At 42.4% G+C, this 57,671-nt stretch carries 45 protein-coding genes (1 of these 45 running past the window's edge); 22 read left to right on the top strand and 23 right to left on the bottom strand.

The window, feature by feature from the left end; translation table 11 throughout:
- The 4 genes from Q0Q74_RS00785 to Q0Q74_RS00770 form a co-directional block, all read left to right on the top strand.
- Window positions 1–1,166, top strand: the 3' portion of a protein-coding gene (locus Q0Q74_RS00785) for an ABC transporter substrate-binding protein (protein WP_294427570.1). It extends 325 nt beyond the left edge of the window; 1,166 of the gene's 1,491 nt are visible here — the last part of the coding sequence; the start codon falls outside the window, past its left edge; it ends in the stop codon at window positions 1,164–1,166.
- Window positions 1,167–1,210: 44 nt separating this feature from the next.
- Window positions 1,211–2,158, top strand: a complete 948-nt coding sequence (locus Q0Q74_RS00780) for an ABC transporter permease (protein ID WP_294427567.1) — start codon at window positions 1,211–1,213, stop codon at window positions 2,156–2,158.
- On the top strand, window positions 2,155–2,967 hold the full coding sequence (locus tag Q0Q74_RS00775; RefSeq protein ID WP_294427565.1) for an ABC transporter permease: 813 nt from the start codon (window positions 2,155–2,157) through the stop codon (window positions 2,965–2,967). Before Q0Q74_RS00780 ends, Q0Q74_RS00775 begins: the two co-directional genes overlap by 4 nt.
- Before the next feature lie 71 nt (window positions 2,968–3,038).
- Window positions 3,039–4,862: a proline--tRNA ligase gene (locus Q0Q74_RS00770; protein WP_294427563.1), complete on the top strand. Its 1,824-nt coding sequence runs from the start codon at window positions 3,039–3,041 to the stop codon at window positions 4,860–4,862.
- 127 nt (window positions 4,863–4,989) lie between these two features.
- On the opposite strand, the gene Q0Q74_RS00765 is transcribed toward Q0Q74_RS00770, so the two are convergent.
- From Q0Q74_RS00765 to Q0Q74_RS00740, 6 genes are all read right to left on the bottom strand, one after another.
- Complete coding sequence (locus tag Q0Q74_RS00765; protein WP_294427562.1) at window positions 4,990–6,465, bottom strand: glycoside hydrolase family 32 protein; 1,476 nt, start codon at window positions 6,463–6,465, stop codon at window positions 4,990–4,992.
- Between the two features lie 12 nt (window positions 6,466–6,477).
- Entirely contained in the window at window positions 6,478–8,151 is a 1,674-nt protein-coding gene (locus Q0Q74_RS00760; RefSeq protein WP_294427560.1) for an extracellular solute-binding protein, read from the bottom strand.
- Window positions 8,152–8,335: 184 nt separating this feature from the next.
- The gene (locus Q0Q74_RS00755) at window positions 8,336–9,232 is read right to left on the bottom strand and encodes a carbohydrate ABC transporter permease (RefSeq protein ID WP_294427558.1); all 897 of its coding nucleotides are present in this window, start codon (window positions 9,230–9,232) and stop codon (window positions 8,336–8,338) included.
- An 11-nt stretch (window positions 9,233–9,243) separates the two neighbouring features.
- Entirely contained in the window at window positions 9,244–10,140 is an 897-nt protein-coding gene (locus Q0Q74_RS00750; protein WP_294427556.1) for a sugar ABC transporter permease, read from the bottom strand.
- 133 nt (window positions 10,141–10,273) lie between these two features.
- Window positions 10,274–11,245: an SUMF1/EgtB/PvdO family nonheme iron enzyme gene (locus Q0Q74_RS00745; RefSeq protein ID WP_294427554.1), complete on the bottom strand. Its 972-nt coding sequence runs from the start codon at window positions 11,243–11,245 to the stop codon at window positions 10,274–10,276.
- Between the two features lie 14 nt (window positions 11,246–11,259).
- The gene (locus tag Q0Q74_RS00740) at window positions 11,260–12,711 is read right to left on the bottom strand and encodes a hypothetical protein (RefSeq protein WP_294427553.1); all 1,452 of its coding nucleotides are present in this window, start codon (window positions 12,709–12,711) and stop codon (window positions 11,260–11,262) included.
- 246 nt (window positions 12,712–12,957) lie between these two features.
- Between Q0Q74_RS00740 and Q0Q74_RS00735 the strand changes: the two genes are divergently transcribed.
- The 4 genes from Q0Q74_RS00735 (at window position 12,958) to Q0Q74_RS00720 (ending at window position 17,763) form a co-directional block, all read left to right on the top strand.
- Window positions 12,958–14,484, top strand: a complete 1,527-nt coding sequence (locus tag Q0Q74_RS00735) for a family 43 glycosylhydrolase (protein ID WP_294427551.1) — start codon at window positions 12,958–12,960, stop codon at window positions 14,482–14,484.
- Between the two features lie 47 nt (window positions 14,485–14,531).
- The gene (locus Q0Q74_RS00730; protein WP_294427550.1) at window positions 14,532–15,587 is read left to right on the top strand and encodes a LacI family DNA-binding transcriptional regulator; all 1,056 of its coding nucleotides are present in this window, start codon (window positions 14,532–14,534) and stop codon (window positions 15,585–15,587) included.
- 9 nt (window positions 15,588–15,596) lie between these two features.
- Complete coding sequence (locus tag Q0Q74_RS00725; RefSeq protein ID WP_294427548.1) at window positions 15,597–16,580, top strand: carbohydrate kinase; 984 nt, start codon at window positions 15,597–15,599, stop codon at window positions 16,578–16,580.
- A gap of 124 nt (window positions 16,581–16,704) precedes the next feature.
- Complete coding sequence (locus Q0Q74_RS00720) at window positions 16,705–17,763, top strand: hypothetical protein (RefSeq protein WP_294427546.1); 1,059 nt, start codon at window positions 16,705–16,707, stop codon at window positions 17,761–17,763.
- A 31-nt stretch (window positions 17,764–17,794) separates the two neighbouring features.
- Here the strand turns inward: Q0Q74_RS00720 and Q0Q74_RS00715 are convergent, their stop codons facing one another.
- Window positions 17,795–18,811 (bottom strand): GerMN domain-containing protein, encoded by a 1,017-nt coding sequence (locus Q0Q74_RS00715; RefSeq protein WP_294427544.1) that lies wholly within the window; start codon window positions 18,809–18,811, stop codon window positions 17,795–17,797.
- Window positions 18,812–18,913: 102 nt separating this feature from the next.
- On the opposite strand from Q0Q74_RS00715, the gene Q0Q74_RS00710 reads away from it, so the two are divergent.
- Window positions 18,914–19,942: a sugar kinase gene (locus tag Q0Q74_RS00710; RefSeq protein WP_294427543.1), complete on the top strand. Its 1,029-nt coding sequence runs from the start codon at window positions 18,914–18,916 to the stop codon at window positions 19,940–19,942.
- Between the two features lie 82 nt (window positions 19,943–20,024).
- Here Q0Q74_RS00710 and Q0Q74_RS00705 read toward each other — a convergent pair whose 3' ends face one another.
- From Q0Q74_RS00705 to Q0Q74_RS00695, 3 genes are read right to left on the bottom strand one after another with little or no spacing between them, the layout of a single operon-like run.
- Complete coding sequence (locus Q0Q74_RS00705; protein ID WP_294427541.1) at window positions 20,025–20,816, bottom strand: RNA methyltransferase; 792 nt, start codon at window positions 20,814–20,816, stop codon at window positions 20,025–20,027.
- A gap of 32 nt (window positions 20,817–20,848) precedes the next feature.
- Window positions 20,849–21,772 carry a GTPase Era gene (era, locus tag Q0Q74_RS00700; RefSeq protein WP_294427539.1) on the bottom strand — a complete coding sequence of 308 codons (924 nt, stop codon included), beginning with the start codon at window positions 21,770–21,772 and terminating at the stop codon, window positions 20,849–20,851.
- A 23-nt stretch (window positions 21,773–21,795) separates the two neighbouring features.
- A complete protein-coding gene (locus Q0Q74_RS00695; RefSeq protein ID WP_294427537.1) occupies window positions 21,796–23,880 on the bottom strand; it encodes a glutamine synthetase III in 2,085 nt (694 codons plus the stop codon).
- Between the two features lie 275 nt (window positions 23,881–24,155).
- On the opposite strand from Q0Q74_RS00695, the gene Q0Q74_RS00690 reads away from it, so the two are divergent.
- A complete protein-coding gene (locus Q0Q74_RS00690; protein ID WP_294427535.1) occupies window positions 24,156–24,377 on the top strand; it encodes a hypothetical protein in 222 nt (73 codons plus the stop codon).
- A 274-nt stretch (window positions 24,378–24,651) separates the two neighbouring features.
- On the opposite strand, the gene Q0Q74_RS00685 is transcribed toward Q0Q74_RS00690, so the two are convergent.
- The 7 genes from Q0Q74_RS00685 to Q0Q74_RS00655 form a co-directional block, all read right to left on the bottom strand.
- A complete protein-coding gene (locus Q0Q74_RS00685; protein ID WP_294427534.1) occupies window positions 24,652–24,780 on the bottom strand; it encodes a hypothetical protein in 129 nt (42 codons plus the stop codon).
- 156 nt (window positions 24,781–24,936) lie between these two features.
- Window positions 24,937–29,349, bottom strand: a complete 4,413-nt coding sequence (locus tag Q0Q74_RS00680; protein WP_294427532.1) for a carboxypeptidase-like regulatory domain-containing protein — start codon at window positions 29,347–29,349, stop codon at window positions 24,937–24,939.
- A gap of 459 nt (window positions 29,350–29,808) precedes the next feature.
- The gene (locus tag Q0Q74_RS00675; RefSeq protein WP_294427530.1) at window positions 29,809–30,096 is read right to left on the bottom strand and encodes a PG0541 family transporter-associated protein; all 288 of its coding nucleotides are present in this window, start codon (window positions 30,094–30,096) and stop codon (window positions 29,809–29,811) included.
- A gap of 6 nt (window positions 30,097–30,102) precedes the next feature.
- Window positions 30,103–33,222 carry an efflux RND transporter permease subunit gene (locus tag Q0Q74_RS00670; protein WP_294427528.1) on the bottom strand — a complete coding sequence of 1,040 codons (3,120 nt, stop codon included), beginning with the start codon at window positions 33,220–33,222 and terminating at the stop codon, window positions 30,103–30,105.
- A 3-nt stretch (window positions 33,223–33,225) separates the two neighbouring features.
- A complete protein-coding gene (locus Q0Q74_RS00665) occupies window positions 33,226–34,221 on the bottom strand; it encodes an efflux RND transporter periplasmic adaptor subunit (RefSeq protein ID WP_294427526.1) in 996 nt (331 codons plus the stop codon).
- A gap of 30 nt (window positions 34,222–34,251) precedes the next feature.
- On the bottom strand, window positions 34,252–35,550 hold the full coding sequence (locus Q0Q74_RS00660; RefSeq protein WP_294427524.1) for a TolC family protein: 1,299 nt from the start codon (window positions 35,548–35,550) through the stop codon (window positions 34,252–34,254).
- Between the two features lie 507 nt (window positions 35,551–36,057).
- Window positions 36,058–38,946 (bottom strand): CHASE2 domain-containing protein, encoded by a 2,889-nt coding sequence (locus Q0Q74_RS00655; protein WP_294427522.1) that lies wholly within the window; start codon window positions 38,944–38,946, stop codon window positions 36,058–36,060.
- Between the two features lie 104 nt (window positions 38,947–39,050).
- On the opposite strand from Q0Q74_RS00655, the gene Q0Q74_RS00650 reads away from it, so the two are divergent.
- The 5 genes from Q0Q74_RS00650 (at window position 39,051) to Q0Q74_RS00630 (ending at window position 43,314) form a co-directional block, all read left to right on the top strand.
- A complete protein-coding gene (locus Q0Q74_RS00650; protein WP_294427520.1) occupies window positions 39,051–39,536 on the top strand; it encodes a hypothetical protein in 486 nt (161 codons plus the stop codon).
- Window positions 39,536–40,750 (top strand): hypothetical protein, encoded by a 1,215-nt coding sequence (locus Q0Q74_RS00645; protein WP_294427518.1) that lies wholly within the window; start codon window positions 39,536–39,538, stop codon window positions 40,748–40,750. Before Q0Q74_RS00650 ends, Q0Q74_RS00645 begins: the two co-directional genes overlap by 1 nt.
- A gap of 18 nt (window positions 40,751–40,768) precedes the next feature.
- On the top strand, window positions 40,769–41,659 hold the full coding sequence (locus Q0Q74_RS00640; protein WP_294427515.1) for a FecR domain-containing protein: 891 nt from the start codon (window positions 40,769–40,771) through the stop codon (window positions 41,657–41,659).
- A 115-nt stretch (window positions 41,660–41,774) separates the two neighbouring features.
- Window positions 41,775–42,578 (top strand): hypothetical protein, encoded by an 804-nt coding sequence (locus Q0Q74_RS00635; RefSeq protein ID WP_294427514.1) that lies wholly within the window; start codon window positions 41,775–41,777, stop codon window positions 42,576–42,578.
- 19 nt (window positions 42,579–42,597) lie between these two features.
- Window positions 42,598–43,314 (top strand): metallophosphoesterase family protein, encoded by a 717-nt coding sequence (locus Q0Q74_RS00630; RefSeq protein ID WP_294427513.1) that lies wholly within the window; start codon window positions 42,598–42,600, stop codon window positions 43,312–43,314.
- Here the strand turns inward: Q0Q74_RS00630 and Q0Q74_RS00625 are convergent.
- Genes Q0Q74_RS00625 through Q0Q74_RS00610 form a run of 4 tightly spaced genes read right to left on the bottom strand, consistent with a single transcriptional unit; the run spans window position 43,311 to window position 46,422 of the window.
- Window positions 43,311–44,003: an MBL fold metallo-hydrolase gene (locus Q0Q74_RS00625; RefSeq protein ID WP_294427512.1), complete on the bottom strand. Its 693-nt coding sequence runs from the start codon at window positions 44,001–44,003 to the stop codon at window positions 43,311–43,313. The two genes, Q0Q74_RS00630 and Q0Q74_RS00625, sit on opposite strands and share 4 nt — an antisense overlap.
- A gap of 10 nt (window positions 44,004–44,013) precedes the next feature.
- Window positions 44,014–44,865, bottom strand: coding sequence for a DbpA RNA binding domain-containing protein (locus Q0Q74_RS00620; protein ID WP_294427510.1), 852 nt, complete (start codon window positions 44,863–44,865; stop codon window positions 44,014–44,016).
- Between the two features lie 43 nt (window positions 44,866–44,908).
- The gene (locus Q0Q74_RS00615) at window positions 44,909–45,826 is read right to left on the bottom strand and encodes a GNAT family N-acetyltransferase (RefSeq protein ID WP_294427508.1); all 918 of its coding nucleotides are present in this window, start codon (window positions 45,824–45,826) and stop codon (window positions 44,909–44,911) included.
- Window positions 45,826–46,422: an ATP-dependent Clp protease proteolytic subunit gene (locus Q0Q74_RS00610; RefSeq protein ID WP_294427504.1), complete on the bottom strand. Its 597-nt coding sequence runs from the start codon at window positions 46,420–46,422 to the stop codon at window positions 45,826–45,828. Before Q0Q74_RS00610 ends, Q0Q74_RS00615 begins: the two co-directional genes overlap by 1 nt.
- A 113-nt stretch (window positions 46,423–46,535) precedes the next feature.
- Here Q0Q74_RS00610 and Q0Q74_RS00605 point away from each other — a divergent pair, with 113 nt between their 5' ends.
- From Q0Q74_RS00605 to Q0Q74_RS00580, 6 genes are all read left to right on the top strand, one after another.
- Window positions 46,536–48,125, top strand: coding sequence for a DUF5312 family protein (locus Q0Q74_RS00605; protein WP_294427503.1), 1,590 nt, complete (start codon window positions 46,536–46,538; stop codon window positions 48,123–48,125).
- Complete coding sequence (gene dgcA / locus Q0Q74_RS00600) at window positions 48,118–49,230, top strand: diguanylate cyclase DgcA (protein ID WP_294427502.1); 1,113 nt, start codon at window positions 48,118–48,120, stop codon at window positions 49,228–49,230. Before Q0Q74_RS00605 ends, dgcA begins: the two co-directional genes overlap by 8 nt.
- Window positions 49,230–49,895 (top strand): rhomboid family intramembrane serine protease, encoded by a 666-nt coding sequence (locus Q0Q74_RS00595; protein ID WP_294427500.1) that lies wholly within the window; start codon window positions 49,230–49,232, stop codon window positions 49,893–49,895. Before dgcA ends, Q0Q74_RS00595 begins: the two co-directional genes overlap by 1 nt.
- A 14-nt stretch (window positions 49,896–49,909) precedes the next feature.
- Window positions 49,910–50,554, top strand: a complete 645-nt coding sequence (locus tag Q0Q74_RS00590) for a hypothetical protein (protein WP_294427498.1) — start codon at window positions 49,910–49,912, stop codon at window positions 50,552–50,554.
- Window positions 50,555–50,652: 98 nt separating this feature from the next.
- Window positions 50,653–51,048, top strand: a complete 396-nt coding sequence (locus Q0Q74_RS00585; RefSeq protein WP_294427496.1) for a hypothetical protein — start codon at window positions 50,653–50,655, stop codon at window positions 51,046–51,048.
- Between the two features lie 153 nt (window positions 51,049–51,201).
- Window positions 51,202–52,758, top strand: a complete 1,557-nt coding sequence (locus Q0Q74_RS00580; RefSeq protein ID WP_294427494.1) for a phenylalanine--tRNA ligase subunit alpha — start codon at window positions 51,202–51,204, stop codon at window positions 52,756–52,758.
- Between the two features lie 52 nt (window positions 52,759–52,810).
- Here Q0Q74_RS00580 and nrdG read toward each other — a convergent pair whose 3' ends face one another.
- Window positions 52,811–53,317, bottom strand: coding sequence for an anaerobic ribonucleoside-triphosphate reductase activating protein (gene nrdG / locus Q0Q74_RS00575; protein ID WP_294427492.1), 507 nt, complete (start codon window positions 53,315–53,317; stop codon window positions 52,811–52,813).
- Window position 53,318: 1 nt separating this feature from the next.
- Entirely contained in the window at window positions 53,319–55,496 is a 2,178-nt protein-coding gene (gene nrdD, locus Q0Q74_RS00570) for an anaerobic ribonucleoside-triphosphate reductase (protein ID WP_294427490.1), read from the bottom strand.
- 297 nt (window positions 55,497–55,793) lie between these two features.
- Here nrdD and Q0Q74_RS00565 point away from each other — a divergent pair, with 297 nt between their 5' ends.
- A complete protein-coding gene (locus tag Q0Q74_RS00565; RefSeq protein WP_294427488.1) occupies window positions 55,794–57,662 on the top strand; it encodes a diguanylate cyclase in 1,869 nt (622 codons plus the stop codon).
- Window positions 57,663–57,671: the final 9 nt, after the last annotated feature.

Genomic DNA, 57,671 nt, shown 5'->3' with positions numbered 1-57,671 from the left:
TTTACACTTATGAAAACCTTGCTGGACTGAACGGAAATGCCGTTCGCTCTGACATGATTGCCCGCGCAGTCGAAAGCATTCAGACAACAGATGACTACACCTTCATCATCAAGACAAAAAACAGGATTGGCGGCTTTCTTGCACTGAACATTTGTCCAATTTTGCCAGTTGGATATTCAAACCATGCAGCAAAACCGATTGGAACCGGAGCATACAAATTCGTTGAATACAAACTCCATCAGAAAGTCGTTCTTGAAAAGAACGAAAACTACTGGAATACCGCGAATTTGCCGTCGATTCCGCGCATTGAAATCTACATCATGTCGGATGAAAACGCGATTCTTTCTGCCCTGCAGTCAAAACAGCTCGATATCGGTCAAATGCTTTCCGCAGAAAATGCAAAGACTCTGGTCAACAAATTCCAGCTTTTTTCCGCACCTCAGAACATGGTTCAGGTTTTAGGCTTAAACAATTCTATCGCCCCATTGGACAATCCAATCGTTCGACAGGCAATCACAATGGCTGTCGATAAAAACGAAATTATCGAAGGTGCGATGGGCGGATTCGGTACAAAGTTGTACAGCAATTTCTCCCCGATTTTGGGCACTTATTATAATGACCGCCTTTCTGACATCTACAAAAACGATTTGTCACAGGCAAAGGCACTCCTTAATGTTGCAGGATACGCAAACGGCTTCGATTTAACGATTACCGTTCCTGCAAACTACAGGATTCACATGGATACAGCACAGATTATCGCAAAGCAGCTTTCACAAATCGGAATCAACTGTAAAATTCAGCCTGTTGAATGGACGACTTGGCTCGATCAGGTTTATACAAAATTCGACTATCAGGCGACAGTCATTGCTTTTGGTGGAAAACTGGAACCATCTGAGGTTTTGCGACGATATTATTCAACTTACAAACGAAATTTCACACGATACAACAACCCGATTTTCGATGAAACTTTCGACAAAGCTGAAGTTGAGACAGACCAGACAAAACGAATCAAATATTACAAATACTGTCAGGAACTTCTCACAAAGTCAGCTCCAGCTGTCTTCATTGCCGACCCAAACAACACTGTTCTTCTTCGTAAAGATATTCGCGGCTACGAGACCTATCCGGTGCTTTTCTACAATTTCGCAAAAATGAGCTTTGAGTAAGCCGGATTTTTAAGGATTAACACGAATTATCAGAAGGATGAGAGATGTTTTATTTACGAAAAATTCTCAGTTTTATAAGCACTCTCATCCTTATATCTTTGCTCACCTTCTTTGTTTTTCAACTTTTACCAGGGAATCCCGCACTAGCCATTTTGGGAGCTGATGCAGAACCAAGTCAAATCGCTGCTCTTGAAGAAAAAATGGGCTTGGACAAGAGCGTTGCAGAACGATATTTCTTATGGCTTGGAAATGCACTCCGTGGTGACCTTGGGATTTCCTATCAGTACAATCTGAGTGTTTCGTATCTTATCAGAGGTAGTTTTTCGGTCACGCTGAGCCTTGCCTTTATCACCCTCATTTTTACGGTCTGCATCGGATTTTTCTTCGGATTTCTGTATGCTTACATCCGCAAAACAAAGTTCTTCAAGCCGCTCATGTCGCTGCATCAAATCTGGTTTTCCGTTCCTTCTTTTTGTACGGCACTGCTTCTGATTCTTGTTTTCTCTGTCAAACTGCAAATTTTCCCGGCAATGGGCTATGTACCGATTTCCGAGGGATTTTTTTCGTGGCTTCACTCACTCATGCTTCCAGCTTTATCGCTTGCCTTGGGTTCTGGTGCGATTCTTGCCCGTTACACGACTACGAGCATTTTGAATCAATTTAAGCAAGATTATGTCCGCACGGCACGCAGCAAGGGCTTGAATGAATGGCAGGTGATTTCCATCCACATCCTCAAAAACGCCCTTCTGCCTTCAGTTACAACGCTCGGACTCATTATGACTGAGATTTTAGGCGGGAGCATCATCATTGAAAATGTGTTTTCACTTCCTGGAATCGGAAGACTCGTCGCATCATCGATTTTGACACGTGACTTTCCGCTGATTCAAGGACTTGTGCTTTATCTCGCCATAATAACTTTACTTTGCAACACGACAGTTGACCTTCTGCATGCAATAATTGACCCTCGTTTGCGAAAAGAGGCAGAAAAATGAAAAAGTATTTCGCGAACAAGTCTTTTTTAATCGGATTTTGCATAATTGCTTTCTTTCTTTTGCTGACTTTTCTGGGATTTTTCTATCTTCCATACGAAGCTGATTTTACGGACACCTCGAACAAATTCGCTTCTTTTTCAACAAAACACCTTCTCGGCACAGACCATTTGGGTCGCGATGTTTTTTCACGAATTCTTGTCGGAATCAGGATTTCCTTCGGAATCGGCCTGACCGTGATGATTTTCGGCTGCATTTCAGGTTTTTTACTCGGTTCAATTTCCGGTTATTTTGGCGGAATCACGGACACGATAATTCAAAAGCTCGTTACCGTTCAAATGTCGTTCCCAGGCATTCTTCTTGCACTGATGCTGATTGCAGTTTTCGGTTCTAACACTAAGATTACACTGCTTGCCTTGTGCATAATGAGCGTTCCCCGCTTCACAAGAATCACGCGTTCAAGCTTCATGAAGCACAAAAATGCCCTTTTCGTAAAAGCTGCCCGTTCCCGTGGAGCAAGTCACCTTCGAATCATGCTGATTCACATTTTACCGAACATTCTTCCAGAGATTCTTGTGACCTGTGCGCTTTCATTCGCCCTGGCAATTTTGAGCGAATCAGGTCTGAGCTACCTCGGATTGGGAATCCGACCGCCTGCCCCAAGTTTTGGCAGAATGTTGAACGATGCACAAAGATTCATCTTCCGAAATCCAGTCGGCGTTTTAGTTCCAGCCATTTGCCTGAGCAGCATGGTCACAGCATTCAACCTTCTTGCGGACGGCATAATGGAGTGCGAGACTTCGAAAAGATAGACAGAGAGTAGAACAAGCCTTATTTTCTTCTTCTGTTGTAACTCGCTGCAAATTTCAATAAAATATCTTCTATGAAAACATCTAAATTCTATCTTTCGACACTCCGCGAAGCTCCTAGTGAGGCTGTAATCGCCAGCCACAAACTCATGCTTCGGGCTGGAATCACACGCAAACTTGGAAACGGACTTTACACTTATCTTCCTTTGGGCGTCCGCTCTCTTTATAAACTTGAACAAATTATCCGCGAAGAACTTGACGAGTCTGGCGCGCTTGAATTCAAATCAACTGTAATCGTTCCGGGCGAAATCTGGAAGGAATCTGGCCGATGGGAAACAATGGGCCCTCAGATGCTCAAGGCAAAAAACCGCGGCGAGCAGGACATGGTTGTTTCTCCTACAGCCGAAGAAGCTTACACTGCAATCGTTCGTGACGGTCTCGACTCATACAAGCAGCTTCCTGTAAACCTCTATCAGATTAACACAAAATACCGCGATGAAATCCGCCCCCGATACGGCGTAATGCGCGGCCGAGAGTTCATCATGATGGACGCTTACTCAATGCACGCAACTCAGGAGTCTTTGGACGAAACTTACGAAGAGTACGCTAAGGCTTACCACAAGATTTTCAAGCGACTCGGACTCAAAATCATTCCTGTAAAGGCTGACTCAGGCGCAATGGGCGGAAGCGGCTCAGAAGAGTTCATGGTTGAGTCTCCAATCGGTGACGACACACTCATCATTTGTCCAAAATGTGGATACGCCGCAAATGCAGAGAAGGCTGCCTGCGCACAGGACAATCCACCTTCTGTTAAAACAGATGCCGCTCCGGAAGAAGTTGCCACACCAAACGTTTTCTCAATCGAAGACATGGAAAAGTTCTTCAACGCTTCTCCAAAAACTTTCATCAAGGCGCTCATTTACAAAGCAACAAACTGTGCGCTTGACCTTTCAAAAGTTCCGGGATGTGAAAAATGGGAGCGCGTAAAGGATCCGGCAGGCGATTACTACCCGACGGCATTCTTCTGCGTTCTTATCCGTGGTGATCTGGATGCAAACGAAGCAAAACTTGCAGGTCTTGTAAAGGCAAGCGAAGTAGAGCTGGCAGAACCAGAGGAAGTTGTTGCAATGAGCGGCGCTTCTCACGGTTTCGTTGGTCCGCGCAAAGTAAACTGCCCGATTATCACAGACCTTTCAATCATGACTGCAAAAGAAGACGGCACTTTCGAGGCTCAGATTCATGACGCAATCGCAGGAGCCGGAAAAGACGGATTCCATGTAAAGCACATCGAGCCAGGCCGTGATTTCACACCATACATGGCAGCTGACGTGCGCCTTGCAAAAGAAGGCGACAAATGTGCCTGCTGCGGCGAGACTTTCTACCAGAAAAAGGGAAATGAGCTTGGACACATCTTCAAGCTCGGTCAGAAATACACAAAATCAATGAAGGTAACTTTCCTTGCCGAGAACGGAAAGCCTGCAATCCCGACAATGGGCTGCTACGGAATCGGTGTTGACCGCACTCTCGCTTCAATCATCGAGGCAAACAACGACGACCACGGAATTATCTGGCCGATGACAGTGGCTCCTTTCCAGGTTTGTATCGTTCCAATCCGCTACGAAGGCGCAATGAAAGAAGAAGCCGACAAGATTTACGAAGCTCTCAAAGCCGCCGGAATCGAAGTCCTTCTTGACGACCGAAATGAGCGACCAGGCGTTAAATTCGCCGACATGGAGCTTATCGGAATTCCGCTTAGAATCACAGTCGGTGACAAAAATCTTCCGAACGTTGAGTTCAAGCCAAGAAGTGCCGAAAAGGCCGAGCTTGTTCCAGCCAGCGAAGCCGCCAAAAAGGCAGAAGAGTTCGTTAAGGCAGAACTTGCACGCTTGAACGGATAAAAAACTATAAATTGGACGCAGATAGACACAGATAAACGCAGATTACTTATAGTTTATAAATCTGCGTGAATCTGCGTTCATCCGCATCGAAAATTGAATTCTATTTTTATTCCCAGGGAATTTATTTTCACACTTTCAACGAATATTTTTTTAAATCCAGACAGGCCTTTCCATCAGCGATGAATGAGATTCCTTCTGCTTCTTGCGGAGTATAAATTGCGCAAGTCATTGCCTGCTCGCCTCCGTTCAAAAAGACTTCAATGCTGTTCTTGTCAAGGACGATTCTTAAATTCAAATCTTTTGAATCATTAAGGATTTTGCATACCTGAGTGTGCATAAGAGCACGCCGAGTCCCGGAATATCTTCGGTCAATCGTAAGCGTGTGCTCGTGAATGCGATAAATCAAATCTGTGTGGAAGTTTTTATCTTCGGCAAACCTTACCGTGCAGGAATAGCAATCAGCATCCGGCGAGATTTTGACTTCCATATCAAGCACGCGGCCTTTCACCTCATCAAAACTCATTCGGTTTGAATTCAGACTGACATTATTGAAAGAAACCTCATTCTTACGAAGGTTATCAAATTCCACGGCTGGTTTTTGCCACATTCTTCCGTTCTTTACAAAAACTTCGCGCGGAACCGACATTTGTCCTGCCCACGGAGAACCGGCTTCCCTTATGGAACAAGTATCCCAGTTCTGCAACCAGCCAATCATTATTCTTCTGCCGTCTGGTGTCTGAACGGACTGGGGAGCATAAAAATCCATGCCGCCATCGATAATCTGCTTTCCTTCCTCGCAGAATTTTCCTGTTTTTTCATCAAATGTTCCGATAAGGCAAAGCGTTCCGTTTCCGTTATTGAATTCACCTTCAGCGAGCATATCCTGCGGGCTTACGAGAAGCAGATATTTTTCGCCAAGCTTGAAAAAATCCGGGCATTCCCACATTTTTCCGAAGCGATTTTTGTTTGAGTCAAGGACAGTCCAAAAGGTCCAGTCAAAGCCGTCGGAACTTACATAGAGCAGAATCTGACCGCTGCCGTCAGAAGGCCTGCTCGCAACCGCGCAACAAAATCTTCCGTCTGAGAGTTGCCAGATTCGCGGGTCACGGAAATCCGCCTTGCTCGCTCCTTCCGGCAATTTTGAAGCATCAATCACAGGATTTTTTTCGTATTTGCGATAATTCTGTCCGTCACCAACGGCCAAACACTGAACCTGAGCATCTCGCAGAGACCCATCCGGCAATTTATACTGTTTTACGCCAGTATAAATCAGCAGATGAGTTTTATCTGAAAGCTCAATTGCACTTCCAGAAAAACAACCGTTGCAGTCATAGCTCTCATCAGGAGCAAGAGCAGCCGGGAGGTACTCCCAGTGCAAAAGATCCGAACTTACCGCGTGCCCCCAGTGCATTGTATTCCAATGAATATCATACGGATTATACTGATAGAAAAGGTGGTATTTTCCGTCGTAATATGAAAATCCGTTCGGGTCGTTCATCCAGCCGCAAAGCGGGGTCAGATGAAAAGCCGGTCTGTCCTTAGCCGCAATGGAAGCAGCAGCCTTGCTCTCATAATTTCGTGCTTTCTGCAACAATTCGCTCATAAAAATCCTCTGCTAGTTTTCAATATTTGCGTAATATGAATCGAGATATTTCTGGAAAATTGAAAGAAGCTTGTCGAGTTTGTATGATTCAAGCTTTTTCTTGAAATTTTCCCAATCCTGATCCGTGAATCCGTTCATTACCCAGTCAGATTTTGCGGTATTAATAGCCTTGCTGACATCTGCCTGAATATTTGAAACTTCTTCCGTATCCTCACGAGTCATAAATACATTCGGATAGACATATTTTTCGTTCACATCCGGAGTGAAGTAATCTTTTATCCAATCAAGTCGGTATTTTGCATCGTCCGGGCAAGTAACATAAACGCCATAATATTCATCAAGAATCGCAAGCGGGCCGTTTACGCTCTCTGCCTCACGAACTTCAACAGGAGAAGCACTTCCCAACGGAGCGTGTTTAAGCATATCTTTGCCAGCTTTGTTTTTTCCAAGAACGAAGATGTCGAATTCATCGTCCTCGCCATAAGTTCCCCAGTTGTTCTGTGGAGACTGGAACGGATCGTACATCTGGTCAAGCCAGGCACAAACCAAAGCCGGATTTTTTGCGACCGCAGTAACGACGCATCGGCCACGGTCAAAACCACTGGTGAATGAGCCGTTCTGAGCAGTAAGATTTTTGACATCAGCTTTAAGTACCGGAAGAGGAACCCAGTCGGCAAGGTTCGCAATGTTTGCGACATCCCAGCTGAAGCACACACCGTAACGACCAGATTTTCCTTTTGAGACATAAGTTGACCATTCCTGTGTGAATGCCTCTGGGTCAATCAAGCCCTGCTCGTACAATTTGTGAAGCCATGCCGTTCCTTTTTTGAATCCTTCCTGTGTCGCGCTGCAAATAACCTTGCGGTTGTCAGTAACTGCGATATGACGACCTTTGTCTGCATCACCGTAGCCCTCGCCAAAACCATTGATAAGAACATAAGGATCCTGTCCGCCATCGTTCATGATGAAAGACATCGGGATTATGCTTCCGTCGATTTTAAATTTTGTTTGAAGAATACTTGCTTTGTTTTTGAATTCAAGCAAAACCTTTTCAAATTCTTCTATTGTATTAGGAACTTTCAGCCCAAGAGCATCGAGCCATTTTTTGTTGATGAAGCTCATGTTGTCGATAACCTGAATTGCTTCTTTGCCAGAACCAAGCTGCTCAATCCATGGCAAGCCCCAGATGTGACCGTTTGAGTCAGTACACATCGCCCGGTATTCAGGATATTTGTCGAAAACAGCCTTTAAATTCGGCATATACGAATCGATGTAGCCTTCGAGCGGAATGATGATTCCCTGATCGGCATATTTCAAGAGGCTCGAATCGTTGAAGCTTGCGTTGAATACGAAATCAGCAAGAGTCTTCGGGTTTGCCATTGCCAGGGTGATTTTATCATTCCACTGGTCGCTCTGGATTGCAGTCCATTTTACCTCAACGTTTGTTTTTTCCTGCAAGCGGCGGAAAATCGTCCTGTTGTTCGGATTTGATTCTGTGTTTGGCGGAAAGCTCGTAAGACCTGTAATCACAGTTTTTTGTTTAAGAGGGAAAGCGAGTTCATTCGGGTCAACTTTCTGAATATCACCGCTGTTCAAAGACACATTTTTGTCTTTACAGCCCAAAAAAAGACTCGTACCAAAAGCCAGTGCCGCAAGAGCAAAAGCCATTTTCTGATTTTTTTTCATATTTTCTCCTTTAAAAACTCCGCGTTAGCGGCGTTGCATGGAAGCAACGAATCAGCAAGTTTTCGCCAACGGTGAAAACTTGGCCGTGATAAAAATTACATGGATGTAATTTTTATCATGCCTCCTTTAAAATCCCGCGTTAGCGGCGTTGCATGGATGCAACTTAATTACCAGCCTTTCTTAATCAGCCCTTGATAGAACCGATTAAAATTCCTTTATTAAAATACTTCTGGAAGAACGGATACATCACGAGGAGCGGGAAGCTCGAAACGATGATTGTCGCGTATTTCAGAAGCTCGGCAAGCTGTGCACGTGCCGCAGTACTCTGCATGTCAGAAATCATGCCCGACTCAGGCTGGTTCTGAATCAAAATTGAACGAAGCACAAGCTGCAACGGCTGTTTTGCCGAATCATTCAGATAAATCATTGCATCAAAGTAGCTGTTCCACATTCCGACGAACTGCCACAACGACAGAACCATTATCAACGGAGCACAGACAGGCATCAAAACCTTGAAGAAATATGTCACCTCACTGGCACCGTCAACAAAAGCCGCTTCCTGCAATTCCTTTGGAACACCCTTGTAATACGTGCGGGCAATAATCATGTTCCATACGCTGAATGCACCTGGAAGAACGACAGCCCAGATTGTATTAACCATTCCGAGATTGCTCACAAGAAGGTAAGTAGGAATCAGACCGCCGCCGAAGAACATCGTAATCACGAAGAGGATGTTGAAGAACTTCCGTCCCTTGAAATCCGGCCGTGACATCGGAAAAGCCACAAGCAAAGTGATGAAAACAGACAGGGCCGTGTAGACAACCGAATACAAAATCGCATTGCCAAAGCCGGTCCAAATCGCCTTGTTTGAGAGAACCCGCTCGTAAGCCGTAAGCGTCCATTTGTCGAAATCAAAAGTGACGCCTTTATTCTGCAAAGTTACGGGATCAATGAACGAAGCCACGATTATGTAGAGCACAGGCACAATTATTGAAATCACGAAAGCCGAAAGAAGAATATAACCAATTCTGATTATAGCCCGGTCACGAACACTTAACTTAATAAGATGATTTTTTTCCATGGTAAATCTCCTTACAAGCCCTGCTCGTCATTCAATTTCGAGACTGTCTTGTTTACAATCAAAAGCATAATTACATTCACGACAGTGTTGAACAATCCGACCGCCGTTGAAAAACTGTAATCGCCGTCCAGAAGACCTTTTTTGTAAACGTAAGTCGCGATGATTTCCGCAGAAGGAAGGTTCAAGTCAGTCTGCAAAGCATAGGCTTTCTCAAAACCGATGCTCATTATGTTTCCGGCCTGCAGGATGAACTGAATCAATGCGATGTCCTTGATTGCAGGCCATTCCACAACCCGAATCTCCTGCAAGATATTCGCTCCGTCAAGAATCGCAGCTTCCCTTGTCTCCTGGTTAACATTCGCAAGGGCCGCCGTGTACATAATCGAAGCCCAGCCTGCTCCCTGCCAGATTCCACTTGCAATGTAAATTGAACGGAATGCTTCTGGAGCAGCCATGAAATTAATCTTTGTTCCGAAGAAATTATTCACAGGACCAGTCACAGAAAGCAAGATTCGCACGATACCGCAGACTACGATTACCGAAATGAAGTTCGGCAGATAAAGCACAAGCTGAACATTCCGCTTGATTGAAGGGCTCTGCACTCGATTGAGCAAAAGCGCAAGGATAATCGGAACAGGGAAGCCCCAAAGAAGCCCATACACACTCAATTTAAGCGTGTTTGACAGATAAGAAAGAAAATCTGGTGATGAAAGAAAACGAGCAAAATGCTTGAGACCTACCCAACGGCTTCCCAAGAGACCGCGAATCGGGTTGTAATCCTGAAAAGCAATCAGTATTCCCCCCATCGGAATATAGCGGAAGATTATCGTAAGCGCGAGAGCCGGAAGAAGAAAAATAACATACAACTGCCAATGGTCACGCACATACAACATAGTCTTTGATTTCATGTGTGTCTCCTTTTTGTGCATTTGTAAAACTGATTTTACAAATCTACTAACAGTGTAAAATCAGTTTTAGCATTTGTCAAGCAAATTTGTGCATTTTTAATTCGTTTTTTTACAATTTTTTACAAAATCTTCACTATTCCGACTTTTGCACAATACGGAAACCGACATCACCCCAGCCTGCATGAGCCGGAATATCCCAACGGGTTGAAACCGAATACTGTCCAAGATACTCCTGACTCAAACCACCGCCGCGGCGAACGTGATTACCGTTATCCATTCTCTCCCAGCACAATTCCCATACATTTCCGGTCATATCATAGACGCCGTTGGAATTCGGAAGTTTCTTAGCGACTTCATGAGTAGTTTTTTCAGAATTTCCCTTTTCCTCATCTCCACCTTCTTTTGTCGTAAGATACCACGCGTAATCGTCAATCTTGTCTTTCTCTTCCTCACCGGCAAAACCTGAGAAGAAACGCTCGTCAAATCCGCTGAATGCAATGGCATTGCTTCCGAGGGCTGCAAACATCCATTCTTTTTCGTGAGGCAGGCGAAATCCTGTCGCATCTTCAACCTCGGTTACGGCATTCCAGTCATTATCATCAGTAGTGGGAATATCGCCCCATGTGCCTGTATCGGTGCTGTCTTTAATCTTGTAAACCGGAGTAAGCCCTTCTTCCACGCTGAGCTTGTTGCAGAAAACCAAAGCCGCGTAGAAACTCACACAGTCTACTGGACGCTTTTTCTGAACCTCACCATCAGCAGCTCCGTCCTTATGGTCACTCGGATTCGTTCCCATAATTTTTTCGTACAATTCTTGAGTTATTTCAGTAGAAGAAATATTGAAAGCTCCCAGATTTACTTCTTCTGCCTCGTCAGCAGCTCCGTACTTGAACTTGAAAGAGCCAGCCTCAATCTTTTTCATCACGATATTCTTGAAGACCGTAGCATTTTTGTCATTCTCCCCCTGACCATTTCCGCCGCCATTTGCCGGATTTGCAGGCTTATTTGTCTCAGGTTCTTCATACTGGGAATCAGTGTAGCAGGAAACCAATCCCATCGTTGCCGTAATTGCAAGAGCACCAAACAAAGCTTTTACTTTTTTCATATTATTTTCCTCCATTAAAGACCAAGCTTAATAATTACATAAGAGCCAAGGGTAATTTCATCCTTGATTCCGTCATATTTGTTTCCATTGATTTTCTTTCCGTAGTCGCCGGTGTTGATATGGTGATACCATGAGCCGCCAAGAGAGAAGCCCGCACCGTTTACGACCCACCAGGTCCAGCTACCCTTTACAGTAAGGAAGTTTTCACCCAGCTCAAAGCCGTCGTTGTTATCCAAATCGCGCCAGTAAAGTCCGCCGTCCAGATTGAGAGTTCCGTAAGGCAATGTATATCCGATTGAACTTACGACATAGAAGCCGTTTTCAGCCTTGTTTCCTACGGTCTCACCTTTGTAATTTTTGTAGTGATAGACGCTTTCACCAAACTGCTTGCTCATGTCGTTTGTGGCATTGTTATCGCCCGGCATAACCTGTGAATAGTTAAGGAAAAGCTTTGCACGGAGTTTTTCACTGAATTTGTACTGAACTCGTGCATCAAAGGCAAAGGCCATGAATTCATTTTCACGTTTATTGTATTTTGAAGATCCATCCGCAACGTCATTCGCAAATGTAACGCCCACTGTTCCAATCAGCTTATCGCGCATAAGACGAGGCTGCCAGAATGCGGCCAGCACATTGTTTCCGAAATGCGGAGCTTTATAGATTAATTCCACGCTGCCACTTCTGAATCCGTATCCAAGTCTGAACTGAGGTTCTGGAACCCATGAAACGCTGTTGTCCGAATCTTCTTTTCCCCAGCTGCTGTTTGTCCATTCAACAGTTTTTGTTTTGTTACTGAACGGAGCATAGTTTCCAACAAGAACAGCCGAAGCGAACAATCCCCTGTCACCTTTTGAATAGATGAACTGAAGATTTGTTCCCTGACCTTCAACGCCGTTTCCAAGCTGAGAAGAAGACCAGCCGTAAGAGCGATCCCATCGGATTGAGCCGGCTTCGTGTCCCCAGACGAAATTTTTATCCCATTTTCTGGCTGCAAGAGGGTCTGTAATCAATCCGTAATAAACGCCAAGCTCGTTGTCAGCATGGCAGTCAATAATCGTAATCTCACCGAATTTTTCCAAAAGACGCTCCTCGCTGCCCTTGAAATAGTGACGCTCGTCAGCAGTACCCGCAACGATTTTGAGCGATTCAGTCGGTTTGAACCATCCGAAGTAAGTGTCGAGCCTACACTCCCCGACACCGCCATCCTGCTTAATCTGTGGCTTAAAGTTGATTTCCATTCCTGCCCGACGATCAGTTTCCAGCTTAAAGCGGAAATCATCATCAACCTTATCCCACTTCGTCACCTTTCCAAGCTCGGAAGTTGTGCCCGAATCCTTAGAAACCACATCCGCAAAGGCAAAAGGAACTTTAATTCCCATGTCCAGCATCAGGTGCGTCTCCGCAAAGACAGAACCAGCCGCAAGCGTTCCAGCCGCAAGCAAGGCACCCATCAAACGTTTTTTCATACGTCCTCCTTTTATTGTGCAATTGTAAATATCACAATCTTAAGTATGATTTAAATGTAAATCCTTTTTCTCATTTGTCAAGAGTTATTTAGCATTTTACCTCGAAAAATGCATTTTTTTTGCACAAAGAAATGTCTGAATAATAAAAAATACAATAAAACTTGACATATTCTGCATCATGATTTATAACCAATAATGTAACTTATGCACAAATCTTATTGTGCATAAGCCAAAAGGAGGAAAAATATGAAAAAAAGAAACGTCGCCTTTGCTTGCTGCGCGGGCGTACTGGCATTGCTTGCAAGCTGCGCGAGCACAGACGAAGCAGCAGAGGCAGAAGGATTCAAAACTGTGGAACATGTTCTTTACCCTACCCCTGATGACGCATTCGTTGCTGACGTAATGCCAATTGAAAACAATGGAAAGCTTGACTTGTACTATCTTTATGAAACCACCCACAACATTCAGGCTTATCACCCTATTCACAAATTCTCCACCGACAATTTCTACAAATATGAGGACGAAGGTCTTGCAGTTCCTACAGGTATCGCAACAGAGCCGGATGTCGCAATCGGAACAGGCTCTTTTTACAAAGCAAAAGATGGCCTTTTCCACTGTTTCTACACAGGACACAATGATGCCTTTGCCGCCCAGGGAAAACCAAAGGAATGTATTCTTCACGCTGTCAGCCGGGATGCAATCACTTGGGAAAAACGCAAGGATGAAGTTCTCTACGCGCCGGAAGGATACTCAAACAACGACTTCCGTGATCCTCAGCTTTTGTGGAGCGATGACGAAAACTGCTATTGGCTTCTGGTCGCAACACGAGAGGAAGCAAACGGCGGAATCGTGGCTAAATTTACCTCAACAGATTTGAAAAACTGGACTTTCAAAGGTCCTCTCTACGCACCGCACAAACAGTGGATGCTTGAATGTCCTGATTTGTTCAAAATGGGAGATAAATACTATCTCTTTTTCAGCTGGGACTGTGTGACCTACTATGCCGTTGGAAAAACAATGAACGGACCTTTTACAGCTCCAAAGGATAACGTGCTTGACGGAACGAATTTCATCTTCTATGCGGCAAAAACAGCTGAACTGAAGGGCAAACGCTACCTCTGTGGCTGGCTTGGTCGTTCTCAGGATGAGAATTTTGACTCTGGAAAATATCAATGGGCAGGAAACATGCTCATTCACCAGCTCGTTCAGCACGAAGACGGCTCGCTCGGAGTAAAAATGCCGGAAAGCATTGCAGATTATTTTTCTGTGAAAAAAGAATTTGCTCCGGGTAAAACTGAAGGCAATGTCATTTCAGGAAACAATTCCTTCCAGCTCTCAGCAAAAAAAGGTGAGAAATCTGTCGTGAGCCTAGGAAGCCGGGAAGCAACAATGCTTTTGGAATGTGACGTGACAATCGGAGACAACGGGATTGCAGGATTCGCTTTCGGAAACCCAAAGAAAGCATTCAAGAATTACTACGCCCTTGCCCTTGATGCAAAAAGAAACTGCATACACTATGAAGGCTACAAACTCGGCGGATTCGAAAATATCGTTTCTTCCGATCCGATTGCACAGACAAAATTTACATTCAAACCGGGCGAAAAGCATCATGTCACCATCGTTGCCGAAAACGAAATTGTAATTTTGTACATTGACGATGCAAAAGTTCTGAGCAGCCGAATTTATAATTCTATAAATGGTGCTGACTTAGCCCTGTTCACTGCTGAATCTGATGCGACTTTTGAAAACATCAGTATGAAAGTTCCACAATAATAATTGTGCATTTGACACAATGAACATTGTATATTAAATTTGACAGTATGCCAAAAGTAACGATACAAGACATAGCAAATGAATTGGGGCTTTCCAGAAACACGGTTTCAAAAGCCATAAACAGCACAGGCGTTATCGCAGATTCAACTCGCGATACTATTCTCAAAAAAGCGGCGGAAATGGGCTATAAACTCTTTGCCATCCAGAATACCATGACCAAAGAAAATGCCCCCGTACAATCCGAGAAAAAAGAGCTTGTGCTGCTCACAGGAGCCGTGTTGGGAAGCTCACATTTTGCGGCTAAAATGCTTGATGAAATGCAAACTCAGGCATTAAGACTCGGCTACGGCTTCACGATGTACAGAGTAATGCCTCAAGAGCGGGAAGAACTTCGTCTTCCTGTGAATTTTGATGCAAAAAGAGTCGCAGGCCTTTTCTGTGTCGAAATGTTTGATATGGCATACAGTCAAATGCTTTGCTCTCTCGGTATTCCGATTTTGTTCATTGACACAGCTGTTCCTTTTGAAGAAAAACCACTTGCTGCGGACGTTCTTCTTATGGAAAACAGGAACGGCATTTACACATTCATCAAAGAAATGGTTTCTAGGGGTCAAAAAGACTTCGGCTTTGTAGGAGAAGCCTTGCACTGTATGTCATTTTATGAAAGATACGACGCTTTTATGGGTGCTATCAGATTATTTGGCATGGAACATCATCCAGAATGGTGTTTTACAGGCAATTCCCGCGGCTTGAATTATCCTTCACACAGCGATTATATAGCCTATCTTGAAGAAAAATTCACAAGCTGCGAGTCTTTCCCGTCAGTTTTGATTTGTGCCAATGATTTTGTTGCGACGGATGTAATTCAGGTTCTGAAAAAGCTAGGAAAAAGCGTACCGAATGATGTGCTCCTGTGCGGATTTGATGATTCGCCAGAATCCCGCATCATAAGTCCAAGCCTCACGACAATCCACATTAAGGGCCAGGCAATGGGATGCGCGGCAATCGAACTGCTTTTTTCACGAATCAAAAATCCAGATTCTCCGTTCCGCACTCTTTACATAGAAACCAACATCGTTTATCGGGAGTCTACTGAAAGATAAGGAAAATTTATGAAAAAGAAAATTGATGTAACTGCTCTTGGAGAAATTCTTATTGATTTCACTTTTGCCGGAAAATCATCTGCCGGGAAAAACATATTCGAAGAAAATCCGGGCGGTGCACCTGCAAATTGTGCCTGTGCAGTTTCAAAGCTTGGCGGAAAATCAGCATTCATAGGGATGACAGGCGAGGATTCTTTTGGCAACGACCTTCGCACAGTCCTTGAAGAGCTGAATGTCAACACAAAAGGAATGTGCACGACAAAAAATCAGCACACAACCCTCGCATTCGTCACCCTCGACAAGAGCGGAGAACGGCATTTTTCATTCTGCAGGAATCCTGGCGCTGACACACAACTTTCTGTCTCTGATTTGAATCATGAAATTCTTGAGGACACAAAATTCCTTCATATCGGCTCGCTTTCACTCACTGACGAGCCGGCAAAATCAGCAACTGAGGAAGCCGTAAGAATCGTCAAAGAGGCAGGCGGATTTATTTCATACGACCCGAATTATCGCGAAACTTTATGGGGAAACCGCGAAGATGCAATTCCGACCATCAAAAGCATGATTTCAAAAGCGGACATGGTTAAAGTCTCGGAAGAAGAACTTACATTATTATATGGAAAAAATCTTTCTTACGAAGAGGGAGCGGCTCAAATTCTCTCAGAAGGAGCAAGTCTCGTTCTTGTGACGCTTGGCTCAAAAGGCGTTTTTTATGCTGCCAGAACACCAAACTTCACCGAAAACGGAATCGTTCCTGCAAAAAAAGTGTCTGTCGTGGACACAACGGGAGCGGGCGACAGCTTCAACGGCGGCCTTTTGTACCGTCTTTCACAAAAAGAAAATCCGTTTGATTTCACAAAGGAAGGGATTGAATCTGACCTTGGTTTTGCGAACGCAGTCGCGGCATTGTGCGTCACAAAAAGGGGCGCGATTCCTGCACTGCCAGCTCTTTCAGAAGTGGAACTTTTTCAACGCAAAGAATCAAAATAGCTCGCCGAAAACAAACGCATTATAAAATGTTTCCTGTTGAAAATTGCTCCGGTCGTGAAACTGGCTTATAATGCGTTTGCCCTTCTCTATGGAATCTTTTGGGTAATAAGGCTATAATTGAAAAATGAAAAAGATTTGCTTTTTGTTTTCAATTTTCATTCTTTCAATTTCCGCTTCTTTTGCTTTGCCTCATGTAACTCAGAACGTGCCGGATTTTTCTGGTCAGTATGTGTACTACCGTGATTACAGCTTTGAGCGTGAATCTTACATCGGAATTCTCTGCTATGACGAATCAACTTACGCTTTCCGATATTATGCACCGGCCATCATTGAGAAAAAAAATCCTCAGCCTGAAAAAAACATCCACATTCTTTTTACGATTGATTCTGAAAAAGAAGACTTGGAGCTTACTGGTGAGCGAATTGTGACTTCCGTAACACCTGAAGACACCGATTTTGTAAATTACATCCATGATTTTTTCTATGAAATGACAAAACGCCGTCAAAATGCAGGTGAAGTTGTTTCTGAAAAGCAGGAATATCAGGATTATGAGCAGTTCGGCGGAATGGTCACGCTTTACTTCAATCCGCTCATTCCAATCTTCAATCTTGAAAAAATTGTATCGGTCGATAAAAAGACAATTCTTCAGATTATCACGGCGGGGCAGCTTGTCGCTTCTGAAGATGAAAGTTTTTCAAATTTCACGGGAATTGCCGAAAAATTCAAAGACACAACTCATAAATTCAAGAAGAATAAAAAGGCTAAACCTGAAAACATTGAATACAAGGCTGGCGAAAATTCCAGTGTTCTTAAAGCAAAACTTGATTCATCATGGAATCCAGCCGCAGAAAACTTCTTCACGCTGAACAATGTTGCTGTCTTCACAGTGAATGAAGTCACTTCGCCAATGGAAGGAAAGCTTGACATCCTGAAACGACGACTTCTTTTGGGAAATGAGCTTGTTTACCCGAACTGGCAGAATCAGAAAATCGAGTCAAAAAACGGTGGCACGCTATTCACACAGATTTCATACCATGCAGAATCGAACAGCTACACTTATGATTTCAAGTTTATCCGTGAACTTGACCCGAAGACCGTAGCTTTGTACACGCTCACAGTTTTTGCGGGCGCATACACAAGCGATAAAAAATACTTCAACGCAATTATCGAATCTTTTGAGTAAGGTGGTTTCGACTTAGCTCAACCACCGCTTGCTAAAACGAACTTCTGTTCAGAGGGCTGCCAATCCACACGCCCTCTGTCAGATAGTCGCGTTTCTGACCTTCAATAAAAATCTGAACGCCCTTTACAGTACTGAAATTTGTGGCCGTATATACGACCTGCATTAGCTGGGCAATTGAACCTTCCGCACCAAACTGATTAAACTGAAATTCCTCGCTGAAATTGAGGTTCGCAATTCCATTTTTCACACTCGCACTGAGAAGACGCGTGCCTTCAGGAATCAACGAGCGGCAGCCTGTTTTTGCTTCCGTTGCACTTGGGCCTGCAAGCAACATTCTGAGGGCATCACCCATCGGGGAATCTTTTTCAACCGAGCGCGTCACTTCCTTTCGCACTACAGGCCCGTCACTGTCAATCGCAACAAAGCAAATTTTCGCCTTGATTGTGTTCGCAACTGGCTGTGGAGCCGGAGGATTCGGCTGAACTGTCTGCACTGCCTGAGTTTGTGTCTGTGTAACAGTTTTTGTTTCTGCAGGAGCTTGTTTTTGCTGAACAGCTTTTTCTTTATTCGGCTGCTGATTTTGCACATCAGTCTGTTTTTTCGCAGCCTGCTGATTTTCCTGAGACAAAGCTTTTTCCGTCTTGTTTTCAGACTTTTCGGTTTGCTTTAGAGTAACTTCTGTTTTTTTTTCGTCAGATTTTTTTTGAGCTGTCTCTTTTTTTGCAGAATCTTCTTTTTTAGACTCAGTTTTTGCAACAGTTTCCGTCTTTTTCGGTTCTGACTTTGCAACTGGCTCTTTTTTCTTCGAATTCTTCGTCAAATCGATGACAATTTCCCCGCTCTCTTCGGTTTTTGGAGAATCTTTCTTTTCAAAAATGTCCTTTCCGATTTTCTTTTCGATTAAAGCACTTGCACCCGATTTATCAAAATTATTCTTTATATCTTCCTGTTTGACCAAAAATACAATCAAAATTATCAGAAAAGCAAGAATCCAGATGGCAATTCCAAGTCCGGTGCTCTTCTTCTTTTTCTTTCCCTTTTCACTCATACTCAAATTATCGTCATATAAAAGCGTTTTTTTAATAATTCAAAGCGGTGATTTTCATTGCCCGCACACAGATTAAGGATTAAAATCATCATGGAGTATAAAATGGAAGAACACAAAGAATTTGATTTGATTACATTTGGCGAAATAATGCTCAGACTTTCACCCGCAGTCAACGAATTAATCAGCAAGAGCGATTCTTTCAAAAAACATGCTGGCGGAGCAGAGTTAAATGTCGCTTCGGGAGTTTCTCTTTTGGGACTGAGAACCGGTCTTATCACACGCCTTCCCAAAAATCAGCTCGGCACCTTCATTAAAAACCGCATTCGAGCTTCCAGCGTGAGCGATGATTACATCATTTTTGACGATTCACCAGAAGCCCGCGTTGGCATTTATTATTACGAAAATGGCGCATATCCGCGAAAGCCAACTGTTGTTTACGACCGAAAAAATTCTTCAATCACAAAGATTTCTCCATCAGAAATTCCAGACGACATCTATTCAAAGACGAAGATGTTCTACACCTCTGGAATTACGCTTGCACTGAGCGAAAACACACGCAATCTCGCAATCGAAATGATTAAAAAATTCAAGGCGGCCGGAGCACAAATCGCTTTTGATGTGAACTATCGTGCAAATCTGTGGGATGAAGAAACTGCCCGCAACACAATCAAGCAAATTCTGCCGTTCGTGGACATTCTTTTCATCTCAGAAGAAAGCTGCCGCCGAATGTTCCAGAAAACTGGTTCTTTGCAGGACATGCACCGCGAATTCTGCCGTGATTTCCCGAACATCAGCTATATCGCTTCTTCAATGCGCGAAGTAATCAGTCCAAAAGTTCATTCTTTCACATCTTTGATTTATTCTAAAAAAGAAGACAAATTCTACACCGAAGAGCCCTACAAGGACATCGATGTTGTTGACCGAATCGGAAGCGGAGACGCATACTGTGCGGGAGTTATTTTTGGCCTTCTCAAATACGAGAATCCTCAGAAAGCCGTTGAATTCGGAAATGCAACCTGTGCAACCAAAAATACAATTTTCGGTGACTTGCCCCTTTCTGACTTCAACGAAATCAGCTCGATTATCGCCTGCCACAAAAGCACCGGCAAACAGTCTGAAATGAACAGGTAAATTTTTTGAATATGAAAAAAAATCGCCGCACGGATGCGGCGAAAAGCGGGTTGACCGCAAGAATTTCCGAAGGAAATTCTTGTCAGGACAGGATGTCCCTGCACTCATACAAAATAATCGCGGCCGCCTGAGCTACATTAAGGCTCTCGATTGGCTGCGATTTTTTTTCGTCTGAATCAGAATTTGCACAGAAGGGAATTGTTACAAGTTCATCGCAATTATCACGCACCAGACGGGAAATTCCATGCTCCTCATTGCCGAGAACGATAAGTGCCGGCTTTTTCTTTTCGTTGCACAATTCAGGGATTTTTTCGATGGGAGTTTTGCCACGAACATCTGTGCCAAAACGAAGCATTTTGCCCTTCATCGACACGAGAAGTTTTTCAATCGACTGAATCGAATAGATGTTTACGAATTCCATGCCGCCCTGCGCTACACGATAAGAACTCGTTGTAACAGAAGACTGCGCTTCATCACGCGGAATCACGATATTCTTAAAACCAAAAAATGCCGCACTTCGAACGATTGCGCCCAGATTATTAGCATTGCCAACCCTGTCGAGCAAAATCGCACTTTCTTTATTATGAAGCCAGCCGTCAGTGATTTCTGTATTCAGATGAGGAATTTCCTCGTTGCGAATCATTGCAACCACACCCTGATGATGTGGTGTGCCGCTCAGTTTTTCGAGTTCGCCTTCAGGAATATTGTTGTAAGGAACCTTTCGCGCTGCCAGAGATTTGAACAAATCTTTGAAATCCATCATTCTGTCGCGAGTGTAATAAAAACGCGTGATTTTCTGCGGATTGCACTTAGCGAGAGCCTTTACAGCCTCAAATCCGCAAACCGCAAGTTCATTTCTAATATCATTTCTCATAAGGAAATAGTACAAGAGAAAAAGCGAAAAGTCTACTTCAAAAGTTTGTTCAGAGTTGCATCACGCTGCCGCCAGTTTTTATCGACTCTGACCTGCAAATCCAAATCAATTTTGAAATCGAAAATTTCTTTGAGTGCATTTATGCTTTCGAGACGGATAGTTTTTATCATCTGCGCGCCTTTGCCGATTACGATTCCTTTCTGACTCTCTTTTTCGACGCATAAGAACGCACGGCACCACATTTTTGAAGGTCCACGCCTTTCCAAATCAGCAATCTGAACATAAACCGCGTGAGGAACTTCTTCATCGAGACGGTTGATTGCCTGTTCACGAATGACTTCCGCAATTCTGAAATCAATTTCCTGGTCTGTGTAAAATTCTTCGGAATAAAGGTGCGGCCCTTCTTCTGCCATGTCATAAAGAGCTTTCAAAACCTCGTTGATTCCGACATCATTTTTTGCAGAAATTTGAAGGATTCGGTTCTCGCCCACATTCGGAAGATGAGCCTTGATGAATTTCTGAACATGCTCAAGTTTTGTCACAGGAGCATCGATTTTGTTGAGTGCGATTACGATTTTATCCTGATGAGATTCAAGCAGTTGAGTGATAAGCCTCTCTTCTTCGGCACAACTTCGCGTGGCATCGATTATGTAAAGAATCAAATCCGAGTCATTGAGCTGATCCGCAACGATTTGACGCATACGGAGATTCATCTTTTTTTCCGAATCGTGATAACCCGGCGTATCAACAAAAACCAGCTGACCAAAAGAAGTGTTCACGATTCCGCGGATTGCATTTCGCGTAGTCTGAGGCACTGCACTGACGATAGAGACAGGCTCACCCGCCGCAGTATTCAAAAAAGTAGATTTTCCAGCAGAAGGGCGGCCGATTATTGTGACAAGAGCGGTTTTGGGCCCAACCGGCGGGTTCTCAGATTCGATGTTTTCATTTTGCATACAGTTCACCTTTTTGTTTTAAACTAAACCCTGAATAACAAGTCGATGTATGAAGGATACGGCTTGTATTTTTCGCCAAGAACCGGCTCTATCTCATCGGCGACACGGCGGCTTGCTTCCATCTGCGGAATCACCTTGTCAACATAGAATCTGGCCTGTGCGCTCACATCAGCGATTGAACATGCCTCTTCGTGCAGCTTGGCAAGTTTTTGTGCCTCAGAATCAAGTTTGTCCGCAAGCGCAGTGATTTTTTTGAGGAGATTTGACTGCGCACTGCATTTTGCCCCCGGAACGATTGCCGCAACTTTTACGGCACTTTCTGCAACATCATTCATATAAGAATAACTTGCGGGTAAAATGTCCTTGTAAATCATGTCGAGCATCGTGTTTACTTCGATGTTGAGGACTTTTGAGTATTTTTCGAGCTTGACTTCGTGATGACTCTTCATCTCGCTTTCGCTGTAAACGCCGTATTTTCCGAACATTTCCACATTCTTGGCATCGAGATAGCGTTCCATTGCGTCTGGGAGCGTTTTGAGGTTCAGAAGACCGCGCTTTTCTGCCTCCTTGACCCATTCGTCATCGTATCCGTTGCCGTTGAAAATGATTTTTTTATGCTCGATAATTTTTTCTTTTATCAAATCCTGCAAGTCCGAATTCAAATCATGCGATTTTTCGAGCCTTGTGGCAAATTCGTCAAGTGCCTCGGCAACAATCGTGTTCAAAACAACATTTGGGCCAGAAATTGAAAGAGAAGAACCGAGCGAACGGAATTCAAATTTGTTTCCGGTAAATGCAAAAGGCGAAGTGCGGTTTCGGTCAGTCGTGTCTTTTGGAATCGCCGGGAGAACAGAAACACCAATCTGCATTTTTTCTTTTGTTTTCTGACTGTAAGGAGAACCGTTTTCGATTGAATCCAAAACTGCCTGAAGTTCATCGCCGATAAACACTGAAATGATTGCCGGTGGAGCTTCATTCGCACCAAGACGATGGTCATTGCCTGCAGAAGCAACACTGTCACGAAGCAAATCTTGATGCTTGTCTACAGCCTGAATAATTGCCGTTAAAATAAGAAGAAACTGTGCATTTTCGCGCGGAGTTTCACCAGGCTCAAGAAGATTAAAGCCATCATCCGTGCTCATAGACCAGTTATTATGCTTGCCAGAACCGTTTACGCCCGCAAAAGGCTTTTCTGCAAGAAGACAATACAAACCGTGCTTCAAGGCAACCTGCTTCATCAGTTCCATCGTGAGCTGATTCTGGTCAGCACTAAGGTTCGTCGTTGTAAAAATCGGAGCCATTTCGTGCTGTGCAGGAGCGACCTCATTGTGCTTGGTCTTGCTCAAAATTCCGAGCTTCCAAAGTTCATTGTCCAAATCAGCCATAAATTCAGCGATTCGAGGCTTGATTGAACCGTAATAATGATCGTCCATTTCCTGACCTTTTGGCGGCATTGCACCAAAGAGAGTGCGGCCGGTAAAAATCAGGTCTTTTCGCTGTTCCCAAAGTTTTTTGTCGATTAAAAAATATTCCTGTTCAGGACCAACTGTCGTAATAACGCGCTTGGCCGAAGTGTTTCCAAAAAGACGCAGGATTCGCAAAGCCTGTTTGTTCAAGGCTTCCATTGAACGCAAAAGCGGAGTTTTTTTGTCGAGCGACTCGCCAGTGTAAGAACAGAAAGCTGTTGGAATGTAAAGAGAACCGTCCTTAATGAAAGCATAAGAAGTCGGGTCCCATGCTGTATAGCCGCGAGCCTCAAAAGTAGCTCGGATGCCGCCGGAAGGGAAAGAAGAACCATCGACCTCGCCTTTTACAAGCTCTTTGCCGGAAAATTCCATGATGACACCAGCACCATTCGGCGAAATAAAACTGTCATGCTTTTCGGCAGTAACACCAGTGAGCGGCTGGAACCAATGCGTAAAGTGAGTCGCACCCTTTTCAATCGCCCAATCCTTCATGGCATTGGCAACCACATTCGCAACATCAAGTTCGAGCGGCGAGCCCTGCTGAATCGTTTTTTTAAGCGATTTATATGTATCCTTTGGCAGACGCGCCTTCATCACATCGTCATTAAAAACCATGCTTCCAAACATTTCAGGTACGGTCATTAAATTCTCCTATTTCCCTATATTATACTGATTTTTAAAATCCTACGCAAATCAACTCACTGCCGCTGTTCCGCCCTTCGCTCACGCTCATTGCTCCACTCCCAAAGGTCGCTGCGCAACTTCGGGGCTCCATAGCGGAGCGGCATTTCCCGTCAGCCCAGACATAGCACGCACTGTCGGGGAAGCTGTGCTACAAGGCTGCACCGCCTGTAAATTCCCCCGACTAGACATCCACTGCAAGCTTGAAGACGGCAGCGAAGCAGGAGGAAATTGTCATGGCACGCTCCCTTTTAGGCAAAATGAGCCGCAAGCAGCAGGAATGGGAAAACCAGTTCGGCTACGAAAAATTCGTCCACGACTGCATCTCCCGCGAAAAGTATGCCTTCAACAAAGGTGAAGCCCGTGGTCATGCATGCAGCTGGTCTCGCGGAAAGGCGTGCACAAGGCGAATCCAAACGGCTTCATTGTGCTCTTGTGTTCGTCTTGGTTTCATTTAACGAGGAATTTTCATCCTATTAAGTGCTGGTACACATCGAATCAAATCTTTATCCTTCAACCTGTTTAACAAACATTCTTTTAGTTTTGTTTCATCTTCCCAGCCAAACTTCATAAGCGATTTTGCACGTGCGGAATCATCTGTAGGAGAATTTTCAAGATAAAGCAGATAAATCTATTATTTCTGAAAATTGTTTCTCGAGAGATTTTTTAATTTTTTCTGCATCAGACAAAATCAGTTCATCATTATAAATTTCTGGAATCCAAAATCCATCATTAAACTGCAAAATATGTAATTTTGAAGGTAGCACATCTTGCAATAAAATATTCAGTTTTTGTAGGAATTTTGTATTCAATATTATTTTTATTTAAAAATGCTTCAAATTCTTTTTCATATTCCGCCATACAACTCATCCAAGAAAGAACAAATCGCTTTTTCTTAAAGTATTTGCGTGTTAAAACAAAGGACTGCCCCCAAGCGAGGACAGCCCTTTGTCTTATTAGTGGTTACACACACTCCACGGGAAAACCGTGAAGTGTAGGATTGCGAATTACATTGAACTATTCAAGTACAATAGTGGTTTCGCCTGTAGCCCCCTGAATATCTGTTGCAGAAATAATAATCTTGTCACCCTTACAAGCTGTTGTATTAGCTTTGATTTTAAGAATAACAGTTCTACGATCTTCACCAACTGAAACAGTAACTTTTCCAGCTTTATTATAATAGTTCTCGCTGAAAGAAGTAGGACGACCATTTGCAGTTGATAGAGTTAATGTAGGAGTTGCAATTTCTTCTTTCAAATATGCAGACATTTGAATTGTGATTTCTTTATCATCAGTACAAAGTGTACTTTCAGCTGTGTAGTCAGTAGGTACTGTGATGAGAGTTTTATTTACGTCTCCAAAGATTACAGTATTATCCTCAACAGTAACTATTGCAGAGTAGATGTCTACATTATCAATAGTCTGAACAAGTCTGTACGATGATGTTTTAGCATAATCAAACTCTTTCTCTGTTGCTTTAACAGTAATACATGGAGTCTTCTTAAGAATTGTGAAATCTCCATTAACAGCATTTACCGTTCCTGCTTTATCACTCTTGACATATTTAAGGGCAGTAGTATCAGTGCCAGAACCACCTACATTATAAGTTCCAGCCAATTCCCACTTGTCTGCAGAAGGAACTGCACTTGTTACCTTGCGGTACAATTTATAAGTTCCATAAGATTCTGCAGTCTCAGAGATGTTTGCAGAGAATTTGAATGTGATTTCCTGTTTGTTAGCAGTTTTTTTAGTTCCGTCAATCTGTGTCAAAGCAAGTGCTTTTGTTGCTGCAGCAGCAGTTCCAGCAATTACTTTGTCAATATCAGCAGACTCAGTGAACTTTCTTGAAATAAATTTGTTTGTATCATCAATGAAAGCAGAACCAGCAACATCTACGAGCTTAACAACTTTACCTTCAGCATTGAAGACGATTGGATAAACCGTGCTTCCACTTGGGAATGCGAATGTTGGTGTAATTGTGAGAACTTTTCCTGCAGCAGTATAAGTAGAAGCATATTTGCTTGTATTAACTACATCGTCTGCTGTTTTACCTGCATCAACTGCAGTGTTTGCAAGAACACCTGTAAATCCTGTGATATCTTCGCTGAACTCAAGAACGATTGCACTTGTGTTAGACTTAGCGAAATCCTCAAATGCTGTTGTTGAAGAATTCTTGCCAGCTTTTACAACATAGAGGTTCTCATACTTAGCATCAGCTGCTTCTGTATTAACCTCGATGTATTTCTTTCCTGTAACTACTGTTGTGTTGATAATCTTAGAATCAAGTGTAGTATCTGTGCTGCCTGCAATGTAACCGTAATTACTTGATGCGTTTGAATCGTAGAGAACGATTGATTCATCACCAACTTTCTTAACAGCCTTGAGTGAGAGGTAATATGTCTCACCGTTTACAAGAGCCTTGCTGCCTTCTGCCAAAGCTACTGTTACAACCTTAGCGGCTGCTGTTGCAGTTACTTTGTACAAAGTCTGATCAAGATTTTTCTTTCCAACATTGTCTTTGTCATAAAGCTCAGCTGTCCATGTAGCAGCAGTTACATCCTGATCGAATGTGAATGTGATGCTGTCTGTAGGCTTAATCTTTGTGACTGTAGCGTCGTTTGTACCACCAGCGATAGAAGCCTTCTGTGTGTAGAGGCTTGATTCCATCATCTTGTAGGTAACTTTTGATACTTTGTATCCAGTAACATAATCAGTCTTTGTTACAGTCTGACCTGTTACTGCTGTTACTGTACCATTGAGTTTAACATCTGTGTCATCATCACTTGTAGCAAGCGGGAGGTAAACATCTTTTCCAAGAATGTAGTTTGTAACAGATTTACCTCCAATTGTAAGAGCTGATTTTGCAACATTCTTTGAGAATGAGAGTTTGACATATTTTGAAGCGTCTGCATAAACAGCGCGTGATGCCAAAGCTCCAGCAGGAAGTGAATCAACGATTGTTACTTCAGTATCTTTGAACTCTGAACCGAGAGTAAAGTCAGTTGTGTAAGTGCGAGTATCAGCAGTTTTTGTGCCGAATTTCTGGAGATTTACTTCACCAGTTTTACCGACAACTGCATTTGTCAATGTAACTGCATAATATCCTGCATTTTCAAATTCATCGTTCTTTGCAGTGATTGTAAGAACTTTGTTATCAGAATCAAATGCAGTAACAAAGTCTGTTACGGCAGCATTACTATTTTCAGCATCAGCTTTAACAGCAGCATATTTGATTGAAACAGCAGCTTTAAGCTCATCAGCTGTAAGGTCAGCAATTGCCTTAGAGAATGTCAAAGTAAATGCTTTGTCACTTACCTTAGCAAGAGTTACATCGATTTTTGTGTCGAAGAATGCTTTAAGACCTGTGGCAGCACTGTTAGCTTTCCAATATGTAACTGTATTGCTTCCGTCTTCTGCAGTAGCAGTTACAGTGAAATCAACTTCACCATTATCCTTAGAAACTTTGTCCCAGAATGTTTTTGGTGTAAGTGTAAGCTGTGTTTTGCCTTCGTTCCAGCTCTGTGTGTAAGCATTTGTCAAAGCAGTGCCGTTACATTTTGCTGTTACGACTGCATTCTTAACAGCCTTAGAGAATGTGAGAACAACCGGGCTTGTAAGTCCAAGGAGAGTGTTGTCTTCAGCAGATTCTGTGATAGAAACATAAATCTTATTGTTGAAGAATACTTTGAGACCTGTCCATCCGCCTGTACTTCCGTTGTCGCTGTTCAACTTCCAGTATTTAACTGTAGAGCATCCGTCTTCTGAAAGAGCTGTGTCTACAGCGAATGTAAGTTCACCGTAAGTAGTACCATCTTTGTTCCAGTATGTTGTTGGAGTTACTGTGAGCTGAGTCTTTTCTGTGTTCCAGCTCAATGTGACTGGATTGTTTGTTTCGCCAGCTTTTACAGAAGCACTCTTCATTGCCTTAGAGAATGTAAGAACAACCGGGCTTGTAAGTCCTGCAAGAGGTTCGTCTTTTGTAGACTCAGTGATAGAAACCCAAATCTTTGAGTCGAGGCAGACTGGGAACTTAGATTCAAGAAGAGAAGTTGTGTTGTCAGCAGCCTTAACCTTCAAGATTGCATTTGTTTCAGTTGCACCAGCAGCTTCTGTCCAGCTTCCGTCATTAGGAGTGAATGTAACTTCTGTGCGGTCTGTGCTGTAAGCAGCTGTGTAAGCTTTGTCAGTTACATCCTGAATGTTAGCATTTGTAGTAACTGTACCAACTTTAATCGTTGTCAAAAGTTCAGCAGATTCAACAGGCTGGCTGAATTTGAATGTGATAGCATCTTTCGGGTTGAGCAAAGCTGCACTTGAGTTCTTGGTCAAGTTTGTCTCAACAACCCAAAGCTTATCAGTCTGGTTGAAGAGCAGGAGTGAAAGAGCCTGAACATTTGAAGCACCACTGTCAAGATTGATAGTGTCAGTAGCTTTTGTGTATGTGCTTCCTTCGAGGAGATTTGCAAAGCTTTCAGAAGAGAAGTGACAAATCTTGTTGTCTTTTGTTTCTTCAAATGCTTCAATCTCAAGTTTGAGAGCAACGCCTGATGGCAGCTTTTCAAAGCTGAATTTACCCTCTGCATCAACCGTAGCTTCGAAAGTTTCGTTAGCTGTTGCACCAGCAACAGTTGCGTTTTTTACAGTCAACTTAACTTTCGGAGATGTTGTCGGCAAGAAAGTTGTAGCAGCAAATACATCTTTGTCACCAGCTTTTGCGCTTGTTGTGAGCTTAATGCTTCCGCTCAATTTTGCATCGAGAGGAATGAGGAAGCTTTCTGCAAAGTCATTGAACCATTCTGTTTCATAGTCCATTCCTGCATACATGTCTTTGAGACCTGCAAGTGCATTAGCGATTGTTTCAATAGCTTCTGCTGAATTTGTAGATGTAAGTAAAGCTGTTGCATCAGTACCAGCAGTTGTTGATGCAATTGAGGTAGTATTTGTTGTAGTAGCAACTTTATTTGCATAAGCAGTAACGATTGCAGTGTAGTTAGTCTGCAATGACTGGAGAGCAGCAAGTTCTGCAGCTGAGCGGTTAACCTGGTCATGAGTAACATAGATACCCTTTGTTAGTGCAGGAAGGTAGCCCTCTTTTGTTACAGTGAGTTTGTAAGCTGTTGAAGTTACAGCAGTTGACTGTGTACCAGTTGGTTTAGAAACATAGTCATTCTCAATGTTTACCAGTTTCAAATCATTGGCAGTAATACCAGTGAGCTCGTACTCACCACCTTTGTTAGTTGTGGTGGTCTTGTTTCCGAGAGTAACTGTAGCACCTTCTACAGGCTCTCCCTTGTTGTCCAGAACATAGCCGACAATCAAGCCAGTTGAAGATGATTTAGAATCATCATCATCGCTGTCTGAACAAGAAGTAAAAATTGTTGATGTGAAGAGCAATGCAACTCCAGCCATCAAAGCCAAAATTTTCTTCATAGAAATACTCCTTTTTTATTATGAAGATTTTCCCTGTTAACAACAGGTTTTGATGGTAATTTTAATGCACATTTAAGCATTAGTCGAGAAAAACTCACAAATTTTTGTTATATTTTTGTGCGTTAGCGAATATTTTTGAAAATTTTAGAGATTTTTCATCATCCACTCACATTTTTGTGTGTAAAAGCATAAAAAAAGCTGCCATTTCTGACAGCCTTGCATATGTTATTTAGAATGAGTGTTCTAGTGAAAGCGGGTTTTGTTTTCTATATGAATAGACGGGCAGGTTGACTTCACTGAACGGCGAAGTCTTACAGATGAAGATGACATAGCTTTCCTTCAAATAATAGTTTTCCTGAAAAGCATTTCCTCTTTCCATACACATATTTATTTGAAAAAAAGTCAGTTTTCGGCAATCTGTTTTTGGATTATAACGACCTGTATTTGTATTATTACACTCTAATCGTCTGACGCAGGCACCATAAAAAGCTTTATTCCTTCGCCGCTGAATTTTTCTTTTACGGCTTTGATAATCGCTTTCATGACAGGAACTTTGTCATCTTCTATATAGCTCACAAGAACGAAATTGGTTTCTGGCCACGTTCCGTCGCCCATTTTATAAGAGTTCTTTCCACGGCCAAAAACTGTTGGAATAATCGTATATAGAACGCCCTCGATATGTTCTTCCATGAGCGAAATAATTTCATCTTGAACCGACTGATTCGCAATAATCTCACACCTAGTCATAATAATCTAATCCTTATGATTGTTGTCTTCTGTAAGCAAAATCTTTATCTTTGACTTGTTTTGCTTTCGTTCTTTCATCATCAAAGAATACAAAACAGGGATAAAGAAAAGCGTAATGAAGGTTGAGCTTGTCAGTCCGCCCGCTACAGCAACACCGATTGGCTGAACCATGCCAGCACTTCCGCTTGTCGCAAAGCACATCGGAATCATGCCAAGAATCGTGGTGAGCGTGGTCATAAGAACCGGGCGCAAACGGCTTGCTCCGGCTTCAAGGCAGGCCTCTTTCATCTTGTAGCCACGGTCAATCAAAAGATTCGTGTAATCAACAAGAATGATTCCGTTATTTACAACGATTCCGACAAGCATAATCAAACCGACTGCACTCATCATGCTGAATGCCTGTCCTGTCAATTTGTAAACAAAAACAACGCCAATGATAAGGAATGGAATTGTCATCAAATTGATGAACGGTGCCTTGAAACTTTCGTATGTACCGGCCATGACTCCAAAGACGAGAAGAATCGCCATCAGAATTATGAGACCGTAAACCTGCCCCTGCTCCTGCGTATCCTTCCAGTTGCCTTCGTAAGAAATCGTAACTCCATCAGGAATAATGAATGTTGATGCAATTCCTTCTTTTATATCAGATTCAACTTCATAATCATTGCGCTTTCCGTTATTATCTGCGCTTACCGTTACGACACGAGTCTGATTCGCCCTCCGGATTGAAACAGGCCCCAAACCTTTGACGACTTTTGCGAAATTCGCCACGCTGACCTTGCCTTTTGAACCGTTAACATAAATCTGTTCCAAATCAGCAACGCTCTGTCGGTCGCCTTTCTGGTACATCAAAATCATGCTGTACTCTTTTCCGTCCTGTCTGTAAGTCGTTGCAGTTACACCGTTAATCGCGTAATTGATTTCTTTTGCAACAGTAGTTACATCAACGCCAAAGGAATAGGCTCGCTGTCTGTCGATTTCGATCTCAACTTCCGGGAGCCCCTCTTCGGTATCAATCGAAACTTCACCAATGTCAGGAATTGATTCCATTACGCCCCGTACCTGAGAAGCAACTTTGAGAGCCGAATCCAAATCGTCAGAGCGAATTTTAAGTTTAAATGATGAGCCTGTCATCTGACGCATATAGCCCTGCGAGAAAGAAAAGCGTGCATCAGTAAAATCACCGAAATGAGCACGAAGCTTTTTCTGAATCGATTCAGCTGTATCAATCTGTTCATCGGAAGACGGCAAGTTGATTTGAATTGAACCTTTGTAAGAGGTGTTTCCGCCACCAGTTCCAATCGATGTAATCAGTGTTGTATAACCCTTGATTTCTTCTTCACAAATCCGTTCGAAAGTTTTGAGCACGGCCGTAGTTTCACTTAAAGTCGTTCCGATTGGCATGGTGAGATTCATCGTAACGCTGTCATCACCGCCGCCTGTCATCATCTGAATACGCAATGTCGGAATAAAGACAATAGACATCAAAAGAACGCTCACGCAGACAATGCAAGTAACAAGCCTGTGCGAAAGTGCCGCATTCAGGGCTTTTCGGTAAACACCAGTGAGCTTTACGAGCGGGATTTCAAGCAGCTCGTAGAATCTTCGGAGAGGCTTAAAGCTGACCGGTTTTTCCTTTCGGTTTGTAAGCGGAAAGAATTTACCCGCAAGAACCGGAACAAGGAAAATCGCTACAAAAAGTGATGAAACCAGTGCGATTACGACCGTAAAGATGATTCCTTTGAACATCTGCCCCATCATGCCCAAATTCTTAATGAAAAAAAGGAATGGAACAAATACGCAGATTGTTGTGAGGTTGCCAGAAATGACCGACATGACCATTTCCTGAGAACCAAGAACCGCCGCGACTTTAGGCTTGGCACCGCGGCTTCGGTAAACATAGATGTTTTCAATCATAACGATTGAAGCGTCAACTATCATTCCAACGCCCAGAATAAGACCGGTCAAAGTCATCATGTTGAGCGTGATTCCGGCAAAATTCATGCAGAGAAGAGTAATTACAATAGAAAGCGGAATTGAAATTGCAATAATCATTGTAGATTTGCCCGACTTTAAGAAGAGGAACAAAATGATTACCGCAAGAATAAGACCAGTGTATGCGGATTCAATCAGCGTGTTAATCGTGTCGTTGATTGAAGTGGAAGAATCGCGGATAATTTCAAGCCGCATGTCACTTGGCAGAATTTCCTGAATTTCGGCCATTTTTTCGCGTGCCGCCTTTGCGACTGTGACGGTGTTTTTTCCTGACTGCTTTGTAATGCTCACATAAATGCCCGGCTGACCGTTGATGTAGACTTCGCTCGATTTATCTTTATAACCAAGATAAGCTGTTCCGATGTCGCTCAATTTTACACCGTAACCATTGAGAGTCGTAATGATTGTGTCATTAACTTCATCGATGCTCGAAAATTCACCTACAGTACGGATTGTATAATCGTGTGTACCTTCAGTGATTTTTCCGCCGCCAAGCTCCAAATTTTGCTTTCCCAGTGCCGAATACACATTCGCCATTGTAAGACCGTAAGCCGCAAGCCTGTTCTGAGAAATGTCCACGCGAACGATTTTTGTACGACCGCCCGAAACACTTGCTTCTGCCACGCCATCAACCTGCTCAAAAAGGTCAATAATCTGGTCTTCGGCAATCTGCTTTAAGTCGTCGTTTGAACGGTTTCCTCGAACCGCAATTCGCATAATCGGCATGGAATCAGAATCCATTTTGAAAATAGTCGGACTGCCCGCATCACTCGGCAAATTCCTTGTGACACGGCTGATTTTATCGCGAATATCGTTCGTAGCAGCATCCAAGTCTGTACCGTAATTGAATTCAAGCGAAATTGAAGAAGAACCAGAAGATGATGTTGAAGTGAGATTTTTGAGTCCGCTGACCGAAACAAGCTGGCCTTCGAGAACTTTAGTCACGGATTTTTCAACAGATTCAGGGCCAGCGTTCGTATAGGAAGTGCGCACCGTAATATACGGAGAATCCACATCCGGCATCAAGCTGATTGCAACATTTTTAAGCGTGAACAATCCCATAATCAAAAGCAGCACAAACACAATCAGCGTAAGCACCGGGTGATCGAGTGTTTTCTTTGATATGCTCATAAGCTATTCCTTTTTCTCTGGCTTCACGCTTTCAGCTTTGTTGGCAACACCATTCGTAATATCCTGAACTTTCGAACCGTCTCCAAGCGATGTCTGTCCCTGAACGACAACTCTCTCTCCTTCATTTACGCCGCTCAAAATCTGCACGATTCCGTCAACTGAATTGCCAAGCGTAACTTTGCGCTTTGAGACCGTGGAATCTTCATTCACAACATAGGCAAAATATTCATCACCGTTCTGCACAAGCGAATCAACCGGCATAACGACTTCACCCGTATAATCTTCCGTAAACAGTTTAACCTTTCCGAACATACCTGCGTTGATTCGTTCATCCTGACCGTCAAAAAGCAGAATCACTTCTTTAGTACGGCTTGTGGTGTCAACAACAGGGCTTACCCTCGTGACAGTTGCCTTGAATACGACATCAGGATAAGCCTGAACAGAAACATCCGCCTTGAGACCTGTTTTCAAGACCGCAACATATCGTTCGGGAATATTCGCACTCACCTGCAAATTCGCAATATCACCAACAATTGCAATTGTAGTGTTTGTCGAAACAGTCGTGCCATTTTTAAGCGGAGTCGAAATGATGCTTCCTGAGATTGGTGCGTAGACCGGACTCTGCTTGTAATACTGACCTGGAGCACTTGGATCAATGTATGCGATTATGTCGCCTCGTTTTACAGGTGAACCAAGCATTACGCGAGTTTCCATGACTTTTCCAGAGACATCAGGGAAAACATTTACCGAATTTTGGCTTTCAATTTCACCGTTCGTTGAAATGTAGCCGTGAAGAGTTGTCTTTTCAAGAATCTGGGTTTTAACAGATACAACAGTATTTCCGCCGCCACGACCGCGTTTCATTCCACCTGGTCCTTGATTTGCCCCAGACTGTTTTTTCGCCACAATAACGCAAAGTGCAAGCAACGCAAGAGTCGCCGCAACAACAATCATCGATTTTTTAGATTTTACTTTCGTGTTTTTTGAATTTTCTTCCATATATAATCCTTATATCCACAGTTTTTGATTTTATTTTCCAAGCGTACCAAAAGGCAGACCTATCGTATTTTCAAGTTTCAGAATTGCCTTAATCAGCGTGAGGGTTTCGCTCTTTAGCGTGACCTGCGCATTCAAAAGTGATGTGTTCGCATTCTGCAATGTGAGCAAATCCTTTGTTCCCCGATTGTAGGCTTCTGTCGTCATATCGTAAGTTTTTTGAGCAAGAGTCACATTCGCCTGCTTGTATTTGATTGATTCCTGACTCTGCTTAATAGAGCGCAGACTTGACTGTACCGTGCGCACTAGATTTTTCTTTTCGTTGTCGAGCTGAAGTTCAAGATCTGAAAGCGTGTCTTTTGCACTGTCAATCGCGTCATTTTTGCTGGACCACGGAAGAACGCCATCAAGCGGAATCGTAGCCGAAAGCGAGAGGGAAGCGGATTTTGTGGCATCAGGAGCAGTTCCTTCATAGCCCGCATACCAGTTCTGGTCCCTCCATGTAAAATTAGCACTCAGGCTCGGTGCAAAAGCAGAAAATCTTTTTTCCAGAACGGAATTCTTTGCGCTGGCAATCTTGTTTTCAAGCAATATAATAGAAGAAGACTGCACAGTTTTTATATCAACAGAAATTTCGTTAAGATTAATCAGGTCATCAAGGGATCCTTCAAGTTCAATTCTGTCATCCAGTTTGAGGCCAAGCGTCTGCTTGAACGAAGCTAAATCATTCTGAAAAGTAGTCCTTGCGCTTTCAACCGTCGGAATTTTGCTCTTGTAATTGACTTCTGCGGAAAGAACATCGATTTCGCTCAGCCGCCCCTGATTGTATTTGGCAAGATTGTTATCGTACTGATTTTTTGCCATTTCAAGGTTCTTTTCTTGCAGAGTGATGTTTTCTTTTTCGTACAGAAGTCCGTAAAATGCTTCACGAACGCTCAGTTCCACAGATTTTACGGCATCATCAAAAGTCAGTTTTCCCGACTCATAATTGATTTTTGCCGCATTCATTGAAGTAAAAAGATTTGCGCTCAAAGAAAGAGAAACAGTCGCAGAAAGACCGAAACTCGCCGTGTAATTTGATTTTGTGTCGCTCAGAGCGTCAATTGGAATTGCAGAAGAAGCAGAAACGCTCGCGCTTGGGCTTATGCTGTTCCATGAATGATTTTTTGCTCTTTCGGCCGCCTCAAGGGTGATTTTTCCACGGGCGATTGAAACATTATTTTCTTTTGCAAGTTTTACTGCATCTTCAACAGAAAGTGTTCTATCAGTTTGGGTGAATGTCGGTGCAAAACACAAAAAGAAAATCGCCGACATCATTATAGTTTTATTCATACTATAATAATATCGGCGAATATAAACAGGTTTCAAAAAAAAGTTGTTATTAACAAAAAATTATTTAGACTCTCTGTCGAGTTTTGAAATTTACTGACTGCATAAAAACGGCTCCCAGTCGTGATAACGGCTTATCGAAACCGCAGGCTAGCCTGCTACACGCGTTTTGTGCTTGTAACTATATACATTTGCCGCTTGCGCGGCAGCACAAAACGAGTGTTTTCGTAAGCCGTTTCGCTCCCTCGCGCCGTTTTTTGCAATACCTGACCAATTCAAAACTCGTCATTAGACGGTTTTATGAGCATAGAATAGAAAAATGTCGAGTTTGCTTGACAGTAATATCAAAAATGGGGCACGGGAAGAAAAGCAGGGCTGTTGTGAAACACTTTGCGCGTGCGAGCGTTAGCGAGTCAGATACCTATTACGCGCAACCGTGTTGAACAACAGTCTCTTTTCTGGTAGTGCCCCATTTTTGCAATGTCAGTGTAACAAAACTCGACATTTAACCTATTTAGATTTCATCGTGTATACGCCGTCCCAAATTTTAGGTACGCCGTTCTTAATGAAGTCCACGCAGCGTTCCATGAAGACCTTTGAGCTTTCGTCCTGGGGGTACAATTCATCGGCCTGCTTGTAAAGGGCATAGGCTTTTTTCAAATCTTCAATATCTTTCGGTTCTTCCGGAGTATCGATTCCTTTTAAGTACCATTTCATGCCCTCGTTGAACAAGTCCGTTGCCTGAATTCGCTTGTCACTAAGTTCATCACGCAAACCGATAATCGAATAGATTCCGACCGGTTTTTTGACATTGACAACACGAACACAGTCAAGTTTTCTCGCCACGATTTTGCCTTCATGCTCACCCTGATTTGCCGCATTCCATGTGCTTTCCGAACACATAATCCATGAGCCATAAACTTTGTTCGTACCTTCAAGACGGCTGGCCAAGTTTACATTGTTACCCATGATTGTGTAGTTCAATTTTTTTACAGTTCCCATGTTACCGACAACCATGTTACCAGTGTTCAAGCCAACACGCGAATGGAGATAGAAAGGCTCTCCTGTTGCCGGATTGATTGGAAGACGCTTTTTGTTTTCTTCGTTAAAACGATGCTCAGCCTGCAACATTCGGATACCCGCAACACAGGCATCGTAGGCATTGTTGTCATCGTGGACAGGTGCTCCAAAGAACGAGACAATTTCATCACCGACATATTTATCGATTGTGCCGTTATTATCCATGATTGCGTCACTCAAAACACCAAGATAATCGTTCAAAATGGCAACCAGTCGTTCAGCACCCTTGTCTTCACCTTCTTCGTTGTTAATGACTTCAGTGAAGCCGGAGAAAGTTTTTACATCTGAGAAGAGAGCCGTAAGGTTGTCACTTTTACCACCCAAGCTCGCAAGTTCCGGATTCTTTACGATTTGATCAACGACCGCAGGCGCAACATACGCACCGAATGTAGTCTGAAGGAATTTCTTGTCTTTTTCACTTGTCGCGAATCGGTAAATCGTCATCGCAAGGTACGATGTAAATGCAATCAAAATAGCTGAAAGAGCAGGAATGTAAAGACTGAACAGAACCATCAAAAATGGCGGTATTACAAGGCTCAGAACGACAAGCGCAACACCAGTCGTATTCTGAACCCGCGCGCGTTTTTCAGCTGGCAAAACAATCAAAACGATAGAGAAAATTGCCGCAATCACAACACCCCAAATCCAGCTTACAGGATAAATGAAATCCTGATTCATGATTGTATTGTAGACATTGGCATGAGTTCCGACATTAGCGAAGGCTCGTTCAAAAGGCGTAGTACCCAAATCAGTTGTTGAACTTGCCGTGTGTCCGAGAATACAGAATGAATTGGCATAAGCCGCTTTCTTTTCGGTAAAAATCGAATTATACAGGGCATTTTCACTTTGCAAGGTGTCAAAAAGGCCTGCGACCTCTTCATAATACCCTTGTGCCTCTTCAGAAGAAATTGGCAATATAAGCAAACGCTCCTTTATTTCTTCAAGAAGCGGATTATTTTCATCACCCTTCTTTCCGGCAACTTTGGTTACGCCATCAAAAAATGACTGTCGGGCCTGGAAATACTGAACATAATCAGCATAATCAACACCACCCCCGATTGCCTTTCCTTCTGCATCATAGCCTTCGCAGTTTGCAAGAAGATATTCCTTATAGTCATTGATGTCTTTGTAATCAGAAACAAGAGATTTTATCATTGCAGTAGATTGAAGAGGTTCAAGTTCAAGCCCATCGACCTTTACCGCATCGACTGAAATCAAAAATCCATTCAAAGAGCCAAGAACAGAAACAATATTCTTCTCGAGTTCATCAAGTTGTGCAAGGAAGTACATGCTTTCGTGTCTGAAAGAGTAGTTGAAAGGGATGTGAAGCCAGTTGATTATCATTTTGCCGTTTTCGTCCAGCGGAATCGAAATGTTTCGCCCACCGAGACTGCGGCAATTATTTAATTCAATAGACTTTTTTTCGCGACTGATTTTATTAGGATTGAGAATTCTCAAGACCGGTGAAAAGGCAAGCTGTGCCGAATACACATCATCCTTTTTGTTCAAAAGTTCGATTCGGCGGCGGGTTCCGTCCATATCGATAATGACATTTGTAAATCCCGCACCCTGAGCATGACTGATGAATTTGTGCATGGTCGGAGAGAAACCAATCAGATATTTATTCTGGAATTCAGGATTGTCCCAGTCAGGTTTATCTCCAGTGAAATTATCGATGAAAGAAGTTTTTATACTATCGAGTCGGCCTTGTCTGAAATCCCTTAGAATCAAATCATCTTTATCTTCTACATTATATAGGAAGCGTTTTTTAACATAATCGATTTCTTCATCGGTGTATTTTATTTTGATGTCCATCGTGTTGATTGTGAGCCAAGCATTTCCAAAAAATTGAATGGCACGGGCAAAATAATCATCGTTATCGCGGACAAATTTATCAAAATCAGGCATTGTTCCGTCAAAATTCGCGGCCGCCTCAATAATGGCATCCTCGTTGACAGCAAGACTTGATGGAGCAAGGTACTCAATATCGAATACAGCAGCAGATGCACCGAATTCTTTCATACGCATGAGCGCACTGGCAAAAATGTTCCTTGGCCACGGCCAGGTCTTCATCTCCTGAAAAGAATCGTTGCTCATGGAAGCGTCGTCTGCTTCTACAAAAAGAATTTCTTTTCTGACATCCGGGCTTTTTTTGAATCCCAAAAGCAAATCGTAAATTCGATAGTCGAATTTTTGCAGGGCACCAATGGCACAAACCAGAGACCAGAAGGCAACCGAGCATACAACAATCAGAAGTGCAATCACTTTTCGCGGAAGAGATTTTTTAGAATCTTTCCTGTTTTTTTTGTTTTTTTCCATGACAAATATTATAACACAGATTATAATATAGCTGAATTATTTCTTAATAAATTCTTTGTTAAAAAGAATTTTTCCAGCCCACTTTTTAGAGGAGTTCTTGCGATATGAAGAAATGTGTTTCATGTCTTGTCATCGCTCTTTTCGTCAGCTGCACAGTTTTTGCACAAAGTTCAGAGATGTTGACAAAAATCATCAAATCAGAAAAAGCGACTTGTGCACAAGCTGCATATTTACCGGCACTTTATGCCAATTTTATAAATGAAGAAGAATCACTGGGTACATTCTCAGAAGGAAACGCTTCAAAAGATAACGCTGCATTTGAAGCGGCCAAAGCAAAAGGATGTTTTTCACCTTCTGTCACAGCCGATTCTGAAATCACTTTAGGGCAAATCTGCTTTCTATATGCCAAAACAATGAACATTAAAGGCGGTCTTTTTTACAGTCTTTTCCCTTCAGAGCGTTATGCTTTCAAGGAATTCAAAGCAAAAGGCATACTTCCTGGCGAAGCTGATCCGGGCATGAAGCTTTCCGGCAGAGACACAATCGATATCTTCAACACATGCCTCAGACTCGTAGGAGGTAATGAATAATGATTAAAAGCAAGCACATCTTTAAGACTTTGATTTCAAGCGCGGCAGTTTTTTTTGCACTTTCACAGGCATTTTCCGTTGAAAACGGCTTCTTGCTCACAAACGATTCAAAAATCGCTAATTTTGAAAAAGACGGAAGTCTCAAATTAAATCAGAAAAACGGTGTTAATTTCTGGCTTCGTGCGCCATTAAACGAAGAAGGCACAAGCTACTTCGCCGGTGAAGCCGCTTTTCAGACCGGATATGACACTAACGAAACAGATTCAGACAAAAAGCTCAAACTTTTTGCTGACCTCAATCTTTTCAAATTTGTTTTCAAAAATGAACTTGAATCGGGAAACCTTCAGTTTTCTCTCGGTCGTTTCTTCAATTCTGACATCACGGGCATTGTTTACGCACAGAACGCAGACGGCGTAAAATTTGATGCAAATGTTTCAAAAATTGCACTTTCACTTTACGGTGCATACACAGGTCTTCTAAATGCAAAGAACATCACGATTCTTGAACCGACATCACCTGATTTGACCGACAAAGAAAAAGCAGTTTATGTTCTTGCAAACAAATACGCTGTTGCTGGGCTCACCTTCTCGCTTCCACATTTTGCCGCCAGTCAGACAGTTTCTCTTGAAGGATTTGCAGCACTTTCCCTCGAATCCACAAAATACAACCGTTTCTACGGCACATTCGCTTTAAACGGTCCGATTGTTTCACCTGTCTTCTATAATATTTCTTCTACAATGGGCTTTGCAAAATACGATGAAGGCGACATGGAAAAAGGAAATCTCTCAAAAGTTTCAATTTCCGTGTACCCGGATTTCAAATCAATGTCATTGTCCCTCAGCGGAACATACGCTTCTGGAAATCAAGGTTCTTTCAAACCATTCCAGGGATTTACAAGCAGCACCTCAGTTAACTCACTTTTAGAGCCAGAATATTCAGGAGTTCTTAAAGCAGGGCTTTCTGCAACAATCAAACCAGTTTCAAACTTTCTGTTGAGTGCTGGCGGCGATGTTATTTTTACGGCTCTTGGCGGGGATGAATCTGACAAAATCGAGCAGGCTGGTTTCCAGTATTCAGCAGGCTTCAACTGGCAAATCGTAAGCGATGTTTCTTTATCAACAGCATTTACACAATACATCGGCAAAGAAGACTACGAAAATATTATCGGAGCAAACAAAACTCAGCTCAAAATCAGTGCGGCAATCGCTTTCTAGCATAAAAAGGAGGTCAATATGAAAAAGCTCGTTCTTTCATTAATTTTTACAGCCGTTGCTTTCACATCTTTCGCAATGCAGGCACAGGTTGTTTCTACAAAAGGCAAAGCTGAAGTTCAGAATGGCGGCACATGGGTCGCACTCAAACCAGGAGACTCTCTCGATCAGGGTTCGGTAATCCAGACCGGCTTCAAATCTGAAGTAATTCTCAAAATCAAAGAGTCAACTGTTACTGTAGCACCTCTTTCACGACTTACTCTCCAGACACTGGCAGAACGAGAAGGTTTGAGCGGAGCTAAAGGTAAAGACGAAACAACAATCTTCCTCGACACAGGCTCTCTCAAATCAAATGTACAGAAAAGTGCTGACCGCCGAGTAGGCTTTACAGTCCGCTCTCCAGTTGCAACCGCTTCTGTCCGAGGTACAATTTTCGATTTTGCCACAAAATACAAATCTGTTTCACTTAATACAAAACAGGGAAGCGTCGCTTTCTGGAAAAACACCAAAAAAGCAGAAGCAGCACTTGATAATTCAGCTCAGGCAGTTCAGGAAACTTTGGAAACTCCAGAGGAGCTTGAAAATCAGGAAAATCAAGAAGCAGCTGAAGCTCCTACCGAAGAAACAAGAGAAAACATTGTACAGCAGCGACAGGAAGCTTTTGATTTCACCCCGGAAAACGCAATTTTCGTAAAAAAAGGTGAAGAAGCAGCCGTTTCTCAGAGTAGCGGAATGTCTTCTCCAGCACAGGTTAAACACAGCACGGCAAATTCTATCGGTGAAGGAACAAAATCTGCTTCCGAAGTAGAAAAACCTGCTCCACAATTTGCAGCTCCACCAGCTCCTGCTCCAGAAGCAAAGTCTTCTAGCAAAGGCACTCTTACAATCACAGTTGGTTACGAAAAGAATTAATTCTATATAGAGTTAGTATGTGTTCTATTTGAATGTGAAATCTCCAGAATCATTTTTCTGGAGATTTTTTTTCTTTTTACTTTTGCAAAATCGTCTAATCTGATAAAATCAAAATATGTTAAAAATAGTTTTCAATGCAAGCGGCAATTTTTTCAAAAAAGGCATTCTGATTCTTGCTTCAATTTCGCTTTTTTCTTTTTCAGCCTGTAAAAAAGATCACAAACTCACAGCATCAAATTCAATTCCCGCAGAAGCTGTCGGAACAGGCCCAGAAAAGCTCAAAAGAATTTCTCCGGAAACAAAAGCCTGGCTCGAAGGCAAAAATATCGTCGTCGTTTTAGGATACGGCTACAATGATGAAGAAAGCATCAACAAAATCACTCAGTCGCTGAACGACAATTTTGGCGTTGAAACCGAAGAAAAAGAAGATTTGGTTTCAGTTTTTGTCTATCCGAATGATTTTATGGTCGCTGGAAAGGAGCGTATAAGTTCTCTTGTAGACCGAATTGAAGACAAAACGCTCGCAGGCATGATTATTCTTGGTGCTCCAGACGGAATGCACATCGCACTTTCAAAAATTCAGGACAAAAGTGAAGACGGCAAAGTTAATTACCCGGTTTTCACGCTTTTTTCACAGGATGATGTTCTTGGCTCAGAATCGACATCTGATTTCGTCCTTGATTATGCACACAAAACAAACACGATTGACGGTGAAGTCACGGATTTTATTCCTGATTTCGATGCCACGGAAATCCTCACAAATTCAATTTCTGCAATGATTGAATTACGGGAGCCGCTCAAGGCCGATTCTAATTTGCTCAACTTTGTACAAAAACTTCTTGGCAAAAACCGCACAGTAGTACATTTTGTTGACGGCGAAACCGGTCTGCAGTCAATAAACCACTTTATATTCGAATAAGATTTTACGCAGGCCGCCTATGATTGAACTTGTCCAACAAGAAAATCTTGCAATCGGTTCCAAAGAAGCTGTCGATTCTCTCTTAAAAAAGGAAACTGTAAAAGCCCTTGTCGTTTCTGACTCTCATGGAAATCCGCGAATTCTTCAATCAATTGTTTCAAATTTCGGCTCACGATGCGATGTTATGTGTTTTTGCGGCGATGGTATACTGGACTTAGTTGAAACGCTTGAAATGGGCTTTTTCGACAAGAATTTTGGAGAGAAAATCCCGCCTGTAGTTTATTTTGTACGAGGAAACGGCGACAACTCAACTTCTACGATTTTCACAGACCAGCGAATTCCTATAATTGTTCCGGAATTTCAGGAAATAGAATTTGCAGGCAAAAAGCTCTTCCTTACTCACGGGCATCGCTACAATGTCTATTATGGGAATAAAACTTTAAAAGATGAAGCAATTCAGCGCGGCATGGATTTAGTCTGGTACGGACACACCCATGTTCCAAATTCAATGCGAAGCCATGTTACAAGAGAAGGCCGGAATGATTTTTTGGGAATTTTGAATCCAGGAAGCTGTGCCCAAGCCCGTGGCGGAATGCCGAACACATTTGCAATTGTTGATGTCCACTCAGAAGAAGAAAAAAATATCTGCCAATACTACAGAATTTCATGGGACCGCTACGGAGAGCCAATTTATTCAGAAATGCCCACTCCACGCGGCGAAATCAAATTGTTTTAGAAATTTTCTGAAAGCTTAAATCCGTAATAATCATGCCCTGGATAAACTTTCGTATCCTCTTCGCACCAGTCATTGATTTTTGCAAGACTAGCATGAATTTTGCGTTCATTGCCCCCGATTAAATCTGTTCTGCCCCAGGACTGGAAAAAAAGCGTATCCCCGGAAATTAAAGTGCGCTCATCTTCGTTATAAAGACAGCACGAACCTTCAGTGTGCCCCGGCGTATGCATTACTTCCCACTGTGCCAGCGATTTTTGAGCCTCATCAGAGAATTTTTCACAGTCTAGGATTTGTGCGAGAGTCTTTCCATCATCAAGAAAAGCCGTAGCATCTGGAAGATTTGAAACAAAAGGAAGAAAACGATCAAAGCCGACCTGAGACAGAGCATTTCCCTGTAAATCCTCAGAATGTTCACCGAGCATAGCAGAATCTTCTCTGTGAATCGCAATTTGAATGTCTGGAAAAGATTTTTTTATAACAGGAAGTCCGGAAACATGATCAAAATGCCCGTGCGTCAAAATGACCGCAACAGGCTTTATGTTTCTTGCAGAAAGAAAAGAAACAACAGAACCTTCATCGCGCGAAAAACGGCAGTCCGCAGGGTCAACGACAATCGCTTCGGAATCCGAAACCGAGATAAGAAATGTGTTAACCTTGAGCGGCCCAGTATGCATACAATGAAGGTTCATTTTCACTCCATTACAAATCTTCTGAAGAAGAAGAGCGTGGAGCACGAGCTGCGAGAATTTCCTCGTCAGTCATTTCAGCCTGAGCTTTTGCAAAAGCGGCCTGCTGTGCCATTGTGTCGTTGTTGCTTGAAGTGTAGCTGTCAACGATTGGAGCAGACTCGTTTGAAACATTTGGAACAGGCTCGTTGTTTTCGTATTCATCAACATTTGAATCGTCAACATTTTCTGAATCAGCATATTCGCTTTCATCACGCTGTTTTGAATAGCTTACGCTCAATGCACGGCCGCGGTAAACATGACCGTTCAAAGCAGCGATTGCCTTTTCTGCATCTTCCTTGAAAAGCTGAACGAATGAATAATTTGCGAGAACGCGGATATCACCGATTCTCTCTTTTTCGATTCCAGCGACAGTGATGAAAAGACCTACCAAATCGCGTGGGAAAACTCTTCGGTTGCGACCAATGCTTACGAACACAACTTCTGCATTTTCTTCTGGAATCTGAACGCGTGTAAATCGTTCGCGTGGTTCTCTTGTTTCACGAGTTTCAGAAGAATCTTCTGCACCGTTTTCATTTCTATCGTAACGCGTAAATCGCTCTTCTTTGTTTCCTCTGAAATCTTCCCGTTCGTTAAATTTGTTGAATCGGAAAATTGCTCCGCCTGAATTCTTAAGAAGATATGCAGCAACATAAGAACGAAGTGTAAACGGAACATTCTTTTTGAAGACTTTCTTGAGAGCTTCAAGCTCATCAGGATTTGTCTTTACTTTTGAAACAAGATCTTTAAGATAGTTAGCTGCCTGATCGAGATCAATTTCTCGGTTCTGTCTGAATGGACGTCTGAAATTTCGTCTGAATGCCATAAAAAACTCCTTTAATTGTAATTCTTGCGATTTGCCGCAGAGATTACGCTAATTCTGCCACATAAACCGAACCTGTTTTCTCAAAACCACAACGGGTTACTAACGGTTCTAAAAAATCTGGTAATGCAGAATCAGCAATTATAAACTGATGAATTCCGTGTTCTCTCAAACTGGAAATGCCGCGTGAAAAAAGCTCTCTGGCAATCCCCAAGCCACGATAATTCTGATTTACAAAAACTGCGCTGAGAGCCGCAACATTTTTTGCATAGGACGAGCAGTATGAATACAAAAGGCAGCCCGCAAAATCATCTGACAGAGTGCGGCATACTATTCCGCCAATGTCAGCCGGCTTTTCAAAATCAAACTTGCGATTCCAAAAATGAGCAATCGCCAAGCCTTTTTCACCTTTGAACTCCTCTTTTATTTCGTCTGCTATTTTCTCCGCTTCTTTTAGAACGCAATCACTGTCCTCTGCATGATTGTATGGGCTGAATTCAAAATCTTCCTGTGTCAGCTCGTCATATTCCTCAAAATCCTGACTCAGTTTTTCCAGACCCCAAGACTCGCGGAGTGAATTGTACCAGTCATACACAACCGAACGCATTTCCTTTTTTTTAAATTCATGGAAACGCTGCTCTACATGCGGGTACTTCTTCAAAACATTTTTATAATTCCGGAACACCCCCCTTCCATTTGAAAGAACCTGCATCAACTCCGCCTTTACATTCGGAATGCGTAAAGAATCAGCAAATTCTTCCATAATATTGAAGCCGTCGTTGGAAGTCCAATCCGGCAAATCGTACATGTTTTCATTTTCACGAAGTTCGTCTTGCTCGGACATCATCATTGTGTCGAGCGGAACAACGCTTAATTTTTCGGAATCAAACAGATATTCGCCATCCTGATTTTCCATTGAGAAAATTAAGTCAGCAATGATGGATTCCGTCAAATCAAATTTCATTATTTAAGTTCTTCGCGCTTAGAAATGATTTTGCTGACCAAACCATACGAAAGAGCTTCTTCGGCAGTGAGCCAGTGATCACGGTCACAGTCCTTTTCGACTTCGGCTTCTGATTTACCAGTCTCTTCTGCAATCAATTTAACAAGCTTCTTTTTTGATTTAGCGATTTCTTCAGCCTGGATTTCCAAATCGGTTGCAACACCTCGTGCTACACCGCCAATCAAAGGCTGATGAATGAGATAATGGCTGTTTGGAAGAGCAAAACGGCGCTCTTTTGGTACTGAAAGCAGGATGATTGAACCCATGCTTGCGATAAGACCTGTACCAATGGTATAAACCGGTGCATTTACAAAGCGAATCATGTCATAAATGCCGAATCCTGAATCGATAGAACCTCCAGGAGAATCAATATAGATGTAAATCGGTTTGTCGCTGTCTGCTTCGAGCAAAAGAAGCTGTTTAATGACCTTTGCAGTATTTTCTTCGTTGATTTCGCCGCTCAAAATAATCTGACGGGTTTTCAAAAATTTCTCGGAAAGTGAATCTTCCTTCTGTTCAGACTTTTTCTCTTCGTCTTTGTCGTTAAAAATTCTCATGAAATAAATATAGTGAAAAATCATCAAAAGTACAATGAGAAAATTGTCGTCAGAAGATGAAGTTTTTCGAGATTCCCTTGTAAAAATCAAACTAAGCGTCTACAATAGATAGCATGGGATTTTTGAGGGCTTTAAAGGAATTTTTTGAATCAATTTTTATGAGTTCATCGCCGGAAGTCAAAAAACGCATTGAAATGCGACGAATCGAAGGTGAACTTAAAATTCTGCCGTCTCAAATTCTCAAAAACGGAATGTTACAGCCGAATTTTGCTGAAATCATCCGAGTCCTTTACGAAAACGCAAAACCCATTGACGACATTCTGAGCAGCACGATAAACACTGGCGACATTCAGCGCAACGGACGCTTTGAATACGAGCTAATCATCACAGGTTTCGATGTTGCCGCCCAGGAAAAGTTTGAAGAACTAGAATACGAAAACCGAAAAAAGAAAATCATGGACTCTGACACGCCCATGAACAAACTGATTGATTCACAAAAACGCACGCTCGACAATCTTCTCCGTCAGTTAAATTCACCGGCTTTCGCAAAAATCGATTCCACAATTTCTGCCCTTAAACAGCTTGCTGATGTCTGCCATTTCAACTACATAAATCTTATCCATCTTTTTGACCGCGAATTCGACGGTCTTGCATCAACATCTCTCGGCCTTGTTTCCGCTTCTTCGCCCGCACCAGTAGCCGCAATTTTGCAAGATTTATTCTATTTAATTGGAAGTTTCAAGCTCGATGTGGCCGAAGTACGGGCTGTATGCGCCTTAAAGCAGCTTCTTGTCGGACATTCGCTCAGCGAAGCCGAAAAAGAAAGCATTTCCGGCAACCTTAAAAAGATAAATTCCGTTTTTACAAAATATCTTACCCCAGAAGTAATGAAGAACATCATATCGCTGGGTAAAAACGACACAAACATTACCTTCCAGTTTGCAACTTACCGCTCAAATTCCCTTAAAAACTTCATCGAATTCATGCATAAAAAATTTGCATCTGATACAGAGCGAATCAAAGGTGAAGTCAAAGATTACACGGTATCCTTCGAAATTCATGAACTTTTCGGAGAGGCAAAACTTCAAGAGCTAAAGGTCTACAATGCAGAAACAAACGAATTCCTGCGTGTAAACACACCATATTCCTTCGTATGGATTACACCGCTTCAAGTCATCAAGACTTTCATGTCGGTTTTCATAACAGCAAATGTAAAATCAGTTCTGAACAATATCGTCATCGAAGGATTCTTCAACAATCAGAACTACAAGGCCGATTTTTCTTCAACCATTTATGCAGTTAATGAAATCGAAAGCATGATTGAAGAATTTGAAGCAACTTTTGACAGAGGCGGCAACAACGATGAAGCAGAATTACGCGGTCTCGTGCGTGACAGCCGTGCCGATGCAGATTTTCTAAAAAAAGTCGGCGCAATGGTCGATAATATAAACAATCAGGCTCATAAATTGATTCAGGAAACAACAAGGGTCTTGTATCAGCTTTATCTTCAAATCGGAGAGCTTATTCTTGATTCAAAAAAATCGAAGTCTGATATGGTTTCTAATATTAAGGTTCTTTTGACATCAGCCCGAAATCATGATGGAGCGGGCATGATTGAGCAGCAGCAGGAAAACTGGAAGCTCTTCCTTAAGATTATGAAGAATTATGCGATTATTGGTGAGATAGAAAAGAATCATGAGTAACGAAATTTCCGAAATCGTACAGGAAGATAAGGCTCAGGAAATCATAAGCGAGTACGAGAAGAAGATTTACGACTTGCAACAGCTTCTCGAAATTTCACGCTCTCTTTGTTCTACGCTCGAATTTTCCAAATTGATTGAGTCGATTCTCTATACCTGTATGGGGCAATTTCATGTCCTTGGAGCCGGACTTTTCGTTCTAAATGCACTCGATGCCGATTCACTTCATCTCGATTCAAACTACAACGGTATTGATCCAAATCCAAACATTTCATATATAATCCCGATTTCAAATCCAGTGGTAAATTTGCTTGAAACAAGCAACAAAGTTTATACGGTTCCTGAACTTGTACAAATTCTTCCAGAATCCACCGATTTAAACATGATTACCACGCTCAAACCTTCGCTTATAATCCCGCTGGTTCAGCACAATCATTTAAACGGCATTTTACTTTTGGGAGAGCGTATCACCTTGGCCGAAGATGCCGGATATTCTGACTACGAAAAAGAACAGCTCACGGTTATCGCTTCACTGGCTTCAATCGCAATCAACAATGCGGCTCTTATCGAACGCTCATCAACTGACATGATGACGCACTTAAAACTCAAATATTTCTTCTTCAATGTTCTTGCGGACAAACTTGACAATGCACTCGCGGGCGAAGGAAATCTTTCAGTCATCATGTTTGATATTGATTTCTTTAAGCGCTTTAATGACACTTATGGTCATGCCTGCGGAGATTATGTTCTTCAGACTGTGGCAAAAATTATCAAGTCAAACATTCGTGAAAAGGACATGGCTTCGCGCTACGGTGGTGAAGAATTCACAGTTTTATTAAACGAAACAAGTACCGAAGACGCGATGATTGTCGCAGAAAGAATCAGAAGCAAGGTCGAGCAGTTTGATTTCTGCTATGAAGACCAGCATGTCAAAGTTACAATTTCTATCGGTGTCTCAACTTTTGATGTAAACGAAAATCCAATTACCTCTCCGAAAATGCTCGTAGATCAGGCGGATCAGGCACTCTACATCTCAAAACGAAGCGGCCGTAATCGTGTCACTTTTGCCGACCCCAAATTGATTTCCGAGGTCAAACTGGACAACTAATGAACCTTCTCAGAAAACCTTTCAAATACACCTTTTTCAATGCATCACTTGTAATAATCCTGATAAATACGGGCATTCATTTTCTCTTTCAGGCACTTGGAATCAACAGGCTGTTTTTCGGTCTGAATGTCATTGGAATCGTCTATTATCATCGTTTCTGGCAGATTTTTACTTACATGTTCATTCACGGCGATATCAGCCATCTTTTCTTCAATATGCTTGCCCTTCTGCTTTTCGGAAGCACAATCGAAAAAACACTCGGTTCAAAAGAATTCCTTCTTTTGTATTTTGTAATTGGCGTAGGAAGCGGGCTTTTTTCTCTGGGAGCTTACTACCTTTATGGAAGATTTTTGATTGCGAACGGAATTCAGCCATGGACTTTCGGTATTTCATTAATAGGTGCAAGCGGGGCAATTTACGGTCTTCTTTTTGCCTATGCGGTCATTTTTCCGCGTTCAATCATTTACATCTGGGGACTGATTCCAGTTCCGGCACCGCTCATGGTTTTGGGATATGCCGTAATTGAATTTGTCAGTCAGTTTGTTTCATCAAGCAATGTTGCCCATATGACACACCTGGCAGGCTTTGTTTTTGCATGGCTTTATTTCATCGTCCGCATGGGAATTCATCCGGTCACAATATGGAAAGACGCATACAGAAGATAATTTTTCTCTATTTAATGATTCTGATTCTCCCGATTTTTGCACAGGATGTTTCCCAGGAACGAATGGTTCGTTTTTCTCTCTGGGCTTCAATGGAAGCTTACCCCGGCGTTGAAAGTCTTAATAAAGATTCATTTGCCACTCCAATAAAAAAAATCCGTGATATTTCGCCTTTTATACTTTCCGGAATGGTTTATGGCTGGAAATTTGTTTATGTTCCTTACGATAAGGCACGCGGCGTTTCCGAATATTTTGAATTTTCGCCCGTTACTGAATTTTCTGAAAGCGAAATCAACTCGATTCAATACGCAAAACCATGGATTGAAGATTCAATTCTTAACTGCTGGGTCGAATACCGCCGTTCAGACGAGCAGATTCATATTTTCAAAGGATGGCAGTCGATTCTTCAGGCAAAGATTAAGGGTGAAGGCTATGCGAATTATGCAAAGGGCTTTGACGGAATCAAGGAAGCTTGCAGCGAGGCTCTAAAAAATGCAGTCCGCAGCTACGAACGCAAATGGATTAAATCAAAACCAAAGGAAATCAGCGGAACAGTATTCATGTATGAACCGCCAAAAATTGGTCTGAAAAGCGGCAGATACAAAGTTACGCTTGATTTTTTTATGGAAACTGATAGAATACTAGAGTATAAGACTTTTTAAGATTTTACTTATTTGTAACTTTTTACTTAGTCTTAAGTTTCATTTGTATATAACATTTGAAGCACTGCTTTTATGCAGCGTAAAATAGGGGGAATGTTATGAAAAAGATTCTAGCCGTAATAGCAGCACTCTTCTGCTTTGCAGGGGTCACTTTTGCAGATGAATTGGAAGAACTTCAGAAGAATCCAAACTTTGTTGATGTGTCTACTCGTTCAATCGTTCCTGAAGATCAGCACACAACAAATAAGACAGCAAAAGTTCTTATTGAATACACACCGCTCACAGATGAAGTTCATATTTACTACACTTGTGTTGCCGTCACCTACGATCAGGGCGAAGCAATGAATACAGTTCTTGCCTGCCTTCAGGACTTCCAGAAAGAGAATCAGTATTTCAGCTACAAATATCTGCGCAAAGATTCAGTTAAATACTTCAAAGACGATAAAAACATGAAATGGGCAACTTATCAGTCTTATGTTAAATTTAACCGATAATGCAGGTTAATATTTTAAGGTTGCCACACGGATTCGATTTTGCTACGCAAAAATCCAGCTGCAGACTGTAACTGGAATTCCGTAGGAATAACGAATTAGTGTGGCAATTTTTTATTATAGATAACTAAATTTATTAAAATTTTGGAATTAAAAATGGACATTCAAAACATCGTAAAAAACCTTCACCCGCTTGAAATCAAAGTTCTGTTAAACTATACAAGCAAAGACGAATTAACATCAGAAAGACTTCAGAAAGAGCTGGACTATAAAGAAGGTCACACAAATCAGGCATTCAGCTGGCTTGGTGGAAAAGAATTACTTTCAGTCGTAAGCAAAACACCGCACACATTCTATGAAATTACCGACTTGGGAAGAACTTACGCAAAAGACGGCATCCCGGAAGTGCGGATTATCAATTTTGTCAAAGAAAACGGTGCAAAACTCCTGCCTGAAATCGCAGCAGGAACAAATCTTGAACAGAAAGATGTAGGCTCTGCTTTTGGTGCCCTCTCAAAAGCCGGCGTCCTCAAAATGAATGCCGAGAAAAAAGCAGAATATTCTGGCAGTGAAATTCCTGCCAACATAAAAATCGCAACGGAACTTTTTGAGCGTGCCGCAAAAGCCGAAAACGGTCAGCTCGATCACGCTTCTTTGAATGCCGAAGAACAGAAAGTCATCGCAAATTATGCTAAAAAACGAGGAGCTGCAGATTCTCCTTTCAAAATCATTGAGCGCGAAACAATCGTCTATAAATTAAATCCTGAAGCGGCCGATGTAGTTAACGCTCTTAAAAATGCCGGAATCACTGGTAATGAGCTTGGCGCTGTCACTCCGCAGATGCTTTCATCTGGCGAATGGAAAAACGGCACATTCCGCGGCTACAATATCGCTATTCCGCCGGCACGAATTATTCCGGGCCGCACCAATCCTTATGTTCAGTTCCTGGAGCATGTAAAAGACAAGCTCTGCTCTCTCGGTTTTCAGGAATTTGACGGTCCGCTCGTAGAAACAGAATTCTGGAACGGTGATGCACTCTTCATGCCACAGTTCCACGCCGCACGCGACATTCACGATGTTTACCGAATCAAAAACCCGACTCACGCAAAAGAAATCGAAGAGCCGTGGCTTTCAAATGTAGCAAACACACATAAAAACGGTGGCAACACAGGAAGCCGTGGTTGGAATTATGAATTTGACCACGAATTCACACGCCGCTTGGTTTTGCGCTCACAGGGCACAGTCCTTTCAGCACATCAGCTCCACAAGGCAGAAATTCCGGGCAAATACTTCGGTATCGCACGATGTTTCCGCTACGACAAAGTTGATGCCACACACCTCAGCGACTTCTATCAGACAGAAGGTATCGTTTTGGGCGATGATGTAAACTTGCGCACCTTGCTCGGCTTCCTTGAGATGTTTGCAAAGGAAATTGCTGGTGCAACAGAAGTTAAATATGTTCCTGGCTACTTCCCGTTCACAGAACCGTCTGTCGAAGTTCATATCAAACACCCTGTTTTGGGCTGGTTCGAGCTTGGCGGTGCAGGTATTTTCCGACCAGAAGTTACAAAATCAATGGGCGTAGATGTTCCTGTCCTCGCCTGGGGTATGGGTATCGACCGAATGGCTCTCATGGCACTCGGCTTGAACGACCTCCGCGAACTGTTCAGTGAAAACATCGAAGAAGTTCGATTAAGAAAAGCAAAATTCTAGAGATAAAAAAAGCTGTTTGCAACCTTCACAGAAAGTGCAAACAGCTTTTTTATTATAACTTCATCAAACAATTATGTTCCAAATCAATTATTCTTTGATTTCTTGACCCACGGAAGTTTAGCGTGAGGTCTTTAAGACTTTCAACAAATGGTCCATCAATCAAAACATTTATGCAGGCAAGCATCCTGTTTGTAAACGGAGTGTGCTTTCTTCCGTCCTGCGGGAGCAAATCTTTATCGTAAAGATATCCCGTATAACACCAGATGTTTTTTTCTGGCAGCTCTTTTTTAACACGCTCCAGAAACGGTGCAAGAACCTCTTGATTTTCTTCTTCAAAAGGTTCTCCTCCCAAGACGGTAAGACCTGCAATATGAGCCGGTTTAAGTGCCTCAATTATTTCATCTTCGGTTTCCTTTGTGAAAGGCTTTCCGAAGTTGAAATCCCATGTAATTTGATTATGACAACCTTTACAGTGATTGCGACAGCCTGAAACAAAGAGCGAAACCCTTACGCCCAAGCCGTCCGCAATATCGATTTTTTTGATGACTCCGTAGTTCATACTACAAATGCAACACCCTCTCTTTGATTTCCTGAGTGCGGCCCTGATTCCAGTACTGAGTGCCGATATAGCCGCAAGTGCGTCGTGCGACATTCATTGTTGCCTGGTCTTTGTTACCGCAGTTTGGACACTGCCAGATGAGTTTATTGTCGCTATCAGTTACGATTTGAATTTCACCTGTATAGCCACATTTCTGGCAGCAGTCAGATTTGGTGTTAAGCTCTGCATACATGATGTTCTCGTAGATGTGTTTGAGAAGCGTCATGACAGCAGGAATGTTGCTTTCCATATTTGGAACCTCAACATAGCTTACAGCACCGCCCGGAGAAAGCTCCTGGAACTGACTTTCAAAGCTGAGTTTTGTAAATGCGTCCATCGGTTCTGTAACATGAACATGGTAGCTGTTTGTAATGTAGTTTTTATCTGTAACACCTTCAATTTCACCAAAACGCTTTTTAAGACATTTAGCGAATTTGTAAGTTGTTGACTCAAGCGGTGTACCGTAAAGCGAGAACGCAATGTTTGAAGCTTCACGCCATTCAGCACATTTTTCGTTCAAGTGCTTCATGATTTCGATTGCAAAAGGAGTAGCACTTGGGTCAGTGTGAGGTTTTCCAGTCATGAAACGAACACACTCGCACAATCCGGCATAGCCGAGAGAAATTGTTGAATATCCGCCAAAAAGAAGTTTGTCAATCTTTTCACCTTTTTCGAGACGGGCAAGTGCACCGTGCTGCCAAAGAATTGGAGCGACATCACTTGGAGTACCCAAAAGACGCTGATGACGACGCAAGAGAGCTTTGTGACAGAGTTCAAGACGCTCATCAAAGATTTCCCAGAAAGCTTTGTAATCACGATTTGAAGAACATGCAACATCAACAAGGTTGATAGTTACAACGCCCTGATTGAAGCGGCCGTAATATTTTGGTTTGCCATGCTCGTCGAGATATGGTGTGAGGAATGAGCGACAGCCCATGCAAGGATAACAGTTTCCTTTGCCGTTTGCATCGACTTTGAGTTCGAGCATCTTCTTTTCGGAAATGTAATCCGGAACCAGACGGCGTGCCGTACATTTTGCGGCAAGTTCCGTGAGTGAATAATATTTTGAGCCTGGTTCGATGTTGTCCGGTTCGAGAACGTAAATGAGTTTCGGGAATGCAGGTGTGACCCAGAAGCCTTTTTCGTTTTTAACGCCCTGATATCGCTGCTTGAGCATTTCTTCGATAATCATTGCGAGGTCTGCCTTTTCCTGCTCATTTTTGGCCTCATTGAGGTACATGAAGACTGTGATGAACGGAGACTGACCGTTGGTTGTCATGAGGGTGACAACCTGATACTGAATTGTCTGAACACCGCGAGTAATTTCGTCACGGATTCGCATTTCGACGATTTTGTTGAACTGCTCGTCTGTGAATTTTACGCCTGTCTGCTCCTCAACGCGCATTGTCTCTCGCTGGAATTTTTTGCGGCTCACATCTACGAACGGAGCAAGGTGTGCAAGTGAAATTGACTGGCCGCCGTACTGAGAAGAAGCAACTTGCGCAATGATTTGTGTGGCAATGTTACAGGCTGTTGAAAATGAGTGCGGAGTGTCGATTTTGGTTCCTGAAATGACAGTACCGTTCTGAAGCATATCTTCGAGATTTACGAGATCACAGTTGTGCATGTGCTGAGCAAAATAGTCAGCGTCATGGAAATGAAGGATTCCCTCTTCATGAGCCTTTACGATGTCTTCATCAAGAAGGAAGCGCTTTGTGATATCCTTGGAAACTTCGCCAGCCATATAATCACGCTGAACAGAAACAACCGTCGAGTTTTTGTTGGAATTTTCCTGTTTGACCTCTTCGTTGTTACATTCGAGAAGAGAGAGAATCTGAGAGTCTGTGGAATTGGCACGACGCATGAGCTGGTGCTGGTATCGGTAAGTGATGTATTTTTTTGCAATATCAAAAGCACCTGCCTTCATGATTGCCTTTTCGACTAAATCCTGAATAGCCTCGACATTCATCTCGTGATTTTCGGCAGCGCACTGTTTTTCGATATTGTCCGCGATGCTTGAAATTGTTGTACCTGCAAGCTGCTCCGACGGTGGAACTTCATTGTTCGCTTTTGAAATTGCCGTAATGATTTTATTGATGTCAAATACGACTTCTTCACCGTTGCGTTTAATAATCTTCATGCCCTTTTACCCTCCAACGTAAGACATTTTTTATTTTTTTGCGAAAAAACGCTTGACATTTTTTAAATTTTCTGTAGTGTCTCTAGACCCCATTATTGGCCAAAAAGACACTATCTATAGTGTTTTCTCCGCTGATTTACAAGATGATAGATTGTCATTCATTTTATGTCAATCAGATTTTGAAAGAAAAACCGAAAATGTCTCAAAAAATATTTTTTCAGTTCGCCACGCTTAAGAAAAATTTAAGAAGCAAAAATTATTTTGACTGATTGAAATTTCAGATGTAATATAGAATTTATGCGAGTAAAGAAAAATGTCCGAAATTATTTTCTGGCAATATCTATAATAATTCTTGTGGCCCTGGTAAGTGTATCGCTCTTCATCTTCAGAAAAAGAATTTCTTCCATACTTACCGACATGTCAATCAACAATATTACCGACATCCAGGCGATTTATACACAGTCCTTGCAGTCAAAGTTTTTCGACCAACTTAACATGCTCGAAAGTCAAGCACGCTATTTTGAAAATGTCGATTTAAAAGACAATGCTGCCCTTAAAAAAGCAATATCTTCAACGAAAGGCATCGGTGATTTCAAAAAAATCGCCGTGGCAAACGAAGACGGCGACTGCTTCAATTACACCGGACAAACTCTCTCAAACATATACAACAAACCTTACTTCTACGACACATTCAAAACCGGAAATCCGCAAGTTTCAAACCGAATTGAAGTCGATGAGAACCTTGAACCAATTTTGACACTAACCTACCCCATAAAACGCAAAAAGTCCGTAGAAGCCTTAATTACCGGAACTTTGTCTTACAGTGTTCTAAAAGACCTGTTCACAATTTCTCTGTTTTCTGGCGACAGCTACATGTACATCGTCGCCATCGATGGAAATGTAATTCTTTGTAACCGCGACAAAAAACGAAATCTCTACAATATAAATCTCTTCGATCTCGTCAAAAACAGCGTCAAAAACAACCCTGACACGCTAATCAATAAAATGCGCTCCGACATGATTAAAAACCGCTCAAGTTTCATGACCTGCGACAGTGACGGCGTACACAAGCTTTTTTCATATATGCCGCTAGGAATCAATAACTGGTACATCATTTCCGTTGTTCCATATTCTTATATCCTTAAACAGCAGTTCACCATTTCAATTTTGGTTTACGCAATTCTCGGAATCATTATTTTCACGGTCATCATGTTTATCTGCGTAGTCTACACGCTTTTCAGAATGGCCTCATCAATAGAAAAAGACAACGAAAGACTTACGATTGCGAACAGCCAAAATCAGACATTGATTTTTGAACAGGACATACAAAAACAGGAAATTGTGTTCTCCGGCGACACCCATTTCATACTCAACACTGAAAGAAAAAATTTCCCGATGGATTTTATCAGAAACGAATATTTCAAGCGTATTCACCCGGATGACGCTTCAATAATGAAAGACTTCCGTGCAGCAATGGAAAAAGGCAAAGGAACCTACTCCGGTGAATTCCGCTACAAGACTTTCAAAAATGAGTACATTTGGCTTAAAATTTCAGGCACCTTAATCAAAGAAGACGAAGAAAAAAGAAGAAAAGCCATAGGAACAATCACAAATGTAAATTCTCAGGTTCTTCACGAGCAGGAATTAAAATCAATCGCCGAAGTGGACAAGCTTACAGGGCTTTTAAACAAAACCGCGATGGAGCAGCGTATCAAGCAATTCCTCAAAACAAATTTGCTCGGCCGCAGATGTGCCCTCTTTATCGTAGACTTGGACAATTTCAAGAAGGTAAATGACACACTCGGTCATCTTATTGGTGACATGGCAATCACAGACACAGCCAAAAAACTCTCCCTCATCTTCTCCGAAAAAGATTTAATAAGTCGATTTGGTGGAGACGAGTTCTGTATCCTGCTCAGATTCAGGAACAACCTTGACGAGGAGACAATAACACGAATCATCAAGGAAAAAGCCCAGAATATGTGCACCTTCCTGCGCGAAGATTATTTTGACGAAAAAACGACGGTCAGCGTCAGCGCAAGTATTGGTATTGCCATTTTCCCGGAACACGGCCATTCATACGAAGAAATATTCAAAAACGCTGATAAAGCTTTGTATAATGTCAAAAATTCAGGCAAAAACGGATTCAGATTCTATAATGAATAAAAAAATTGA

It is taken from the genome of uncultured Treponema sp., assembly GCF_946187725.1.
Taxonomy (GTDB): domain Bacteria; phylum Spirochaetota; class Spirochaetia; order Treponematales; family Treponemataceae; genus Treponema_D.
The sequence above is the reverse complement of the archived record's forward strand: the minus strand, read 5'-3'. Positions and strand labels throughout refer to the sequence as shown.

Excerpts from the sequence above, each read along its gene's own strand:
- Q0Q74_RS00780 (WP_294427567.1), top strand. The coding sequence starts at position 1,211 with ATGTTTTATTTACGAAAAATTCTCAGTTTTATAAGCACTCTCATCCTT.
- Q0Q74_RS00775 (WP_294427565.1), top strand. The coding sequence starts at position 2,155 with ATGAAAAAGTATTTCGCGAACAAGTCTTTTTTAATCGGATTTTGCATA.
- Q0Q74_RS00770 (WP_294427563.1), top strand. The coding sequence starts at position 3,039 with ATGAAAACATCTAAATTCTATCTTTCGACACTCCGCGAAGCTCCTAGT.
- Q0Q74_RS00765 (WP_294427562.1), bottom strand. The coding sequence starts at position 6,465 with ATGAGCGAATTGTTGCAGAAAGCACGAAATTATGAGAGCAAGGCTGCT.
- Q0Q74_RS00760 (WP_294427560.1), bottom strand. The coding sequence starts at position 8,151 with ATGAAAAAAAATCAGAAAATGGCTTTTGCTCTTGCGGCACTGGCTTTT.
- Q0Q74_RS00755 (WP_294427558.1), bottom strand. The coding sequence starts at position 9,232 with ATGGAAAAAAATCATCTTATTAAGTTAAGTGTTCGTGACCGGGCTATA.
- Q0Q74_RS00750 (WP_294427556.1), bottom strand. The coding sequence starts at position 10,140 with ATGAAATCAAAGACTATGTTGTATGTGCGTGACCATTGGCAGTTGTAT.
- Q0Q74_RS00745 (WP_294427554.1), bottom strand. The coding sequence starts at position 11,245 with ATGAAAAAAGTAAAAGCTTTGTTTGGTGCTCTTGCAATTACGGCAACG.
- Q0Q74_RS00740 (WP_294427553.1), bottom strand. The coding sequence starts at position 12,711 with ATGAAAAAACGTTTGATGGGTGCCTTGCTTGCGGCTGGAACGCTTGCG.
- Q0Q74_RS00735 (WP_294427551.1), top strand. The coding sequence starts at position 12,958 with ATGAAAAAAAGAAACGTCGCCTTTGCTTGCTGCGCGGGCGTACTGGCA.
- Q0Q74_RS00730 (WP_294427550.1), top strand. The coding sequence starts at position 14,532 with ATGCCAAAAGTAACGATACAAGACATAGCAAATGAATTGGGGCTTTCC.
- Q0Q74_RS00725 (WP_294427548.1), top strand. The coding sequence starts at position 15,597 with ATGAAAAAGAAAATTGATGTAACTGCTCTTGGAGAAATTCTTATTGAT.
- Q0Q74_RS00720 (WP_294427546.1), top strand. The coding sequence starts at position 16,705 with ATGAAAAAGATTTGCTTTTTGTTTTCAATTTTCATTCTTTCAATTTCC.
- Q0Q74_RS00715 (WP_294427544.1), bottom strand. The coding sequence starts at position 18,811 with ATGAGTGAAAAGGGAAAGAAAAAGAAGAAGAGCACCGGACTTGGAATT.
- Q0Q74_RS00710 (WP_294427543.1), top strand. The coding sequence starts at position 18,914 with ATGGAAGAACACAAAGAATTTGATTTGATTACATTTGGCGAAATAATG.
- Q0Q74_RS00705 (WP_294427541.1), bottom strand. The coding sequence starts at position 20,816 with ATGAGAAATGATATTAGAAATGAACTTGCGGTTTGCGGATTTGAGGCT.
- era (WP_294427539.1), bottom strand. The coding sequence starts at position 21,772 with ATGCAAAATGAAAACATCGAATCTGAGAACCCGCCGGTTGGGCCCAAA.
- Q0Q74_RS00695 (WP_294427537.1), bottom strand. The coding sequence starts at position 23,880 with ATGACCGTACCTGAAATGTTTGGAAGCATGGTTTTTAATGACGATGTG.
- Q0Q74_RS00690 (WP_294427535.1), top strand. The coding sequence starts at position 24,156 with ATGGCACGCTCCCTTTTAGGCAAAATGAGCCGCAAGCAGCAGGAATGG.
- Q0Q74_RS00685 (WP_294427534.1), bottom strand. The coding sequence starts at position 24,780 with ATGGCGGAATATGAAAAAGAATTTGAAGCATTTTTAAATAAAAATAAT.
- Q0Q74_RS00680 (WP_294427532.1), bottom strand. The coding sequence starts at position 29,349 with ATGAAGAAAATTTTGGCTTTGATGGCTGGAGTTGCATTGCTCTTCACA.
- Q0Q74_RS00675 (WP_294427530.1), bottom strand. The coding sequence starts at position 30,096 with ATGACTAGGTGTGAGATTATTGCGAATCAGTCGGTTCAAGATGAAATT.
- Q0Q74_RS00670 (WP_294427528.1), bottom strand. The coding sequence starts at position 33,222 with ATGAGCATATCAAAGAAAACACTCGATCACCCGGTGCTTACGCTGATT.
- Q0Q74_RS00665 (WP_294427526.1), bottom strand. The coding sequence starts at position 34,221 with ATGGAAGAAAATTCAAAAAACACGAAAGTAAAATCTAAAAAATCGATG.
- Q0Q74_RS00660 (WP_294427524.1), bottom strand. The coding sequence starts at position 35,550 with ATGAATAAAACTATAATGATGTCGGCGATTTTCTTTTTGTGTTTTGCA.
- Q0Q74_RS00655 (WP_294427522.1), bottom strand. The coding sequence starts at position 38,946 with ATGGAAAAAAACAAAAAAAACAGGAAAGATTCTAAAAAATCTCTTCCG.
- Q0Q74_RS00650 (WP_294427520.1), top strand. The coding sequence starts at position 39,051 with ATGAAGAAATGTGTTTCATGTCTTGTCATCGCTCTTTTCGTCAGCTGC.
- Q0Q74_RS00645 (WP_294427518.1), top strand. The coding sequence starts at position 39,536 with ATGATTAAAAGCAAGCACATCTTTAAGACTTTGATTTCAAGCGCGGCA.
- Q0Q74_RS00640 (WP_294427515.1), top strand. The coding sequence starts at position 40,769 with ATGAAAAAGCTCGTTCTTTCATTAATTTTTACAGCCGTTGCTTTCACA.
- Q0Q74_RS00635 (WP_294427514.1), top strand. The coding sequence starts at position 41,775 with ATGTTAAAAATAGTTTTCAATGCAAGCGGCAATTTTTTCAAAAAAGGC.
- Q0Q74_RS00630 (WP_294427513.1), top strand. The coding sequence starts at position 42,598 with ATGATTGAACTTGTCCAACAAGAAAATCTTGCAATCGGTTCCAAAGAA.
- Q0Q74_RS00625 (WP_294427512.1), bottom strand. The coding sequence starts at position 44,003 with ATGAACCTTCATTGTATGCATACTGGGCCGCTCAAGGTTAACACATTT.
- Q0Q74_RS00620 (WP_294427510.1), bottom strand. The coding sequence starts at position 44,865 with ATGGCATTCAGACGAAATTTCAGACGTCCATTCAGACAGAACCGAGAA.
- Q0Q74_RS00615 (WP_294427508.1), bottom strand. The coding sequence starts at position 45,826 with ATGAAATTTGATTTGACGGAATCCATCATTGCTGACTTAATTTTCTCA.
- Q0Q74_RS00610 (WP_294427504.1), bottom strand. The coding sequence starts at position 46,422 with ATGAGAATTTTTAACGACAAAGACGAAGAGAAAAAGTCTGAACAGAAG.
- Q0Q74_RS00605 (WP_294427503.1), top strand. The coding sequence starts at position 46,536 with ATGGGATTTTTGAGGGCTTTAAAGGAATTTTTTGAATCAATTTTTATG.
- dgcA (WP_294427502.1), top strand. The coding sequence starts at position 48,118 with ATGAGTAACGAAATTTCCGAAATCGTACAGGAAGATAAGGCTCAGGAA.
- Q0Q74_RS00595 (WP_294427500.1), top strand. The coding sequence starts at position 49,230 with ATGAACCTTCTCAGAAAACCTTTCAAATACACCTTTTTCAATGCATCA.
- Q0Q74_RS00590 (WP_294427498.1), top strand. The coding sequence starts at position 49,910 with ATGATTCTGATTCTCCCGATTTTTGCACAGGATGTTTCCCAGGAACGA.
- Q0Q74_RS00585 (WP_294427496.1), top strand. The coding sequence starts at position 50,653 with ATGAAAAAGATTCTAGCCGTAATAGCAGCACTCTTCTGCTTTGCAGGG.
- Q0Q74_RS00580 (WP_294427494.1), top strand. The coding sequence starts at position 51,202 with ATGGACATTCAAAACATCGTAAAAAACCTTCACCCGCTTGAAATCAAA.
- nrdG (WP_294427492.1), bottom strand. The coding sequence starts at position 53,317 with ATGAACTACGGAGTCATCAAAAAAATCGATATTGCGGACGGCTTGGGC.
- nrdD (WP_294427490.1), bottom strand. The coding sequence starts at position 55,496 with ATGAAGATTATTAAACGCAACGGTGAAGAAGTCGTATTTGACATCAAT.
- Q0Q74_RS00565 (WP_294427488.1), top strand. The coding sequence starts at position 55,794 with ATGCGAGTAAAGAAAAATGTCCGAAATTATTTTCTGGCAATATCTATA.